Here is a 54,492-nt window from a genome sequence, read left to right as displayed (position 1 = left end):
CCCGCAAAAGCAAGGACGGACGCCCGGAAGCCGGCTCCGCCAAGGCTTCGCCGGGCTCTGGCGTCAGCCACGCCGAAGCTTCAGCGAAGGCGGGAATAGGCCCGGGCATGACGGCGGAGAAGGCCGTCACATCTTACTCGGGGAAAACTCCGCTGGGCCCTCTTCGCGCTTGCCCCACCGGTCATCCGCGCCTATAGCTCTCGCTTTAATGACCCCATCATTGAAATCGACTTTTGTCCTCGGTCACCGGCATCTGCTGGGCATCGAGGGCCTTTCCGCTGACGACATCACGGGCCTGCTCGACCTCTCCGAGGAGTATGTCGAGCTCAACCGCCAGGTCGACAAGAAACGCGCCAGCCTGCGCGGCCGTACCCAGGTCAACCTGTTCTTCGAGGCCTCGACCCGGACCCAGTCCTCGTTCGAGATCGCCGGAAAACGCCTCGGCGCCGACGTCATGAACATGTCGGTATCGTCGATGTCGACCCGCAAGGGCGAGACCTTGATGGACACCGCGGTGACGCTGAACGCAATGCACCCCGACATCCTGGTGGTGCGCCACCACGCCTCCGGCGCGGTCGAGCTGCTGGCGCGCAAGGTTGACGGTTCCGTGATCAATGCCGGCGACGGCGCCCACGAGCACCCGACGCAGGCGCTGCTGGATGCGCTGACCATCCGCCGCAACAAGGGCCGGCTCGAGGGACTGACGATCGCGATCTGCGGCGACGTGCTGCATTCGCGTGTGGCGCGTTCCAACATCTTCCTGCTCAACACCATGGGCGCGCGCGTCCGCGTGGTGGCCCCCTCCACGCTGCTGCCGCCCGGCATCGAGCGGATGGGCGTCGAGGTCGCGCGCGACATGCGCGAGGGACTGAACGGCGCCGACATCGTGATGATGCTGCGGCTGCAGCGCGAGCGCATGAACGGCTCCTTCGTGCCGTCGACGGGCGAGTATTTCCACTATTTCGGCCTCGACCAGAAGAAGCTCGGTTACGCCAAGCCGGACGCGCTGGTGATGCATCCGGGCCCGATGAATCGCGGCGTCGAGATCGACACCTTCGTCGCCGACGGCGCGCAGTCGCTGATCCGTGAACAAGTTGAAATGGGTGTGGCAGTGCGCATGGCGGTGCTCGAAGCGCTCGCCCGCAACCTGCCGAACGCGTGACGCCATGCTGACTGACCGCCGCCCCATCCTGCTCGCCAACGCCCGCGTCATCGATCCCTCCCGCGACTTCGATGGTCCGGGCGATGTCCTGATCGCCGACGGCGTGATCCGTGACGCCAAGCGCGGCATCGGCGCCGCCGGCGTCCCCGAAGGCACCGACATCGTCAATTGCGCCGGCAAGATCGTGGCCCCCGGCCTGATCGACATGCGCGCCTTCGTCGGCGAACCCGGCGCGAGCCATCGCGAGACCTTTGCCTCAGCGAGCCAGGCCGCGGCCGCCGGCGGTATCACCACCATCATCTGCCAGCCCGACACCTCGCCGGTGATCGATAATTCCGCGACCGTCGACTTCGTGCTGCGCCGTGCCCGCGACACCGCGATCGTCAACATCCATCCGATGGCGGCCCTGACCAAGGGCATGCAGGGCCTGGAAATGACCGAGATCGGCCTGCTCAAGGCCGCCGGTGCGGTCGCCTTCACGGACTGCGACCGCAGCGTCACCAACGCCCAGGTGATGCGGCGCGCGCTGACTTATGCCCGCGATTTCGACGCGCTGATCGTGCATCACACCGAGGACCCGAACCTGGTGGGCGAAGGCGTCATGAACGAGGGCGAATTCGCCACCCGGCTCGGGCTTGCCGGGATTCCGACCGCCGCCGAGTCGATCATGCTCGAGCGCGACATGCGGCTCGCGGGGCTGACCGGCGGCCGCTATCACGCGGCCTCGCTGACCTCGACCGAGTCGCTGGAGATCCTCAAGCGCGCCCGCGACTCTGGCTACAAGGTTTCGGCCTCGGTCTCGATCAACCACGTGACCTTGAACGAAAATGATATCGGGCCCTACCGCACCTTCCTCAAGCTGTCGCCGCCGCTGCGCACCGAGGACGACCGCAGGGCATTGGTCGCGGCGCTGGCCTCGGGGCTGATCGACGTCGTGATGAGCGATCACAATCCGCAGGACGTCGAGGTCAAGCGGTTGCCGTTCGCGGAAGCGGCGAGCGGCGCAGTCGGCCTGCAGACCATGCTGCCGGCGGCGCTCAGGCTGATCCACAATGGCGAGATGGATTTCAAGACGCTGATCCGGGCGATGTCGACCCGGCCGGCGGAACTGCTCGGCCTACCCGGCGGCACGCTGCGCGCAGGCGCCCCTGCCGACGTCATCGTGATCGACGCCGACACGCCCTGGGTGCTCGACCGCGACGATCTCAAATCGCTGTGCAAGAATACGCCGTTCGACGACGCCCGCTTCTCCGGCCGCGTGACGCGGACCATCGTCGGCGGACGGACCGTGTACGAGCACGTCTAAAGCCAACGCGTTTTCGAGCGAAGTGGATACCGGTTCGCGTGAAGAAAACGCGTCAAAACAAAAAATTAGAGCCCCGTTCCGATGCAATCGGAACGGAAAAGCTCTAAATTTGAATGGAACTCAACGCGCCGCGAGTTGCGACATCGCCTCCATCGTCGTTCCGACGACGATAGCTGCGACGTAAACGACAAAGAACAGCTGCTCCAGCCGCCTGCGAACAGAAGCCATGATAAGCTCCCTCATTTCCAAGGCCATGGTGCGGGTTGATGGTTAATATTTCATTGACGGAATTGGCCGAAATCGACCGGACCGGCCGTCCAGGGAACCACCGCGATGTCTGCTGACGCGATGCTGCTGCCCGCCTTCGTGATCGGCTATCTGCTCGGCTCGATCCCGTTCGGCATGGTGCTGACCAGGCTCGCCGGCACCCAGGATCTGCGCACGATCGGCTCGGGCAATATCGGCGCCACCAACGTGCTGCGCACCGGCCGCAAGGGCCTCGCCGCGGCGACGCTGATCGGCGACATGCTGAAGGGCACGGTCGCCGTCATCATCGCGGGCACCATCGACGGCCCGAACGCCGCGATGCTGGCGGCGCTCGGCGCGTTCCTCGGCCACCTGTTCCCGGTCTGGCTCAGGTTTCGCGGCGGCAAGGGCGTCGCCACCTATCTCGGCGTGCTGCTCGGGCTGTTCTGGCCAGCGGCGCTGATCTTCGCCGTGATCTGGCTCGGCACCGCCTACACCACGCGCTACTCGTCACTGTCGGCGCTGATCGCCGCGTTCGTGACGCCGCTGTTCCTGTGGTGGTTCGGCCACAACGCCCTCGCCTCGCTGTTCGCCGTGCTCACGCTGCTGTTGTTCTACACGCACCGCGAAAACATCCAGCGCCTGCAGGCCGGCACCGAAGGCAAGATCGGCGAGAAGAAGTAGCTCTCCGTCATTCCGGGACGCGCCTCTTGGCGCGGGCCCGGAATCCATTTGGCCGCATGACCTATGGAGGTATGGATTCCGGGTTCTCGCTTCGCGAGCCCCGGAATGACGCTGCCTATTTTGCCAATGCAGCTTCCACAAAGCTCGCCGCCGCCAGCGCCTTGGCATCGCCGCCGAAGCCCGCGACCACGGTCACGCCGACAGGCAATCCGCCCTCGGCGATCAGCGTCGGGACGATGACGCAGGGCACGCCCATCAACGTCCAGAGCCGGTTGTAACGAGGATCGCCGGTCGACGATAAGCCTTCTGGCGCGGCGCCCGGCGCCGACAGCGTCAGCAGCACGTCGACCTCGCCGAGGATCGCGGCCAGCGCCTGCCGCGCGCGCAGCGTGATGTCCATCGCCGCGTCGTACTCGGCGGGTGTGCCGCCCTTGCTCTCGTCGAGCCGGCCGCGCAATAGCGGCGGCATCGCGTCGTAGTGCTGGCCGTATTCCCAGGCGAACGACTGATGCGCCTCGAACTCCTGGACCACCGGATGGATCCGCCACGCCTCCGCGACGATGTCAGGCATTGCGAGCTCGCGAACGGTCGCACCCGCCTGCTCCGCCGCCCGCGCCGCCTTCTGCAACGCCTCCGCGCCGGACGTTTCAGGTGCGCCGGCGAAAGCCTGCGTCACCACGCCGATGCGCGGAACAGCGACCGATGACGGCACGATCAGCTCAGGCCGCCTGGTCATCGCGGCCAGCCCCAGCGCGACATCGCGCACGCCGGCGCCGAACAGCCCGACGGTATCGAGCGTCCAGGAAAAGCATTTCACGCCGACGGTCGGCAGCAGCCGGTAGCTCGGCTTGATCGCGGCGACGCCGCAGAACGAGGCCGGCCGGATCACCGAGCCGCCGGTCTGCGTGCCCAATGCCAGCGGGATCATCCCGGCGGCGACCGCGGCGGCCGAGCCCGACGACGATCCGCCCGGCGTATGCGCGTGATTGTGCGGATTGAGGGTTGCAGTCGGATCGTTCGCGGCGAACGCCGTGGTCGTGGTCTTGCCGATGATGGTGGCGCCGGCCTGCTTCAGCGCCATCACGACCGGCGCATCGGCGCGCGGCTGATGGGCGCGATAGATCGCAGCCCCCATCTCGGTCGGGAAGTCGGCGGTATCGATGATGTCCTTGATGCCGACCGCAATACCGCGCAGCGGCCCGGCAGTCTGCGCCCGCGCCTTGTCGTCGTGGCGGACGAAGGCGCCGATGGTCTTTTCCAGCGCGCCGATCGCCTCCAGCGACTGGCCGATGGCAGCCTCGGGCGACAGCGCGCCCTGCTCGATACGCGCTTTGAGGTCGGCAAGTGAGATCATGGTCGGCTTCCCCGGAATTGGCGACCGCTTGTAGCGCGTCACGCCCACTGCGCCAATGTCGTGGTTGATCACAATCCCAGGTTGGGCGAAGCTACGCTCCACATGCATGACCGGACGCCCAGCGCTGTAAAACTCACCGACACCGAGCGGCTCAACCGCCTGCGGCTGATCCGCTCCGACAATGTCGGCCCACGCGGTATTATGGCGCAAACGCCACAAGCTGGCTAAAGCGCGCCGAATACCGTCCATTTGAAAGGAATGGACGATGCGTGCGTGTGCAGCACTAATTTGCTTCGTTGCCCTCTCGGTCATTACCCATGAGGTTTCCAGTCATTCCGTGGGGGCCACCGTAGATCAGGCGATATTTCGTGAACCGTCTGTTGTTGAAAATATCACGGTAGATAATGCCGCCATATACGTAGATGGTACCCTCCGATGTTCCGAGCAGGTGGATGTATTCCTTTTTGACCGGCGGATCCTTGGGCATTTGGAAAATCAGTGTACTGCCCGGGTAAAGAGTGCCCTTGGCCTTTTTCATTTCTGGCGGGGCATCCGGAAGAACCTCATTGAGAGGATGCTCTGCGACCCAGAGGTGAATCCATGCCTCGACGTCGTAGGCAGGAGTTTGACCGAAGTTCTTGATTATGACGGTGGCCATAGGGGCGCCCGTCTGGACGTCAGCAATGCTACTACCACTAATGCCAACATACGCCCTCAGTTGGCGCTCTGCGATGTCCCGCATGGTTTGGAGGGTACCGCTGGCAATCTCGGCTTGAAGTTTTGCCGTCTCGGCGGATTCCTTGGAGGCCCTTGCTGCCGTGGTGGCGTCTTTCATCCCCTCGCGCATGTAGCCCAGTTGCCAAACAAAGAGACCGGCTTGAATGGCGGCGGCAAGGAAGAGAAGGCCGGTAACGAGGGCCAGAATCCACGTCGCTACTACGAGCCCCCGTTCATTCGCCGCTTTCTCACGGCGTTCCTCTTCCTGCCGTTCGGCTTCGGGTGTGCCCTCTTTGGCGGACATTATCTCCACCGCCAAAGGTACGGCCTTGGTGCCGCGCTCATCGGGGGCGGTTGGCTGCTGTTCTGTATGGGCGGCAGCGTGGTTATGCTCAGCTACTGGCCGTCCACTTGGGGCTGGTGGATATGAAATCGCGTAGATAAAGCTACAGACGATTACGCTGGTGAAAATGACAATGAAACCAGCCGCGCGAGCCCAATTGCTCCAACGCCGAAAGCGCGCCCAAAACCGCAACACCGTGGCCCCCGCCGAAAATCTTTAAAATATCCTCCGACACTACCTGTTGGGGTTATAGGGCCGCAATACACCTAAAGGGTATTGCCGCATTGCACCTAACGAATTCGTGACCTAATGGAAACGATAGATTTCTGGACGCAGAGCCAAACCTATCATATTCGTTACCTATCGTATTCGTTAGGTAGCGACTGTGTCCCAACACTTCCTCCTCAGTAAAGCGGCAAAGACCCTGAGCCTAGCTCAGGTCTTCCGCATGACTGACGCGGAAGCCGAGACGGCCTTCAAGGCGATCCGTTGGGCTGACACCGCTGGCGCTCCCGTATGCCCTTCCTGCGGCTCCGTAGAGGCTTACGAAGCCCGCCGTCCGAACAGCTCCCTGCGCTTCCGCTGCAAGGGTTGCAAAAAGGACTTCACCATCACGTCCGGCACCCTGTTTGCCAGCCACAAACTGCCCCTGCGTGGCTATCTGGCGGCCATTGCCGTGTTCTGCAACGAGGTGAAGGGCAAGTCTGCACTGGCGCTCAGCCGCGACCTGGGCCTGTCCTACAAGTCTGCTTTCGTCCTCCTGCACAAGCTCCGTGAAGCGATGGCTGAGGAAATGAAGGGCCGAGTCATCGGCGGCGAAGGCAAGGTTGCCGAGGTGGATGGCGGCTATTTCGGCGGCTACATCAAGCCCGCCAACCTCAAGGAGGCTCGTATTGACCGCCGCTTCGCGCGTAACCAGAACGGCAAGCGCAAGGTCGTGGTCGTGATCCGCGAACGCGGCGGCAATTCGGTCCCGGCCGTGTTCGGCAGCGAGAGCCAAGCGGCGTCATTCATCAAGGCCCGGATCGCCAAGGGGACTGTTGTCAATGCCGACGAAGCCGCCTCTTGGGACGGTCTCCATGAGCGTTTCGAGATGCGCCGCATCAACCATCAGGAGGCGTACAGCCTCGACGGCGCTTGCACCAATCAAGCTGAGGAGTATTTCAGCCGCCTGCGCCGTGCCGAGGTCGGTATCCACCACCATATCGCTGGCGCGTATCTGCTTCGCTACGCGCAGGAGTCCTCATGGCGTGAAGACAACCGCCGCGTCTCGAATGGCGATCAGGTGACCCGGATTGCCGGGCTGGCCTTGAAACGCGGTAAGTCGGAGGATTTTACCGGCTACTGGCAGCGCCATGCCCAACGTGGTTAATGATTCGTTAATTGTTGAGACATTGTTTACGGCCATTGACAGATGCAATGGCCCGGTCCAGTATGTGGCCGTGCCGTCATGGCGGAATTGGTAGACGCACCGGCCTTCCAAGCCGGTATCTTCGCAGGTGTGAGGGTTCGAGTCCCTCTGACGGCACCATCGCCCGCTTCAAAGGAGAACTAGATGGCGAAGGGCAAAATGAAAGCAAATGTGCAAAGGCTCCTAGAGCAACGAGACAAGCTGCTTGCCGAGATCGACGCACTGAAAAACAAGGTTGCCGGTCTGGAAATGGCAATCGGCCTGTTGGGAAACGAGGATACTGCGCAAGATCAACCGCTGTCGGTTAACGCTCGCGTTAATCTCAAAGCCACTATCTTGGACCTGTTGCGCGAGGCTGGCACAACGGGTCTCAACGCGACATCGGCAGTAGAGATCGCTGCGCGTCGCAACATTCAGCTCAATAGAGGGTCTGTGGCGTCCAATCTGAGCCGGATGGTCAAGGACAAGGCTGTGACCTACGACGGTAGCCGATATCGGTTGCCGGAGTTCGCTCCACGGCCAACTTTAGTGGCTGGCTAACAACTGAGTGCAGGTACCTGCACAATTGAAAAAGGGCGCATCCTACCGGAAGCGCCCTTTTTCCTGGAAGTGGCAGACGCACCAGAGTTGCCTCTGGCTCTTCGCAGGATTTGGTCCGTCCGCTCCAATCCGGCTATCCAATTCTGATTGCAGCCATTGCGCAAGTTTAAAATATCTCATCAATCCCATGCTTTCGCATTGATGCGTATACTTATTACACCCATCAACTAACTAGACGGGTGGCGCTAGCCGCCAACGTGCCGGCGTAGCCTCGCCGACCCGCTCCACGCCTTTTCCCTCATGGTTTTTAAGGCTGTGCTGGATGCCGAGTGCAATTAATTGCAAATCAGGTTTAGAGGCGTTCACAACGCCGTGGTTTTTAAGAACAGCTTCCGCCAGCTCCGTTGTGGTCATCGGCTCCGTGGCCGTCCTGAGCACGTCCAGCGCCCGCCTGTAGAGGGTGCCGCGCTTGAACCACGGGTTGGGCTTCCGCCGCTTCACCGCGATCCGTCCCAGGTTGTACGTAGGGTCCAGCATCTTGATGACGGCTTCGACATGCCGCATCTGCTCGCTCAAGGCGTCGTGCTGTTGCCGGTTGGCGAGTATCTGGCCGCCTAGCTCCATATGGAGCCGTTCAAGGGTGTTGATGGCTGGTCGGGTGTGAGGGTCTTTCGTTGGTCTGCCGCGCATTGCCGCATCCTATCGAATGTGATAGCTAACGAATATGAACCGTTTGACCGGAAGTCAAGGCCGGTCTATCATATTTGTTAGCTCACGGAATCGATAGGAGATGCCATGGTCCTACCCAAGGCGGAAGAGGAATGGGGCCAACGCGCCAGCGCCTTCCTCAAGGCGGAAATGAAGAAAGCCAATGTGACCTACGCCGACTTGGCAAAGCGGCTCAAAAAGCATGGCCTCAAGGATGAGACAGAGGCTGGGATCACCATGAAACTCAAGCGCGGATCGTTTACCGCGATCTTCTTTCTTGCGTGCGTTGCAGCGCTGGAGCTTGAGCAGGTAGTATTGGAGGAAATCTAGTTTCACGGCAGGAGGGTTAGAATGGCCTCTTATGCGGACGTAGTGAACTGGGTCAAAGCGAACCATGGGTTCGCACCAAAGACCTGTTGGATTGCGCACGTAAAATCTGATTGCGGTCTACCGATGAGGGACGCGCCCAACCGTATCGACCACACAGCTAGAGAACATCCTTGCCCGCCCCAGAAACGAGCGGCCATTTTAGACGCTTTCAGGCATTTCAAGATGATTTAGGAGGGGCGTATGGAACACCCGCTACAGAGGGAGTGGAACAATCTAACGGTACAGACCGGCGCCAATATCACGCGCCTTATGGAGATTCAAAAAGAGATCATAAAAGACGATGCCTTCTATAAGCCTGTAAAAAAGATCATCGAAGAAATTGATCTCTTGGGTGCGGCCCTAATCATTCAGGATGCGGAAAACTGCTCCATGTTTGGTCCGGATTAGCCTTGTGGCGTTTGCGCCATAATACCGGGCCCACGCACCTTTGCATCGCTGCTCCGCCATTTTGGCGATGCGGCGCACGCGCTGGAGCGCCTGCCCGATCTCGCGCGCCGCGGCGGCGCGTCGGGCCCCGGGCGCATCACGAGCGAAGCCGACGCGGCTGCGGAGCTTGCGGCCTGCGCGAGGCATGGCATCGACCTCGTCGCGCCGGAGGAAGCGCATTATCCGGCCCGGCTTGCCACCATCGACGACGCGCCGCCGCTGCTTGCCGTGCGCGGCGCGCGCGACACGCTGATGCGCCCGATGATCGCGATCGTCGGCTCCCGAAATGCCTCCGGCGCCGGGCTGAAATTTGCAGGCACTCTCGCGCGCGATCTCGGCGACGCCGGCTTAGTCGTGATCTCCGGCCTCGCCCGCGGCATCGATCAGGCGGCGCATCGCGCGACCGTTGCGAGCGGCACGGTCGCGGTGCTCGCCGGCGGCCACGACAGGATCTACCCGCCGGAGCATGAGGATCTGCTGGCCGCCCTGCTCGAGCGCGGTGCCGCGATTTCGGAGATGCCGCTCGGCCATGTGCCGCGGGCGCGCGACTTCCCCCGCCGCAACCGGCTGATCTCGGGCGCCTCGCTCGGCGTCGTGGTGGTGGAGGCCGCGCATCGCTCGGGCTCGCTGATCACGGCGCGGATGGCCGCCGAACAGGGCCGTGAGGTGTTCGCGGTGCCGGGCTCGCCGATCGATCCGCGCGCCGCCGGCGCCAACGATCTGATCAAGCAGGGCGCCACGCTGGTCACTGAAGCCGCCGACGTCATCAGCGCGGTGACGCCGATCATGGAGCGGCCGGTGATGCTTGGCGCGCGCGAGGACGACGAGCCGCTGGATTTTGCCACCGATGGCGGCGACCGCGCCCGCATCATCAATCTGCTCGGTCCGAGCCCGATCAGCCTCGACGATCTGATCCGGATGGCCGATGTCTCGCCCGCTGTCGTCCGCGCGGTGCTGCTGGAGCTGGAGCTTGCCGGCAGGCTCGAGCGTCACGGCGGCGGGCTGGTGTCGATGATCTAGAAATTAAGAGCGCACGCCCCGTGGCGCCGCACCTCTCCCCGTCATCCTGAGGAGCGGCCTCTTGGCCGCGTCTCGAAGGATGCACGGCCCCGCTGGTGGCCGTCGACCCTTCGAGACGCGCTTCGCGCTCCTCAGGGTGACGGGTCCAGATTTCAGTCGCCGTTCCGCGCATCAAAACTGCTGCGCGCGCCTTCGATCTCCGGCAGATGCGCGAACGCCCATTCGCCGAGCGCCTTCACGGGCGCCGCCAGCCCGCGGCCGAGATCGGTCAGCTCATAGTCGACCCGCGGCGGGATGGTCGGAAACACCGTGCGGGTCACCAGGCCGTCGCGCTCCAGTCCACGCAGCGTGAGCGTCAGCATCCGCTGCGAGATGCCGCTGATCATGCGCTTCAATTCGTTGAAGCGCTTCGGCCCGTCGATCAGCATCATGATCACGAACACGCTCCATTTGTCGCCGACCCGCGCCAGCACGGAGGCGACCGCGCGGCAATCGCTGTGATCGGGACTGGGGCGCGGCGGCGGGGCAGTCACATGGATGTTCTCAGGTCTCATCGCTGTGCTCGGGTTTCAAAAATGTGCGTTCTTGCGGACATTTAGGGCGGTCACTCATATAGCGCCAGTTACAAACCTATACCAAAGGTGATCCCAGCCATGAAACTTCTGCACATCGACTCCTCGGTCCTCGGCCCCCACTCCGTCAGCCGGCAGGTCTCCGCCGCCGCCGTCGAGCGGCTGCGCCAGGCCAATCCCGGCCTCGTCGTGAGCTACCGCGATCTCACCAAAACCCCGCTCGCCCACCTCTCCGGCCTCCACCTGGCCGCGAGCCAGGGCGCAACGCCGGACCCGTCGGTGCGCAACGATATCGCGACCGGCCAAGCTGTGCTGGACGAGTTCCTCGCCGCCGACATCGTGGTGATCGGCGCGCCGATGTACAATTTCACCATTCCCTCCCAGCTCAAGGCCTGGATCGACCGCGTCCTGGTTGCGGGCAAGACCTTCAAATACGACGCCACCGGCGTTCAGGGATTGGCCGGCAACAAGCGGGTCATCATCGCGATCTCGCGCGGCGGCTATTACGGCGCCGACACGCCGATGGCAGCCCTTGAGCATCTCGAGACCTATCTGCGCGGGGTGTTCGGCTTCATCGGTGTTAGGAATCTTGAATTCATCCCGGCCGACGGCATCCAGGTCGGTCCCGAGCATCGCGAGAAGGCGGTCGCAGGCGCGCTGCAGGCCGCCGGCAGCCTGAACGCCGCTTAACCCCAGAACCACTGTCGTCACCCGCGAAAGCGGGTGACCCAGTATTCCAGAGACGGCCGTTACTGAACCGGGAGGCCGCGGCGTACTGGATACCCCGCACGCGCGGGGTATGACAGTTGTGGGCGGGACAAGGTCTTGGCCAAGCGGCAAGCGTCATGCGCGGGCGACTCGCCGGATGCCTCAGAACCAGACGCCCTGAATGCCGGCGATGACGGCGACGAGGGAGATCAACAAACCGATGCCGGAAAACAGCGCGACCGTCACGAACTGTGCCGTGTCCGAATTCTCGGACGCGGACGAAACTCTGACCGGAGTCGCAATACGAGCTGCTTTGGGCATGACGGCACTCCAAATGATTCCGTGGTGAAAAAATTCCCCGCCCTTTTCAGGAGTCCCGGGAGTACGTCAAAGGTTCAATTCACGCAATGATAGTCGCGCACGCAACCGGCCGGTATGAAGCGCTTCACACCGGCCGGTTCGTTACAATGAGAAACAATTTAGCCGTGATAGATCGGCGCGCCCGCGGGCGAGGCCGTTGCGCCGCCATCGATGAACAATTCCTGCCCCTGCACGTGCGCCGCGTCGTCGGACGCCAGGAACAGCACCGTCTTCGAGATGTGATCGGGTTCGCCGATCCGCCCCAGCGGCGTGGTCTTGCCGATCCGCGCCTCGAACACCTTCTCGGCCTCGGGCGTTGCGATCGCCGCGCCCCAGATCGGTGTACGCACCGCCCCCGGCGCCACCACATTGACCCGGATGTTGCGCGGCGACAGTTCTGATGCCATCACCCGCGCCATCGCGCGCACGCCGGCCTTGCTCGCGGCATAGGCCGAGTAGCCGGGATTGCCGAGCACCGAAATCACCGAGCCGTTGAGGATGATGGATGCGCCGTCGTTGAGATAGGGCGCCACCGCCTGCACCGTGAAGAACACGCCGGTGAGATTGGTGCGGATCACATTTTCGAAAGCAGCCAGCGTGGTGCCGCCGACCGGCGTCTGGCCGGGAATGCCGGCATTGGCAAACAGCACGTCGTATTTGCCGAACTTCTCGGCGCCCTGCTTCACCGCGGCTTCCAGTGCCGCGACATCGGTGGCGTCGGCCACCACCGCCAACGCGTTCGGCCCGAGTTCCTTGGCCGCCGCTGCAAGCGTCTCCTTGTTGCGCCCGGTGATGACGACCTTGGCGCCCTCGGCCACGAACAGTTTTGCCGTCGCAAGCCCGATGCCGCTGTTGCCGCCGGTGATCAACGCCGTCTTGTTTGCCAGTCTCATTGTCCGCCTCCAGCTGGTTGCATTATTAAACTTCGTTGCCTACCTAGGGCCTGTTTGGATTCCGGATTCTCATCCTGGCTTGGTTGTGATTCAAGCTTGGGATGGACCGATTCGTTTTGACTGATGCCCAATGGGCGAAGATGGAGCCGCTTTGTCTTGGCAAGCCGGGTGATCCCGGCCGGAGCGGCAATAACAACCGGCTGTTTGTCGAAGCCGTGCTGTGGATTGCGCGCACGGGCAGTCCGTGGCGCGATCTGCCGCGCGCCTTCGGCAACTGGATAACCGTGTACACGCGCTTCCGCGACTGGGCCAAGGCGGGCGTCTGGAAGCGCATGTTTGATGCGGTCTCGGACGAGCCGGACATGGAGTACGTCATGGTTGATGCCACCATCGTCAAAGTCCACCGCCACGGACAGGGCGCAAAAGGGGGACGCAAAACCAGGCGATCGGCCGCTCGAAAGGCGGAATGACCACCAAAATCCTGGCACTGACCGACGCGCTCGGCAATCTCCTGCGTTTCGTGCTGCTGCCAGGACAGCGCTTCGACACGGTCGGCGTCCCGCCGTTGATCGAAGGGCTGACCTTCGATGCGATGATCGCCGACAAGGCGTTCGACAGCAACGCCATCATTGCCGACCTCGACGCACGCGGCGCCAAGGTCGTCATCTCCCAGCACCCGCGGCGCGCAAAACCTCTCGCCATCGACGCGGAAATCTACAAATGGCGACATCTGATCGAAAATTTCTTCTGCAAGCTCAAGGAATTCAAGCGGATCGCCATGCGAGCCGACAAAACAGATATCAGCTTCGAAGCCATGATCAATCTCACCGCCGCTGTGATAAATTCAAGATGAATCCAAACGGGCCCTAGGGCATCAGGTTTAATATTGCAACCACACAAGACCGTGATGGCCCAACTTCCGGAGACCGCGCCGTGAAACGAACCAGCCTCGCAGGCGATTCTTGCCCGGTGGCCCGCGCGCTCGACGTGTTCGGCGACTGGTGGTCGTTGCTGATCATCCGCGACGCCAGCCTCGGCCGGCGCCGCTTCGGCGAATTTCAGGCGAGCCTCGGCCTCGCCAAGAACATCCTCACCACGCGGCTGCGCACGCTGGTCGACCGCGGCATCCTAAAGATGGTCCCCGCCTCCGACGGCAGCGCCTATCAGGAATATCTGCTGACGCCGAAGGGGCACGGCATCTTTCCGATCCTGGTCGCGCTCCGGCAATGGACCGAGGAGTTCGACGAGCACCCGGACGAGATCGCGACCATCCTTGTCGACCGCGACAAGGGCAAGCCGGTGAAGAAGCTCGCGCTGTTTTCGCAGGACGGCCGCGTGCTCGATGCCGCAGACACGGCGCTGAAGCCGCGGCCTCCTGCGAAGCGCGCGCGGCGTGTATCGGCCTAACTCCATTCATCAAGATGGCAACCGGTGTTGCCCATTCGACACGACGGGCAACTCAGCAAAAGCTGTCAATCCCGCGCAGCCAAAATATTTCTGTTTACCGGAATACCCAACTCAGTGTATGAACTGTTCGTCTCACCCGATCGAGGGGCGCTTCGCGGTCGTCACGAACGCGGTGTGGGATGCGGTGGACGGCGGAGCGCGCAGTCGACGAATGCGCGTGAGGCGGACGGTGAAGTCGTGTGGGCCTGTTGTCCAGCCCTATTCCGGAATAGATTATGATGGCTTTTCAGTGCCTTAGAAAAGCGAAGGTGCCTGAGCGGATGGCTCAGGCCCCGAATAGGCCCCGGATCAGTATATAAAGGCTGCTGAGCCTATATGGCCCCAGCTGGGCCCTTCAGTCGGGGGTTGGCCAACGGAATGCGTGCCCGCTGAGACGCCTCCGGATCGGCATCGGAAGTTCACGGTAATTTAGGGCGGGCGCAAATAGCGCCCGCTACCCGTCCAAGAGCCAGTCTAACCCGTCTTATTCGTCAGAGTGCGCCTGAGAGGCTGGCGAGCGTGGTGTAAAGCGCTGATGCGGCGTAGGATTCGGTTGCAAAGCCAACCCCATCACCTCAACCGCGAACGCCAGGCCCGCCATGACCGATGATACGATTCTGCCCTTCTCGTTTCCAGCCGTTCACGCCAAGAAAGTCACAGCTGCCTTCGATGGCGGTCGGCTGACCTCGAACGGGGGCGTGATGCTTCTGGCGATGGCCGAGCGGCGTCTCGGCTTGGCCGACAATTTGGCCCGGGTGTTCCCGGATCGGCGCGATCCGACGCGGGTCGTGCACAGCCTTGTCGATATGTTCCGCGCGCGCATGTTCGCGATCTGCTGCGGCTACGAGGACGCCGACGACCTCGATCATCTGCGGTCCGATCCCGCATTCAAGCTGGCCTGCGGACGGCTGCCGGACACGGGTCGCGATCTGTGTTCCCAACCGACGCTGTCGCGGCTGGAGAATGCTCCGCGCCTGCGCGACGTGATCCGACTGACCTACACTTTGGTCGACGCATGGATGGATAGCTACCCGCGCGAGCCGGCATCCGTCACGCTCGACATCGATGATACCTGCGATGTCGTCCACGGCCATCAGCAGCTCTCGCTGTTCAACGCTCATTATGACGAACGCTGCTTCCTGCCGATCCACGTCTACGACACGGAGAAGAGCCGGCCCGTGGCGGTCGTGTTGCGGCCCGGCAAGACGCCGGGCGGCGTCGAGGTGCGTGCCCATCTGCGCCGCCTGATACGGCATATCCGGACGCGGTGGCACAACACGCGAATTACGTTCCGTGGCGACGGGCACTATGCCCGGCCGGAGGCAATGGCGTGGTGCGAGACCAACGGCATCGACTACATCTTCGGTCTGTCCGGCACCAAGCCGCTCGCCAGAAAACTCGACGAGGCCGCCGACGACATCCGCACGCGACGCGCCATCGAGAACCTGCCGGTTCTGCGTGGCTATACCGAGACGCGCCACAAGGCCAAGTCCTGGGATCGCGAACGGCGTACCGTCGCCCGTATTGAGGCGACGATGCTCGGCCTCGACATCCGTTTCGTCGTCACCAGCCTCGATGTCGGCTCGGCCGAGTGGATCTACGACAGCCTGTATTGCGCGCGCGGCCAAGCCGAGAATCTGATCAAGCTGCATAAGACACAGCTCGCCTCCGATCGCACCAGCTGCCGTTCGGCGCTCGCCAATCAAGTCCGCCTCGTTCTCCACACCGCCGCTTATTGGCTGATGCTGACCGTGCGCGACGCGATTCCCAAAGCCCGGGAATTGGCCACAGCCGAGTTCGCGACGCTGCGTCTTCGTCTCTTGAAACTCGCTGCCCGTGTCGTCGAGACCACGAGCCGCATTCGCCTTGCGTTTGCCGCGGCATGTCCCGAAGCCGACCTGATCCGCGGCTTGCCAGGCGCGCTGCTGCCGCTCGGTCCTTGACCGGCGGGGCGTCCGCCCCCCGTTCGCCCAACCCATCCCTCAAGCGCGTTGCAAAGTACGGGTCGTCAGGCGGTGAAAAGCCGAAGGCAATCCCGCGCGCCTCGTCAGAGCAGATGTGCGGCCACATCAATCGGACTAAAAAAAGCACTCTCACGAATAGGACGGGCTAACTGCTTCTCTTCATTGGCTCGCTTGGCTGCCTTAACAACTTCGAGGCTCATCGGAATGTCGAGCGTCTTTCCCTTTTCGACGATATCGATCACGGGAACAATGCTGATCGTATCGTAGTCACGCGCCATGTCTTCATGTCTAAATTTGCCAACGGCCCGAGCTTCGTCAAGCATCGGCTTGGACGGCTTTTCAAGCGTGATCATGACGGCCATCGCAGCCTTCTCAGGGAGCATATCGCTGTGCAGCGTGGCCACATCTTTCCGCTCAACGCCGCCGGACTTCACCTGGAGAATGATCTTGGCGTTGTCGGTCTTTCCAATCTTGAAGAATGCTCTCCCATCAATGCCGCCATCGGCACCCTTCTTCTCGTTGATGACTGCGCGATTTCGGGTGTATGTGAGAACAGCCCACTTTTCAAATTCCTTGCGCAGGCGATCGTCGTCGCGCTTTGCAAGCGCAATCGCAGAGGCCATGTCCTTCGGAATGCCATCCGTCTTGACCTTGCCTAGCTCTTGCTCGCCGAACGTCTCTTCCAGCCGCTTGAGGATCAGCGAGATGGATTGATAGGTGATGTCGATCCCGATCCATTTCCGCTTGAGCGCTTGAGCGACGGCAACAGTTGTTCCGCAACCACAGTAGGCATCTAGTACAACATCACCTTCATTCGTGGACGCTCGAATGATTCTCGCCAACAGACCCATCGGCTTCTGAGTTGGGTATCCGATCTTTTCGCCCTTTTTACCGGTTGCTCGCTTCTCAAGCCACTTCACATCCCGGTCAATCGGCTCATCGGTGTTGTAAAGCGACCCGTTTGCAGGCGGTCGCGTTTGAGGACGGCAAAAAAAAGATCAGGGCTGCGCTGGTGTTCGACACTGCTCAAGCGCGGGAGGCCCAGAAACAGATCGAAGATCAAAAGCTGCTGCTGCAGTCTTCCACCACTGCGGATCACCAGCGAATGTTGATGACGTTCAAGCAGTCCAACGTCAAAGACGGCGAGCAGAGGATCAAGCACGAGGTCCGTGAAGCTGACGAAAATGTTTACAAGAAGGGCTTCATCGTGGACGTGAATGTTCAGCTTGTCGGCGGTCGGCCTGCGGGTTACCGCGTCACCAATTTGCATCAGGTGATCGACCTGCCAGAATAGCAGTCACGCCGAGCCCTTGGTCGTCGTGGTGGCCCGCATCGCCATCTCGCGGCCGAAGGCGCGCAGCTCCTTGTCGATCAGGTCCATCTTGTGCAGATTGGCCTCGGTCTCCTCTTCGCCCGGATCGAGGATGTTGATGATGCTGGGGAACAGGTGCTGCGATTCGGCCATGAACGCCATCTTGCATTCATCGATCTGAATCTGCGGCGCGTCGGGCGGCAGCACCAGCATGCGGTAACCGGCCCAACCCGCTCGATCAGCTTGCCCTCATCGGCCAGCTTCTTTGACAGCTCGGTGGCGATGCGTTCGATCTCTGCTCGGTCAAGCATTTAGTGCTCCTTGCTCCAATTCCTTGATGCGCTGATGCAGCTGCGCGTTGAGCTGCATCGAGCGGGCCAGCTGCCGCGCCAGCGCGTGATCGACGCGGTCGATGCGCGCAGCTTGCGCGAGCGCCGCGCGGGCGATCTCGCCAGCGCCTCGCACGACATCGCGCATGCAGGCGGCGCTGATACTGTCTAGCGTGAGGCCCGCCGCCTTCAGCACTTGCGCGGCCTTCTTCCAGTCGGGCTCGGGGAAGACGCTCAGCGGATAGGCTTCGCTCCACTGCACGATCTTCTGCAGGGCCTCCTCCAGTATTTCGGTCTCGTGGCTCACAGCCAGACCTCCACGATGCGCGGCTCGTCCTCGGGATATCGTGCCAGGCGCGTGAGGCCGCGCGCCATCAGCTCGGCGCGGATCGCCGCGAAGTCGGACGACACCAGCAGGTGCTCGGTCATCTCGATCTGGCCGCGCCCGCCGATCAGCGACAGCCGCGCGACGAAACTTTCCGGTATTATGGGCAAACGCCACAAGCCCGTATGTATACGGATATACGGTGCTAGAATAATAGCGCCTTGTCGTCCCATTGTCTGATTGGAAGATATTTGCGTTCGCTCGGTGCCTTAGCAAGCACCGAGCTTTGCATTTTGGCCGGTTTCTTAAAGCCACGCAGAACCGGCAGGTTCTCGATGGCGCGTCGCGTGCGGATGTCGTCGGCGGCCTCGTCGAGTTTTCTGGCGAGCGGCTTGGTGCCGGACAGACCGAAGATGTAGTCGATGCCGTTGGTCTCGCACCACGCCATTGCCTCCGGCCGGGCATAGCGCCCGTCGCCACGGAACGTGATTCGCGTGTTGTGCCACCGCGTCCGGATATGCCGTATCAGGCGGCGCAGATGGGCACGCACCTCGACGCCGCCCGGCGTCTTGCCGGGCCGCAGCACGACCGCCACGGGCCGGCTCTTCTCCGTGTCGTAGACGTGGATCGGCAGGAAGCAGCGTTCGTCATAATGAGCGTTGAACAGCGAGAGCTGCTGATGGCCTGGACGACATCGCAGGTATCATCGATGTCAAGCGTGACGGATGCCGGCTCGCGCGGGTAGCTATCCATCCATGCGTCGACCAAAGTGTAGGTCAGTCGGATCACGTCGCGCAGGCGCGGAGCATTCTCCAGCCGCGACAGCGTCGGTTGGGAACACAGATCGCGACCCGTGTCCGGCAGCCGTCCGCAGGCCAGCTTGAATGCGGGATCGGACCGCAGATGATCGAGGTCGTCGGCGTCCTCGTAGCCGCAGCAGATCGCGAACATGCGCGCGCGGAACATATCGACAAGGCTGTGCACGACCCGCGTCGGATCGCGCCGATCCGGGAACACCCTGGGCCAAATTGTCGGCCAAGCCGAGACGCCGCTCGGCCCTCGCCAGAAGCATCACGCCCCCGTTCGAGGTCAGCCGACCGCCATCGAAGGCAGCTGTGACTTTCTTGGCGTGAACGGCTGGAAACGAGAAGGGCAGAATCGTATCGTCGGTCATGGCGGGCGTGGTGTTCGCGGCTGAAGGTGATGGGGTTGGCTTTGCAACCGAATCCTACGCCGCATCAGCACGCTCGCCAGCCTCTCAGGCGCCCTCTGACGAATAAGACGGGCTAGGTGGTGTGGACACTAGCGCATCCATAGAACGATGGCTGCGAGAGTGACGACGGCCCGGTAGTTCCGGGCCGTTTTTTCGAAGCGGGTTGCGACGCGGCGGAACTGCTTGAGCTTTGAGAAGCAGCATTCGACGAGATGACGCTGGGCATAGAAATGCTTGTCGAGTGGATATTTGAGCGCGCGTGACGGGTTGTTGGGGATCACGGCGAGCGCGCCTTTGGCGGCGATGGCTTGGCGCAAGTGATCGGCGTCATAGGCCGTATCGGCCATGACGACCTCGGCGGATAAGCCTTCGATCAATGCGGCGGCTTGCGGTGCATCGCCCTTCTGACCTGCGGTGAGCGTGAACCGCACCGGACATCCCAAGCCTCGAACGGCCATATGTATCTTGGTGCTCAGGCCGCCGCGCGAGCGGCCGATCGCTTGATCTTCCGCTTGATCTTCAGACCCCCCTTTTTGGCGCCGGCGGCGTGCTGATGCGCCCGAACGATGGTGGAATCGACGATCAGATATTCGAAGTCCGGATCATCGGACATCGCCTCGAAGATCCGCCACCAAACACCCTTGATGCTCCATCGACTGAAGCGCCGGAACACGCTGTTCCAGTCCCCAAACACCTCCGGAAGATCGCGCCAGGGAGACCCCGTACGCACGATCCACAGCACACCTTCCACGAACATCCGGTTGTCGCGCCCGGTGGAGCCCTTCTGATCGGGGCGCCCTATGATCAGCGGCGCTATCCGCTCCCACGCCGCGTCGCTCAATACCAAACGGTCCATCACACCCAAGGCGGCCTCCCCAAAAGCAGCCTTGAATCTGATTTGCTCCTAAAAGGGAATCCTTAGAGTCCACACCACCTAGGAGCCCGTCCAGATATGTTTTCGTGACGGGCATTTGTTGTAGAGTAGCAGGCTCAGGCTGCGTTTGCGAGGTTGAACAGCTTGAGGAGGTTATGGACGGTGCAGATCATTGTCCACTCGGCGCGCACTTTCTCGATGCCCCGCAACAGGAACTGGCGGAAGCCTCTTGCCTGTTTGATCTGCCCGAACACCGGCTCCACCACTTGCTTTCGCAATCGGTAGGGTGTTTCGAAGCCGCCATCGTCGATCTTCTTTCGCATGGCCTGTGTCAGCGGGCCGCCGACTTTTCCGTTCGCTACTGTCGGGTGCTTGGCGCGTCCGGGCGCGACATAGCCATCGATGCTGCGTGTGTCGAGCGCTTCGAGATTGGCTTCGCTGCAGTAGCCGGAATCCGCTGAGGCCTGCCGCGGCTTGCGGCCAAGATTGCTCTCGATGGCCTCGATCAGGGGCACCAACTGGCCCTGATCGCTGCCGTGCTGGGTCAGTTCTTGCGCGACAATGATCTGGGCATGTGCATCGACGGCCGCCTGGGCATTATAGGCCTGAACGAAGCCATCCTTCGACTTCATGATGCGGCTTTCCGGATCGGTGAAGTTGCGTTGCGCCTTGGGATTGGGTTCCTCCGATGGCAGCGCCGCCGGTTTGCCCGGCTTCTTGCGGCCTTCGGCCTGGCGCTGCTGTTCCTTTTCGGCCTCGATGCGGCGCTCTTCCTCCGCCGCCAGTTTGGCGTCCGCTTCCAGCGCCGCCATCGCTTGCTGGATCTTCGCCAGCCGTTTCTGCTTGTCGACGGTCCAGTCCGGCAGTTCGTCGCTGTTGCCGAAAGTCTCATCCTCCGAGGCATCCGCCGCCTCGGCGGCCGCCAGCATGCGAGCGACCTCGGCCTTCAATTCCGCCTCGCGCTTCTTCATGCGCTCATAACTCATCGCCTTGTGTTTCGACGCGTTCGCCTTGATCTTCGTACCATCCAGCGCGACATGACCGAGCTTGACCAGCCCGGCCGTCTCGCACAACTTCAGAACCTGCACGAATAGCGCGCCGAGCGCCTTCAAATGTCGCTTGCGAAAGTCGCTGATCGTCCGAAAATCCGGCGCATCCAGCGCCACGATCATCACAAAATCGTTCCGCTTCCGGCAGGCCTTGGCAATCCGACGCGACGAATACAGCCCACTCGCATAGCTATGCAGCAGCAGCGCCACCATCATCCGCGGATCAAACGGCGGCTGCCCAAGCCCGCTCACATAGCTGCCCATGATCTCCCTGAGATCGAGGCTCTCCCGCACCAGATCAACCATAAACCGCGAGACATGGCCTTTCGGCACGAAGTCCTGCACATTCGGCGGCAGAAGCAGCGTCTGATCGATGTTCCAAGGCCGAAAATACTTGCTCATCGCCCAATGTTGAATCAGACCCGACCAGATTTGAACAGCGACTATCCAGACAAGCTCCTAGAAGGAAAAAAAAGGCCCCAGAGCGGTACGAGCCGGGGCCGTTGGAGTATTTGTGTATCTAAACATTTCCAGCTGACATCAGGCTTACGCCATCCCGAAAACTTTCGTTCACCCACGGTGAAATCCCAGATTGCGCTCGGCTATAGGGCGGGCCGCATGGGCCCGGGGCATGGCTATTCGTTCTCGACCCGAGCGTTCCTTGCGCTAATGCGGCACCGGCTTTCCCACCCTGCCAGACCCCAAGCTTCCGCAGGCTTCCAATCTCGACTGACGCGGGACCGGCCATGTGGCCCCAGCAATCGCCCCTGGGCCTCCAAGGGTGGCTTGGGGCCACATCGTGCTGTGATGTCTCAAGACGCGACGAAATGAAGAATAATGGCACCTATGACGCAGGTCGCTATGGCAACGAGCTCGCCGGTACGCCTATTCGGGAAAACGCCAAAAGCCAGGATCGCAACGGCTAACCCGTCCTATTCGTGAGAGTGCTTTTTTTAGTCCGATTGATGTGGCCGCACATCTGCTCTGACGAGGCGCGCGGGATTGCCTTCGGCTTTTCACCGCCTGACGACCCGTACTTTGCAACGCGCTTGAGGGATGGGTTGGGCGAACGGGGGGCGGACGCCCCGCCGGTCAAGGACCGAGCGGCAGCAGCGCGCCTGGCAAGCCGCGGATCAGGTCGGCTTCGGGACATGCCGCGGCAAACGCAAGGCGAATGCGGCTCGTGGTCTCGACGACACGGGCAGCGAGTTTCAAGAGACGAAGACGCAGCGTCGCGAACTCGGCTGTGGCCAATTCCCGGGCTTTGGGAATCGCGTCGCGCACGGTCAGCATCAGCCAATAAGCGGCGGTGTGGAGAACGAGGCGGACTTGATTGGCGAGCGCCGAACGGCAGCTGGTGCGATCGGAGGCGAGCTGTGTCTTATGCAGCTTGATCAGATTCTCGGCTTGGCCGCGCGCGCAATACAGGCTGTCGTAGATCCACTCGGCCGAGCCGACATCGAGGCTGGTGACGACGAAACGGATGTCGAGGCCGAGCATCGTCGCCTCAATACGGGCGACGGTACGCCGTTCGCGATCCCAGGACTTGGCCTTGTGGCGCGTCTCGGTATAGCCACGCAGAACCGGCAGGTTCTCGATGGCGCGTCGCGTGCGGATGTCGTCGGCGGCCTCGTCGAGTTTTCTGGCGAGCGGCTTGGTGCCGGACAGACCGAAGATGTAGTCGATGCCGTTGGTCTCGCACCACGCCATTGCCTCCGGCCGGGCATAGTGCCCGTCGCCACGGAACGTAATTCGCGTGTTGTGCCACCGCGTCCGGATATGCCGTATCAGGCGGCGCAGATGGGCACGCACCTCGACGCCGCCCGGCGTCTTGCCGGGCCGCAACACGACCGCCACGGGCCGGCTCTTCTCCGTGTCGTAGACGTGGATCGGCAGGAAGCAGCGTTCGTCATAATGAGCGTTGAACAGCGAGAGCTGCTGATGGCCGTGGACGACATCGCAGGTATCATCGATGTCGAGCGTGACGGATGCCGGCTCGCGCGGGTAGCTATCCATCCATGCGTCGACCAAAGTGTAGGTCAGTCGGATCACGTCGCGCAGGCGCGGAGCATTCTCCAGCCGCGACAGCGTCGGTTGGGAACACAGATCGCGACCCGTGTCCGGCAGCCGTCCGCAGGCCAGCTTGAATGCGGGATCGGACCGCAGATGATCGAGGTCGTCGGCGTCCTCGTAGCCGCAGCAGATCGCGAACATGCGCGCGCGGAACATATCGACAAGGCTGTGCACGACCCGCGTCGGATCGCGCCGATCCGGGAACACCCGGGCCAAATTGTCGGCCAAGCCGAGACGCCGCTCGGCCATCGCCAGAAGCATCACGCCCCCGTTCGAGGTCAGCCGACCGCCATCGAAGGCAGCTGTGACTTTCTTGGCGTGAACGGCTGGAAACGAGAAGGGCAGAATCGTATCATCGGTCATGGCGGGCCTGGCGGTTGAGGTGATGGGGTTGGCTTTGCAACCGAATCCTACGCCGCATCAGCGCTTTACACCACGCTCGCCAGCCTCTCAGGCGCACTCTGACGAATAAGACGGGCTAACAGTATGGCGATCTTGATGAAGATCGAGGCCAATGGGATTGCTTCCTGGGTAAATCATCCGCAATTATGGGACGTCTACAGTCAACGTTCCAGCCCGAAACCTGCCGATCGTTCGTCGGAATATAACGAATGGAACTGTTCCTCCGCCCACGGTCAGTCGGTTACAAGCTCGAGAACGACCACGTCGTAATCCACGAGGAGCGCGAGGTCGGCCGGCTATCCTCTTTAGGATGAGCGGTCGCTCAGGATGATTTGTTTATATACGAGAACGCAGGTTGCGCCATCGGACTTGGGCCTGATCGACAGCGTGATGGTGTCGCCCGCCGCGACACCATCGGGCAGATCAAAGTCCTTCTCAGTGCCCGGAGACACTATCTCATTGACAGCCTCGCGTCCGTTCACGGCCGCGACGAGGACGTTCGATCCGACGCAGCCGCGGCCGATCTCGTCGATCCGGCCGTGAACCACATGGGCCGCGGCGCGCAATCCTACCGAGGCGTTTCCGACATGCGAGGTCGAGTAATCGGCGCTCACTCCGATGTGGTTCGGTACCCCGTCGGGCGAGTAGACCCAAGCGCCGCCGTTACTTCGCGGCGCCGCAAGAGTTATGTTCCCGCTCTTGCCGCGCAGGTAGCCATCCGCCTTCGTGAAGTAGTCGAACGGATCAAGGCTGTTGATGAGCTGAAGTCGAAAAGAAAGTTCCGACTCATTGGTGACGGCGTGAGCTGCCCGATCAGGCAAAGCTTTCGCCTCATCGAAAGACAGGATTTCGAGCAGAGATGCCTGTCCCGAAGCGGTGGGATCACGCCTGAAATAGGTTCCCCAAGTCACATCGAAGAAGGCCCATTTGCCGCTAATTTTCACTTCTGCCGCGATATGCGAGTGACGAACGTCGGCTTCATCCGGCCAGTAGAATTCGAGGCTGCGTGCCTGGAGGCCAACTCGTGTCGCGATGTTGAGAAATGCAGAAACCTGATTCCCGCAAATGCCGATCCCGCGCGACAGGGCCTCTTCATCGTTGGCGGGCAGATCCTCGGGGGATGTATTCGCGACAGCGCCATATCGCGTCGAGCTGACCTGCTGCTGGACGAGGTTCATAGCCGTGAGCGCCAGCCCAAATTGCCGCACGCGGTCCAAGTCGACATCTTTATCCCAGGTCAAACGCTTAGTGAGATAATCAGCATCTACGCGAACCTGTTCGACTACTTTCGAGATGGCAGGCTCCGTAACCGTTTGCGCCTGAACACTCGAACTCGCGATCAAAACTAGAACGGCCAACGATGGCGCGCATCGCATTCGGAACTCCGTCAAGACCTGAACAACAGCAGCGGACTCGGGAATTCACGCTAGCCAAACAACAGGGCCAAAGTGAGTTAAACGAAAGCCATGGACCTCTTCCTCCGCCCCACCGTCATAGCCGGCGATAAACTCGAGGACGACTTCGTCGTGATCCATGAAGGCCCGGACGGTCGGCCGGATCAGGCTGGCGACCGAGCGAAGCCCGGCGTTTCGGACCTCTGGCTTGAAGGATGGAGGAGCATGCGCCTGGTGCCGACCGCGATCCGGTCGGCCGGCTGCCCCCCTAGAGTAGGTAGGAGCCCGATCCAATGTTGATGCAGTAACGTCAGCCCCCGTTAGCCTTTCGGGCTGGACCCGTGGAGCATCAGGAATCTGTCGGATGTCTGAAAAGACTACTAACTTGCGCGCCGAAGTTAAGAAGCGCATTGCCCAGATCGAAAGTATGACGCTAGTCGAGATTCAACGGGTCATGATGGATTGTATGTCCGAGCTGTCTGCTGGCAGGATGACGGCATGTGAGGGCAATGCGTTGCACCACGCGCTGAACAAACGGGTCAGCATTCTCGGACGAGACCTTGTCGCGACGCGGGAGAGCTAAGCGCAGTGAGAGGCCGCGATCCCGAAGCCGCGACGCCCAAAGAAAGAACTCGCCGGCATGGAGACACAAATACAGGAAAGGCGGCCAAGATAATGGCGCCCGATTGAACTATAATACCCGCCAGGGCCGCTATAATGACATTGTCGGTTATCGTCTGATGGTCCGGCGGAACTACAAACTCAATCGCCCACATCACGGTGATGACTCCTCCCGCGATTCCGTTAGCCCACATGAAGAACGTTAGCCCGTCCTATTCGTGAGAGTGCGTTTTTTTGGTCCGATTGATGTGGCCGCAGATTTGCTCTGACGAGGCGCGCGGGATTGCCTTCGGCTTTTCACCGCCTGACGACCGGTACTTTGCAACGCGCTTGAGGTGTAGGTTGGGCGAACGGGGGGCGGACGCCCCGCCGGTCAAGGACCGAGCGGCAGCTGCGCGCTTGGCAAGCCGCGGATCAGGTCGGCTTCCGGACAGGCCGCGGCAAACGCAACGCGGCAAACGCAAGGCGAATGCGGCTCGTGGTCTCGACGACGCGGGCAGCGAGTTTCAAGAGACGAAGACGCAGCGTCGCGAACTCGGCAGTGGCCAATTCCCGGACTTTGGGAATTGAGAAGCAGTATTTTGTCTCTGAATCTTCGGTCTATCGGCTGTTGACGGCGAAGCGCACAGGTCATGCACCATGCTCGCGGCACGTTGTCGTCATCAGTTTCTCGACAGCTTCCCCATTTAACAGGGTTGGTCGCACTGGAAGCACATCGGCTGCCGATGCTCACGGTGCGTGCCTGTCGAGGGCTGTAAAGGGTGGTTTGTTGCTGATTCCCTGCATGTCAGATCGAAGGCTCGGTTCATAATTTGAAAGGGAGAAGGGATGGATTTCCCCTCGAACAAGTGGGTGCGTGAACAGCCGGACAGCACGGGCCCGCAAGAGAGTTCACCCGCGGCGCCGTCCGCAGAAGCGGCGACCTTTGAGCGGCAACTGAGCGAGATCGCCAATTCAGGTGGAGGTGGTGGAGCAATGCCCGCCGCCGCTGCGCTGCAGCCGGCTCAGTCAACTGGGGTTTTGATAGGGCGGCAGAGCAAGCAGCCCCTTTATTCCGAGGATGCTCGCCTTATTTCGGGGGGGCTTAAGAAGGCCCTCATCGATCGCAACGCCAATGAACGCACCGCTGCAGAATATGAAGGTTCTCTTCTCAGCTTTGGCCGCTGGCTCTTCGCAAATAACAAAGATCCGATTGCTGCTCGGCTCGACGACAAGTCGCTGACCGATGATGCACGCGAGTACAGAAAGAGGCGTCCCGGTAAGCTCCTTACGGCATTGTACCATCTCCGGACCTTCCAGTCGACGGGCGGAGTCGTGCAGATCGCAGGCCGTGTTGAGCTAAATCCTCACCCCCAGGACGCTGCTCTCATTAAAGAGTACAAAAACGAGGCGGTGTCAGGTAGTACCGCCAGCAACTATGCAGTTGCTCTTCGCAGTTTCAGTGACTACCTGCGTGAAAACTACAAGGAGGGCATTGCTGGTCGGCTTTCCGGCAATGCGCTGGATGGAGATGTCGAGAGCTATAGGAAGGACGCCGGTGCTGATTCGAGGATCGGTGCCGCGCTGGCCCATCTCCGAAAATCGCAGGCCGGCGCTAAAGCGATGGAGCGCGAGCGCCATATTCCCCCCGTTCCTGCTCCCGAAGACGCCGCACTGACGGAGTCGAGGCGGGTCGGCGCCGCCGCTGCGCAGCACAGCGCGTCGCAGGGCGCGGGCAGTTGGCCAGAGGAGCTGCTTCCTGCGGAAGGCTACGATCAGGATTTGGGCCGGATGGACGAACCCGGCCCGTCGTCCTCGGCGCCGCAGCCGGCTCAGTCAACTCGGGTTTTAATGGGGCGGAACAAGCCTCTTTATTCCCAAGATGCTCCCCTTATTTCGGGGCTTGAGAAGGGCCTCATCAAGGGCACCGGCGCCGAGCGCACCGCCAAGGACTATGTATATTCGCTTCGCGGCTTTGGCCGCTGGCTCTTCGCAAATCACAAAAAGGGCATTGTTGCTCGGCTCGACAACGAGTCACTGACCGATGATGCGCGCGAGTTCGCCGGAAACGGTAAGCCCGGTCTCCTCCTTAGCCCGTCTTATTCGTCAGAGTGCGCCTGAGAGGCTGGCGAGCGTGGTGTAAAGCGCTGATGCGGCGTAGGATTCGGTTGCAAAGCCAACCCCATCACCTCAACCGCGAACGCCAGGCCCGCCATGACCGATGATACGATTCTGCCCTTCTCGTTTCCAGCCGTTCACGCCAAGAAAGTCACAGCTGCCTTCGATGGCGGTCGGCTGACCTCGAACGGGGGCGTGATGCTTCTGGCGATGGCCGAGCGGCGTCTCGGCTTGGCCGACAATTTGGCCCGGGTGTTCCCGGATCGGCGCGATCCGACGCGGGTCGTGCACAGCCTTGTCGATATGTTCCGCGCGCGCATGTTCGCGATCTGCTGCGGCTACGAGGACGCCGACGACCTCGATCATCTGCGGTCCGATCCCGCATTCAAGCTGGCCTGCGGACGGCTGCCGGACACGGGTCGCGATCTGTGTTCCCAACCGACGCTGTCGCGGCTGGAGAATGCTCCGCGCCTGCGCGACGTGATCCGACTGACCTACACTTTGGTCGACGCATGGATGGATAGCTACCCGCGCGAGCCGGCATCCGTCACGCTCGACATCGATGATACCTGCGATGTCGTCCACGGCCATCAGCAGCTCTCGCTGTTCAACGCTCATTATGACGAACGCTGCTTCCTGCCGATCCACGTCTACGACACGGAGAAGAGCCGGCCCGTGGCGGTCGTGTTGCGGCCCGGCAAGACGCCGGGCGGCGTCGAGGTGCGTGCCCATCTGCGCCGCCTGATACGGCATATCCGGACGCGGTGGCACAACACGCGAATTACGTTCCGTGGCGACGGGCACTATGCCCGGCCGGAGGCAATGGCGTGGTGCGAGACCAACGGCATCGACTACATCTTCGGTCTGTCCGGCACCAAGCCGCTCGCCAGAAAACTCGACGAGGCCGCCGACGACATCCGCACGCGACGCGCCATCGAGAACCTGCCGGTTCTGCGTGGCTATACCGAGACGCGCCACAAGGCCAAGTCCTGGGATCGCGAACGGCGTACCGTCGCCCGTATTGAGGCGACGATGCTCGGCCTCGACATCCGTTTCGTCGTCACCAGCCTCGATGTCGGCTCGGCCGAGTGGATCTACGACAGCCTGTATTGCGCGCGCGGCCAAGCCGAGAATCTGATCAAGCTGCATAAGACACAGCTCGCCTCCGATCGCACCAGCTGCCGTTCGGCGCTCGCCAATCAAGTCCGCCTCGTTCTCCACACCGCCGCTTATTGGCTGATGCTGACCGTGCGCGACGCGATTCCCAAAGCCCGGGAATTGGCCACAGCCGAGTTCGCGACGCTGCGTCTTCGTCTCTTGAAACTCGCTGCCCGTGTCGTCGAGACCACGAGCCGCATTCGCCTTGCGTTTGCCGCGGCATGTCCCGAAGCCGACCTGATCCGCGGCTTGCCAGGCGCGCTGCTGCCTCTCGGTCCTTGACCGGCGGGGCGTCCGCCCCCCGTTCGCCCAACCTACACCTCAAGCGCGTTGCAAAGTACGGGTCGGTCAGGCGGTGAAAAGCCGAAGGCAATCCCGCGCGCCTCGTCAGAGCAGATGTGCGGCCACATCAATCGGACTAAAAAAAGCACTCTCACGAATAGGACGGGTTAGGGCAATAGATCGTCTCCGGACCTTCCAGTCGACGGGCGGAGTCGCGCCGATCGCAGGCCGCGCTGAGCTGAATCCTCACCCCCAGGACGTGGCTCTCATCAAAGAATACAAAAACGAAGCAGCGACAGGGACCGGCAAGAGGCGTGCAACTGCTCTACGCAATTTCAGTGACTACCTGCGTGAAAACAACAAGAAGGGCATTGCTGCTCGGCTTTCCGGCAACACGTTGGATGAAGATGTTGAGCGCTATAGGAAGGACGCCGGTGGGGATCTGACTATCGGCGCCGCACTGGCTCATCTCCGAAAATCGCAGGCCGGCGCTAAAGCGATGGAGTTCGAGCGCTATATTTCCCCCGTTCCTGATCCCGAAGACGCGGCATTGATGGAGCCGTGGCGCGTCGGCGACGCCGCTGCGCAGCACAGCGCGTCGCAGGACGCGGGCAGTTGGCCAAAGGAGCTGCTTCCTGTAGAAGGCTACGATCAGGATTTGCTTTGGGAGCTGATGGACGAACCCGGCCCGTCGTCATCTCTCGAGCCAGCCGCGCGCCATGACCAGTCATCGGATTCCGGAGAGACCATTCGTCCCTTGAACTGGGGCTACGACCGCCAGCAGTTCCTGGACGAGCCGATGGCTGCACTTGCCAGGAGCAACCTCCTGCCAAGCGAGGAGGTCCTCATCAACGATGAGCATGACACAGCTGAGTTGAGGCCAGCGAAGAGGCCGAGGCCCCTAGACAATCTGCACGGCCTTGCCAGCGAGCGGCAGCTGAGCGAGATCGCCAATTCAGGCGGTCGCCTGCTGACGTCGGCCCCCACCCATCAACTGGGTGCATCGCCATGGCAGGCGCAGCCGATGATGCAGGCGAGCGGGCACGAAGATGCCACGGCGCCGCATGCGGTCGCGACGTACGTCGGAGGCGCCGCTGCGCAGCACAGCGCGCCGCAGGGAGCTGTCAGTCGGCCATTGGTCCTCCCGGAAGGTTACGATCAGGATCTGCGTTTGATGGTGGAAGACGGCCCACCGTGGTCCGGGGTTCCCCCTGAGCAGGCGCAGGAGATAGTCCAAGCTGGAGAGCAGGAACCTGCCAGGTCCACCTCGACCTGGTCGCCGCAGATGCCGCTCAACTTTGATTGGAGTATGTGGCCGATCCTGGAAGCAGCGTCAGCGCCCGCTGCCAGGGCTCGCTCAGACACCTACCGTGGTTTTCCATTGGTTGATCTGACTGCGCCCACGCCGTCCGAATCACGCGACGATGCTAATTCTGTACAGCCGTTTCCGAGCACCTCCGCTGATGCTCAGATCGGGGCTTTAGGTCCGACAGCCTCCTCCCACGGCCGCGGGCTGGTGCTCGAGGACACGGAATGGCTGGGCGACGAGCATATCGACAGGGATTACCGGCTCCAGGAGCAGGATTTGCGGAGGAACCATCCGGATCTCGCCGCCCGGACGCGGTTCGTGAATCCCCTCATCGTCCTAAATTATCTGCGCTCTAACGACGATGGCGCCGTGCGAACCGAATTCCAGCGCATCGTCGATGATGATAATGGTAATGATAATGATACAGCCGACTTCCTGTTCCTGCCCGTGATTAATGCCGCTCCTGAAGATCCTAATAGCCTCGGCAACCATTGGTCGCTGCTGTTCGTTGATCGCAGCGACCGGGGCCGGCCGGTCGCCTATCACTACGATTCCTACGGCGGACTCAACGACACGGATGCAGAACATCTCGCAGGTCGGCTGGACCTCCGCCTGGAGCCAGCCGGCATGGCCCAGCAGCGGAACGGGTATGATTGCGGTGTCTTCGTGGTGGACGGCACGCGGGCGCTGGTTAGGCAATTGGAGCAAGGACGGGAACCACACCTGCTGAACCTCAGCAACCTCGTTGCCAATCGGCAGGCACTGCAGAACCGACTCAGGGGCTGATGTCGCCATGGGCGGATAGCTCAGGCTGGAGCGGCTCACGCCGACGGCCTGGGCCCGGGGCACGAAGGACCGGAACCAGGCCGCCGCCCAGCAACACAGCCCGGCGCAGCCATCCGGCGAGCGCAGTCTGGGGGAGCGCCGGCGAAACCCACTGTGCACAAGACCGACGAAAGCCTTCTCGTTGCCATCGCGTCATGTCTGGATCGGATCACATAGACAAGTGGAGTATGGCTTCCTCGGCTTTGCCGGGGCGTCGTTCCTCGCGCTTGTCGTCAGCATCGGCTGGTTGCTGACCGAGTGACGATCCTACGTCATGGATGAACGTAACTCGGCCACAGCGTGTACCCCTCGTTGGGGCCGCTTCTTGCCGAAGGAGTTAAGCCCAACGGTCTAAGGCGGCCCTACTTTGGCCGCCGAAGGCAACTCTTTAGCCAGCCGATAAACTTTCCAGCTTTCATCGGATCATCGGGCTTGAATATCGCAATCCTGCGGTGGGATTCCCACAGCTCGATGGTGCGCCAGTCTACTAGCGCTCTGGCCCGTTCTTTGGCCGTATCGTCGTCGGGATAAGTTAAATCGATGCGCTTTTTAATATGTCCGTCTTCGCCCAAGACGTAAGCTTGATACGCGGGCATGGCCGTCTCCCATAGGAGCAACCTGTCAATCGGCCTGCAAATTTGACCCCTCATCGGCGTCCAATTTTGACCCCTTCGTGCGGCGGGCTTTGCTGGTAGCGCTCGTCTCGTCGGAGCTGGCCGGGATAGCGGAGGCGAGACGAGCGCGGGTGGCGTGATCGTCGTCTCGGCTCTTGAACCGCCAGCTATCGTTGCCGGTCTCGACAATGTCGCAGTGATGGGTCAATCGGTCGAGCAGCGCTGTGGTCATTTTGGCGTCGCCGAACACGCTCGGCCATTCGCCGAAGGCGAGATTGGTCGTCACGATGACGGAGGCGCGCTCATAGAGCCGGCTGACGAGGTGGAAGAGGAGCTGGCCACCGGACTGGGCGAAGGGCAAATAGCCGAGTTCATCCAGCACGATGAAGTCCATCCGGGTCAGATGCTCGGCGAGCCGTCCTTGCCGTCCGTTGCGGGTCTCGGTCTCGAGGCGATTGACGAGGTCGACTACGTTGAAGAAGCGGCCGCGGGCACCGGATCGGATGCAGCTTCTGGCGATGGCAATGGCCAGGTGGGTCTTGCCTGTGCCGGTGCCGCCAACCAGCACGACATTGCGTTGCTGGGCGATGAAGCCGCCGCTGGCGAGATCATTGACGAGAGTCTGATTGATCGGCGTGCCGTCGAACTGGAAGTCGGCGATGTCCTTGGCAAGCGGCAGCTTGGCAATGGTCAGCTGGTATTTGATCGAGCGGGCCTGCTTCTCGTTGATCTCGGCGTTAAGCAGGTCGCCGACAATGCGCTGAGGTTCGTGCTGGCGCTTGACGGCAGTTGCCATGATCTCGTCGAAGGCAGCCTTCATGCCGTAGAGCTTGAGCTCGCCCATGAGGTCGAAGATTTGGGTTCGTTCCATCAGATGGTCCTCCGGAGGTTGTCGTAGCGGGCACAATCGGCGATCGGTGCATGACGGAGCGTCAGTGCGGCCGGCGTCATGATGTTGGCCGGTGGGGCGGGTTCACGTTGACGGGCCAGGATGTTGAGCACGACATCGGCGGAATGGACGCCATGACCGAGCGCTTCGGCACAGGCCGCTTCCACCGCGGACAGACCGTCAGTCAGCACCGCGGTGAGGATGTCGACCATCTGCCGATTGCCATCGTCGGTGCTGGCAAGCTTGCGCCGGATCCGCTCGATCGCGGCCGGCAGCACCCAGTCTTTGAAGGGAGCGCCGTTGCGCAAGGCACCGGGTTTGCGAGCCAGCACCGGCACATAGTGCCAGGGATCATAGGTCGTCTCGCCGCGGCCAAAGGATCGCGGGTGCTCGGCAACGATGCGTCCATCCTGACGGATCACGATGCGGTCGGCATAAGCCTGGACTTCGACCGGCCGTCCGACTGCGCTGGCTGCGACCGAGTACTTGTTGTTGTCGAAGCGCACCAGGCAGGTCTTCGAGACCGATGCCGTCACCGCATGGAAGCCGTCGAAGCGGCCGGCATAGGGAACGAGCTTGGGACGCTCGGCTTCGAACACTTCCCAGATCGTCTGATCGACCAGCTCCGGGTGGCGATGAGCCTTGGCGTAGGCGATGCATTTGTCGAGCAGCCAGGCGTTTAACTCGTCGAGGTTTTTGAACCGCAGCCGCGGCGTGAAGAAGCGCTCCCGGACCAGCCCGACCTGGTTCTCGACCTGCCCCTTCTCCCAGCCCGACGCCGGCGTGCAGGCGACCGGATCGACCAGATAGTGGCTGCACATCTGCAGGAAGCGGCGATTGTAGAGACGCCCTTTACCGACGAAGATCGTCTCTACGGCGGTCTTCATGTTGTCGTAGATGCCGCGGGTGCAGGTGCCTTTGAACAGAGCGAACGCCCGGTCGTGGGCGTCGAACACCATCTCCTGCGTCTCCCGCGGATAGGCCCGCACGAACAGCATGCGGCTGTGACAGAGCCGGACATGGGCGGCCTTCACCATCACCGTGGTCCCGCTCAGCAAGACCACCTCGTGGCTCCAGTCGAACTGGTAGGCTTCGCCTGGGGCAAAGCTCAGCGGGACATAAGCCGCCGCGGTCGATTGCCCGCGTTCTTTGCTCCACCGCCTGGCGTAACGCCGCACGGCATCGTAACCGCCGTCGTAGCCGCGGCCGCGCAGCTCTTCGAAGATCCGGATCAACGTCAGCTGTTCACGAGCCGATTTGGCCGCGTTCGCCGCCAGCAATCCGTCAAGCTCTACTGCCCATCGTCCCAGCTTTGGCCGCGGCTGCACCTGCCGCTCGTACTCGAAGGAGGTCTCTCCCGACCTCAGCACCTTCCGGACCGTGTTCCGCGACACCTTCAGGTCACGGGCGATCTCCTTGATCGTCTTGCCCTTGATGAAGTGCTCGCGCCGGATCCGGGCAATTGTCTCCACGATCAGCATCCCCCACCACCTGCTTCGTTCCAAAGCAGGCAGCGCAACAGATCAATCTGTAGGGGGTCAATTTTGGACGCCGATCCCCCGGCTTAGGGGGTCAATATTGCAGGCCGAATGACAAGCAACCTATGGAACTCACTAGGCACCCGAACTTGGTCTTTGGCAAGGGGCCTTTAGGAAACTTGCCGCGCATCAATGGGTCGTGGCTGGGATCGTCTCGATCAGGCGCAGAGTGTCGTTCAAGGGTCTTGGCCGTGTAAAAACACCCTTCCCAGGGAGGTCTGAGAGAGGCCAGGATCGGTTCGGTCTCAGGCCACGATCGCAGCCATCAGCGGCTTGGCTCCGACGATGTTCATGACCCGTGTCAGATTATAGGCGAGGACCGAGAGAGTCATCTCGGTGGCCACTTTTGGAAGCGTTCTGGTGAGGAAGTGTGTCGCCCCATGCGGGCTTTCATCATGCCGAACGGGTGCTCGACCGTCTCGCGACGCTGGCGCATGGTGCATGGTGCATATTTCAGTGATGGTGAGCAGCGATTTCGCGCGATCATGAGCGGCGAATTCAGACGATCGTGAGCAGCCCGCTCCGGCCGAGGCGGTGATAGAGTCAGCGTTCTGGCTGCTCGTCAAGGGTGATGGTTCTGGCGTTGCGTTTTCGCATGCTTTCGCCGGCAAGCTGGAGGCGGTGAGCGTTATGGACGAGGCGATCGAGGACAGCGTCGGCGTAGGTTGGGTCTCCGATAACTTCGTGCCATGTGTCCACAGGGAGTTGGCTGGTTACGATGGTGGAGGCGCGGCCATGGCGGTCCTCAAGGACTTCCAGTAGATCGCGCCGTTCGGCAGCGGTGAGCACTGACAATCCCCAATCGTCCAAAATCAGAAGCTGGGCGCGGCCAAGGGTTTTGAGCAAGCGGGCATAACGTCCATCCCCCCGCGCGAGTGCCAACGCTTCGAACAATCTTGGGACGCGATGATAGAGAACCGAGCGATTGTCGCGGCAGGCCTTGTGGCCGAGGGCACAGGCTAACCAACTTTTGCCCAATCCGGTCGCTCCGGTTATGAGCAAATTCTCGTGGCGATCGATCCAGTCGCCGCTGACCAGCTTGGCGAAGACGGCCCGGTCGATACCCCGCGGCGTGCGCAAATCGACGTCCTCCAAGCAAGCATTCTGGCGGAGCGCGGCCAGCTTGAGGCGCGTAGTGAGCCGCCTGGTGTCGCGTTCCGCGGCTTCCCGGTCGACCAGCAGGCCGATGCGATCTTCGAACGGCAAGGCTTCGAGATCAGGTGATCGTCGCTGCTCCTCGAAGGCCTTGGCCATGCCGCTCAAGCCGAGCTCGATCAGGCGTTCGTGGGTGGGATGGGTGAGCATACAGGTCTCCTTGGCTTCAGTGGAAATAATCCCGGCCGCGGATGTTGCCGTGGCGCAGGGGTTGGGGTTCGGAGGGCTCGTCGAGAAAGGTGCGATCCAGGCCGTTCTGGAGGATGGAGCGGATCGAGGCGACGGATCGCGCCTTGATCAGAATGCCGCGCCGGCAGGCCGCGTCGACGCGCTCGGCGCTGTAGCTTTTGGCCAGCGACAGAATGCCGAGGCAGGTGCGAAAGCCTTGCTCGGGATGCGGCCGGGCCGCGATCACGGCCTGGAAGAAGGCGGCGGTCGACGGACCGATCCGCTCGCCGGCGGCGATCACTCCGGCGGGCGTCCATTGGCCGTAGCGCCGATGGGCGCTGGGCATGTGGTCGGCGGTGGTGGTGTGGCCCCGCCGGTTGGGCGCGCGGGCGTGGCTGGCGATCCTGCGGCCGTTGTGGAAGATCTCGACCGTCCTGTCGTCGATGCGGGCATCGACAAGCTCACGGATGAGCCGATATGGCGTGGAATACCAGTGTCCATCGATCTCGATATGATAGTCGGGGCCGACCCGGCATCGCTTCCAGCGCGCGAAAGCGTAAGCCTGATCCGGCAGCTTTGTGAGCTTGGGCTTGTCGAGTTCGGAGAACAGTTCGGCGCGGCTGGCGCCAAAGTCGCGCATCTGCCGGGCATTGAGTTCGACGACGAGTATTTTGATGGCTGCGTTCAGCTCCGCCAACGAAAAGAAGCGTTGGTTGCGCAGCCGCGCCAAAATCCATCTCTGGGCGACTTGCACCGCAACTTCGACCTTTGCCTTATCTTTTGGGCGCCGCGGCCGGGCTGCGAGAATGGCCGTGCCGTAATGGCTCGCCATCTCGGCATAGGTTCGGTTGAGGCCAGGATCGTGGCGGTCGGGATTGGTGACGGCGGCCTTGAGATTGTCGCAGACCACGAATGTCGGCGCGCCGCCGAGGAAGGCGAAAAGGTTGATGTGGACCCGGATCCAGTCGGCGAGCCCCTCGCTTGGGCAGGCCTCGGCGTAGGTATAGTTGGAGGCGCCCATCGCTGCGACGAACAGCTTCATCGACTGCACTTCCCCACTTGAGGGGGCGATGACGTCGATGGTGTCGCCGGCGAAATCCACGAAAACCTTCTCGCCGCCTGCCGCATCGAAGGCCGGGCTCGCCCCTTCCAGGCCTCGTAGGTCGTGCAGAACCATGTGTAGCCGAATCCATCGGGATGGCTGGCGCGATACTCGTCCCACAGCAGCCGGCGGGTCACGTTGCGCCGGCGCAGCTCCTTGTCGACATAGCCCCAGTCGGGAACGGGCCGCTGTGGGCTCTGTGACGCAGGCCTCGGCGCAGGGAAAAGCAGCAGCTCCAGGTCTTCGTCGGTCATTCCGACCGGCAACGGCCAGTTCAGTCCGGCAGCCCCGGCTCGGCGCAGATAGCTGTGCACGGCTCCGTTGCTGATGCCCAGGGTGCGCGCGATGGCTCGCTCCGGCAAGCCTTGAACATGTTTTAAGCGGAGAACCTCTTTGATCCGGCGCATCGACAATCTCTGGGTGGGCATCGGCCTTCCTCGTTCACTGACGAGGCAGTTCCTAAGCCGGTTGAGTTGTCGGCCGAAGCGGGCTGAGCCGCTGAAAAGCTGCTCACGATCCCGCGAAATCCGTGCTCACGATCCCGCGAAACATGCACGCATGGCTTGTGGGTCTGCATCAAGGCGCTGCTGCACAGCATCGAGCGGGGTGCCGTCGGCCTTGCCGAGATCGGGCGCATCGTCCGCTATCTCCGTTTCCCATTCACCGCGGCCAAACTGCGCAGCGTTCGCCCACTTGACCGTCTGGATCTGCTTGTCGCCATCTTGCCGCACGCGAAGTGAAAGGCCATGGCGCTTCAGCTTGTGCTTTCCCGTATCGAAGTAGGTCGACACCAGATCGCTCTCGGTCCGCTCACCAACCTTGCCGCCCGCAATCTGCGATTTCGTTAGTGGCTTCAGGCTGGGCGCCGGTATGCGGAATTTCAGTTCCGTTTCGACCGCCATTGTGCCCTCCTCAAGGCTTCGTCAGGCTGGACTATATCCCCTGCATCGATAGCGCACGAGAGCCATTCAGGACGGCCGCACGGCGGCAATGTTGTCAATTCACCGCTTCCTTGCGATACGTCAACAGCCGTGACTTCTCTGGACCGGCAAATTACGTCCACTTCGCTCGACCTCAACCTGAGCCCTCAAACGAAAAATATTCCGCTTTTAGATCCCCCAAGCCAAACTGAACCGACTCCGCTTCAAATCGCCAGCATGGCTGTCTGCGCCGCGCCACCGAGAAACTTGATAAGTCTCGCGTCGCCAGCGCGCTGTAGAAGCCTAAGGCCAGACCAAACGCAGCCTGAAAGGTTACATGACTTCGTAGAGCTGGCTGTTCAGCGCTCCAGAATGTCGCTTTTGGGTCAAGAAGCCACATCGACCACGGATGGCAGCTCAGTCAGCTGGGACGTAAACTGAAAGAGAGCACTCCGCGGCCAATGCGGCTCACAGAACCTCAATACTCGAAAGCAACGCGGGCAACTCTCAGCGGAGCCTCAGAGATCGATGCCGACCGCGATGTTACGGCCCGTCAATTCGGCAAAGGTAGCTGTGTGCGCGTACAGCTTTGCGAATGCCTCGTCCTTTGCCAATGCCTCCTGTACCTTTCCGTATACTTCCCAACTGGAATAGCGCGTAGAGATAAGAAACTCCCCGGCCCACGTACCAGTGTGAAACCGAGAAAGCCGAAGAAATTCTGCGCCGTGCTTTTCGAAGATTGCCTTCGCCTCCTTGGCGGTCTTGATCATTTCCTCAGGTTTGTCGCTCTTGAAGCGTGTAAATTGTACAATGGCCATGACCTAATCCCTCCGTTGAGCCCCCACTGATTAGGTCGAGGAGTTACCGCAGAGGTTCACAGGAGTTCCCTATGATGCAGGGTCCGGTTGGGTCAAACCCGGACTTCCTCCTTGGGCGCTGCACGTCCGCTTCCGCCGAGTGCAGACATTGGTCCGGGAGGGGCGTCCGTTGGTCAAGCTGCGCAATTCTGCTTAGCCCAACTGGCCAGCTTTGGCCCTCCGCTCGGCCCGCTTGCGGCGGCTCTCGGCTGGCAGGCTTCCCTGCCACAGCTCGATCTCATCTTCGTACCAGACCATTTTTCTCGGGCTGATGTAATGCGCACTTGGAAACTCCTCGTTCTTGACCATGCGCTTCAGCGTTGACTTGCCGACCGGCACCAGCTCCAGCACCTGATCCATCGTGAGCATCCGCCGCGCTCCCTTCTTTACGTCGTCCATTTCCAGCACCTCGCGCTCCTTTCCCTCTGCGCTCTCTACGTGCCCCAGGCGACTGCTTTCCTCCTTCACTGCAAAACACTCATCAGCTTATGCAGGCACCAGCTCCATTGCCTTGTCGTACATCGTCTGCAGCTCGGCGACGGCATCAGGCCCGTCGCGCTCGGCCATCTCGCGCAGGACCGGCAGGCCGCTATCGATGCTGGCGATCACCTCGGCGCGGGTCGCGGCGCGGCCCTCGGCGAAGAACTCGACGCGCTCGGGATCGCCGACATTGAACAGCGCGCCACCGTGGCCATCCTTGAAGATCGTGTAGCGCAGCGTCGTCCAGATCAGCGTCACGCCCGGATTCCTGCGCAGCATCAGGCCAGCAGGTTCAAGATGCTCGGGCACGTCCTTCTCGTTGCGGCGCATCTTCGGCTGCGTCAGGAATGGACAGGCCCGCACCGCGTAGAGCGCGCAGCCCCGATGGCTCGGCGGCTCGGCGCTGACGCGATTGACGGCGCACATCGGGCCGATCACGAAGCACATGAACTTGCCGAGCGGCTCGCCGCAAAGCCAGCAGCGCTTGTGCCGCACGCAGATCACCATCTTCTCGCCATCGAAGCCGCGAAACTCGGGCTCGCCGTTGACGTAGGGCACGAAGTACGGCACCGGGAATCCCTGATCGTTGACCGGCAAATGCCGCATCCGATCCGGCAGCTCAAGATGCCGGATGCGCTGGTTCAGCTCGCGCCTCATCGCTCACCGCCATTGCTCTGCCGGTCGAGCGCTCGCAACAGCGTGATGATCTGCTCAAATCCCAGCTTGCCGATGCCATCCAGCTTGCGCAGCCGGTGCGGCCCCACCGCCTTCAGCTGCTCGATGGTCGTGATGCCAGCGTTATCGAGTACGTGCAGCACGCGGGTCGGCAGCTCCAGCTCGTTGCGCTGCTCCAGTGCTTCTTCCTTCCACCATGCACCGCTGGCGGTGGCGCGCTCAGCGAGTGCCGACAATGGCGTGGCGGTGGTGCTCTGCTCGCTCATGGTTTCCTCCATTTCAGTGATCCACATATGGTTGCCGGTCACGGCTGCATCTTGCTGCGCATGCGCTCTTCCCACTCTCCAGCCGTGCGCGGCAACCCGACTCGCTCGGTGGGGCACTCCTGCTCATTGAGCAGCAGCGTTTCGAGGCGCTTGAACATATCGAACAGCTCGGCATTGCCGCCCATGTCGGGATGCAGCCGCGCAAGAATCTTGACGTAGGTGCGGCGATCCATCAGACCCTTGCGAGAAACGATGACGCGATCAGCCAGTGCCTCGCGCTCCTTCAGGCGCGGCCAGATATTTTCGAGCAGCTGCTGATACCGCTCCGTGACGCGGCGCTCAAAGTCTGCCTCCAGCTGGCGCGAGAGACTGGCAAGCCTTTTCTGCTCTGCCAGCGCGCTGGGATCAGCCGCTTCGGCCTTCGCCTCGCGGCGCACCTGCTCGCGCTCAATGATATGACGCACCTGCCGCTTGCCGATCCCGGTTTGCTTGGCGATCTCGGCGCTGGTCTTGTCTTGATCGGCGAGCGCGATCACGTCCGGCTCGGCATAGTGCCGCTTCGGCGCGTGATACCGCTTACTCGTCGGCGTTTTGCGCGCCTTGCCGTCCTTGCCGGTGCGCTTTCCAACTGTCCCATCTGGTACAGTTGCTCTCTTACGCGCTCTGCTGACCGTCATGGTGCCGACGCCGAGATCAGCGGCGATGGCGCGGTCGGATTTTTCCGGGTGAGCCTTGACCGCTTCCTCTGCTCGGTCTCCCGGCGATACGTAAGGTGCCCCGCATCGGCAGCTGCCTTCGCCGGGAGCACCACATGCAGAGCAGATCAGTTTGGCGCGGATCGGCAGCGGGACTACTCTCTCGGAATTGCTCATTTGCCCTCTGGAAGGTTGGCCGGGGTATAGATCACCCCGGCCCCTTTTGCTGTCACTCGGCGGCTTGGGCCCGTACCTGATCCCGCTCGTCGCGGAGGCGGCGGCGCTCTTCGCTCAATTCGTTTCGAGTGCAGTGATGATCACGCTGCAGCTTGCGGAACGCCTTGAGATATTCCTCCATGTTCCGCGATGCGATCTCGGGCTGGTCTGCGACAGCATCTCGCAACAGGCGAGATGCCTCGAAGTCGTCAAACTTGCAGCGGCCTTCGACCGAGTCCTCATCATCGCCTGCTGAGATCAGCGCAAGAGACTTTTCGTTCTCCAGCGCCAGCTTCCTGAAAACCGGCAGGAGCTGATGGTACAGCTTTGGTTGCGCCTGCTGCTTCGCGCGGGCGACCCAACCTGCACCAGTCGTCGGCAGGGTTGAGTGGATTTTAGCAATATCTCCAGTCATTCTGGTTCTCCCTACCTTGGTTATGTCCCAGCCCTGATTTCACTCACCGCCATAGAGCCGTCTGCGATCCGCCAGGCGCAGCTGCTGCTCGTTTTCCAGCTTCTTTTCGATCTCGCCGAAGTCGAGCTGCCGCATCGATTCCTCGATGGGCGCAAGGCTCTCCAAGAACATCTTCGCATCGGCCGACAGCAGGCCCATGCCGATCACCTGCGTGCGCAGATCGAGCGCTTGCTTCTCAATCTTGGTGATCGCCGCCTTGGTCATCGCGTCGATGGATGACTTGGCCACGCGGCGCAGCTCGGCGCGACGGCTTGACAGCATATTCTCGCCGCGCCCCTGCCAGCTCGCGCTGATCGACGACGCGAATGTCGGCGGGATGCCGAGCGCCTTGCATCGCTTGGCGATGGTGGCCTGCGATTCCTGCACCACGCGCTGCGCTTCCTGCATCGCCTTCTGCCAGACTTCGTCCTGATCGAAGGTGTAGACCGTCGCCATCTGCCGCTCGAAATCGGCCATGCAGGCCGCCGCCTGCTCCTCGGCATGCGCCTGCAGCACCTTGGTGCGGTCCTTGATGATCATCGAGAGGTCGTGGGTCTCGTGGCGGCTCAGCTTGCGCGGCTCTTCGGTCATTTGGCCCGCTCCGTGGCGAGGTTGGCGTTGCCCTTGTCGAGATACGCCCTGATGATCCGGCGCAGCAGCTCGGGCCGCTTGATCCTGCTCAGCGTCGCGAGCAGCTCCAGCTGCTCATAGTCGTGGTCATCGAGCGCGGCGACAATCTTCCGCCTCATGGACTCGACCTCTCATGGTTGCGCCAGCAGCCGTTTGGCGTTGGCGATTTGCGCTTTGCTGGCCTTGCCGGCCGCCAAGGCCTGCAGGGCTGTGCGCAGCTTCAGTGGCTGCTGCGCGTCCTTGATCTCGATCAGCGCTATCAGGCGCGGATTCCTTTCGGCGGCCAGCCGCTCAAGGCAGTGCCAGACGCTCATCTTCTTCTTGATCGTGCTGCCGCGCCTCATGCCGCGCGATCCTCGCCCAGCTTGTCGATCTCTTGCGCCAATTTGGAATTGACCTCGTCGCCGCGCGCAGCTTCAGCCCGCGCCGCAGCGCCGAGCACATGCAGGACGGTGATGTCGTGCCTGAGTTTGGCCGCGCGTTCGAGCACGAGCTGTTCGACCGCCTTGTTGTTTTGCCGGGAATGTTCTAGCTGGCTGACCCAATCGGTGGCCAGCTGATCGACGGACTTGATCATCTGATCGTGCGATTGCTGATCGAAGGGCTGTATCTTTGCCTTGACCAGCTCCTGCACGCGGATCGACGGCTCATCGGCGCGTGCCGCCAGCCGCTCCAGGTCGCGCTGCATCAGCTCGGCGGTCTCTTCGCTCGGATCATGCTGGACGCCATTCATCTCCGTCATCGAGGTCTCCTCCGTTGGGTTTTGGTTTTCGATCCTTCGGCTCGCCGCCCTCTCAGGGCTGGGGCGCAGTGTTAGGACGGCGAGCCTTCGGACCAACCGCAGCCGCGCGTGATACGGTCACGCAGGCTGCAGCGATAGCATTGCCGCCAAGCGATCCTTCTCGGCAGGGTCGGCAATTCGTCCGAGCAGTTTTGTGTTGATCACTTCCTTCGCCTCATCCCAGAACTCGTGCAGTTCGTGATCCTTCATGTTCCTGCGCGACATCGAATTGACGGCGACCACCTCACGGCCCAGCAGCTCGCCGAGCAGTTGGAAATTGCCGGTCGCGACCAGCAGCTCGGCGCGCACTCGCTCTGGCGTGGTGTGCAGCGCCTTGGCCAGATCGTTGATGGTGGCCATGATGCGGCGGTGCTCGATCATGTCCCGGTCATGCAGAGCCTCGATCTCGATCACCTGCGTGGTGATCGGCTCGCCGGTGGTCTGGCTTCGATGAAACTCCCACGCTGCGGCGTCGAACGGTTCAAGGCCAACAGGCGTCAGCACCCACCTCATTTTGTCAGCTCCTCATGCTTGGCTTCGATGTTCTTTTCGAACAGGCGGAATAGCTGCGGCTTCGTCTCCTTCAGCTTCAGCAGCAAGTCCTGATTCAGCAGCCGCCACTCGTCCCACTCGGCGATGCTCCTGCAGTGTTTGAGATACCGCTGCAGCGGCTCGATGAAGTCGGCCCACGTCTGACCCTCGTGCATTTCCAGCCTGAAGGGGTCGACGTGATCCACGACCTCGCCAGTGTGCGGATCGGTCAGCTCATCCATCGAGCGCGGCGCTGGCGCTGGCGCTTGCGGGCGATAAGAGCCGCCAGCGCGGTTGCCGTCGTCGTCATCGCCGATGGCAAGATTGAACATCATGATCTCCAGTGCACGCTTGCCGTAGGAGATCGCGGACATCGTCGCGTGCGTGCGGGTCATCATGTCCTGCCCGCGAATGCCCCGCGTGACGATGGGCATGTCTACCTGGAAGCGGCGCTGGGCCATCCCGTTCGACAGCATCCCGACGACCCGGATCATGTTCGGCTCGCCCATCGGCTCGGTGTTGAACTGGATGCCAAAGCCGTGGCCGGTATAGACCGGACGAATTTCGCCATCGAGCCGCGCGAAGGTGGCATAGCGCGACTTGGTTTGCGGATTGTTGGCGTTGGTCGAGATCACGCTCATCTCGGCTTCGGCCTTCGACAGCGCCGCATTGAACAGCTGATCGGCACTGCGCTGCTGGCTGGCCTCCTGCATCGCGACCAAGCGCTCCAGCTTGTCCACGTCGAAATTCGGGTCCATCGCGGCGCGTTCGATCACGCTGTGATAGTCCCTCGTGGCTTGCAGCTGATTGTTCATGCGGCTCTCCTCGTGATCGACAGCACGCCTTTGCGGCTGCGGGTGATCTGGAAGTCGCCAGCGAAGACCTTGCCGACATCATGGGGGACGAGATCGCGGGCGGCCTTGCCCATCTCATCGTGCAGCTTGGCGGCGGCGGCCGTGCTGTCATATTCGGCCAGATAGAGCAGCAGCTCGCTGTTCCAGTTGGTCGGCTCGGCGATGATATCGAGCGTGCGCCAGCGCTCGGGCGGCGGCGGCGCTGGCGGGATCGGATAAGGCGGCGTCAGGGTGCGTAAGCAGTTCAGGAAGATGCCCGCGCGCCGCATCAGCTCGACGGCGTAATCGGCGTCATGTGCCATCTCGAAGTCGATAGGCTCGTTGGTGCCCTGTGCGACAACCAGCACGACCTTGCTGGCCCCGGTGCAGAGCCGCTGCAGCATGGTCTGCGGATAGTATGCGGGGAGATACTCGTCCCTGTGCCGCTGCGGCGACAGAAACTTCACCTCGATGATGGCGTCATCGGCGGCGCGATAGCCGTCCAGCTTCGCGCAAACGTCCGCGATCTCGGGATGGTAAACCACTTCGCCGCGCCGCGTGATCGGGCTGCTCTGCTCTTCGAGCCAGTCAAGCACGAGGGCTTCCATATGAGCGCCAGCTCGCATCGCCCAGTTCGGCGGATCAGGCGAATCGAGCGCGGCCCTGATGCGATAGTGCTTGATCCAGTCGGCTTCGCTGCCATGCATCACCACATTGGCGCTGGTGCCAGTGAAGCGACCGATCTGGTAGTCGAACTCAGACATAGGGACGCCTCCCCGCAAGTGCAGGTTGAGGTACGCTATAAGCCGGATGGCTTCCGTGATGTGCGCCGCAGGCTGTTGCTCTGCGATTTGATTATAGTTGTTGTCCTCCCACCTGCTGCGGCGTCCCGTATCTACGTGCAGCAAGGTTCAGCGCATTGTGATTTCGCGCAGAAGAAATTGTAGCGTCAAGAGGCAGCCGCGACTCTTTTCGAGCGCGGCGCTGTCACTTTTCGCATACAAAAAAATAGTTTGCGGCGACCTGAGCTGATGTGGACCTAGCTGAACTTATCTGACCTCAGCCTTGCGCTCGCGTGCGGCCAATGAAGACCAGCTCGCGCATTTGACTGAAATATATTTTGAAGCCCAGCATGCCGCCATCATGACGCGGCCTCTGCAACCCCTCTGGTCATTCAACGATGTTGTCGATGCGCTCGGCGGCCCTGTGGCTGTCGGTCGTATCACCGGCCAGACGTGCGCCGCTGTCTGCAATTGGCGCAGGTATCGCGGACTCTTCCCGAGCAAATATTATTTTTGCATGCGCGCGGCGCTCGCGGATGAAGGCTACTTCGCGCCGATCTCGCTCTGGGGCTTCTACGGCACAAACGAAAACAACGAACAGGCCGCCTGATGAAGCGCGGAGGGAGCCGCCATGCGCCAGCTATCGCTGTTCAAGGGCAAAAGGCAACGAGGCATTGCACCGCCGCCGCCGCTGGAGTTCGCAACGCACGCCACGCTCGCTGACATCTGCAAGCGCTGGATCAACCCGCATTGGAAGTTCACGCACCTGCCGCTCGGCGAAGCGCGCGAGCATCGCGTTGATCCACGCACCGGCAGGCGATACTCGCTGAGTGGTCAGCGACTGCAGCGCATGGGCGTGATGCCAGGCTGGCCGGATTTTATTTTCGTCGGCCCCAACGCGCAGGTGTTCTGGCTGGAGCTGAAACGCTTCAAGACGGGCCGCGTGTCGGAAGATCAGAGCGAAGTGCTGGCGCATCTCGTCGCCTGCGGCTTCGCGGTGCTGGTAACCAGCTCGCTCGATGATGCCGTCGCTACGCTGAAGCAAGCCGGAATCCTGCGCTCGAACGTGGAGCTGCAGTGATGGCTCGATCCGTGAAGCCAGAAGCCGATCCGCGCGCCCTCGAAGCCTATGGCGCATTGCGCGAGGGCGTGCATATCGCGGGCTACAGCTTCGAGCGCGCCTGCGGAAAGCTGGAGTGGCTGCTTGAAGCGGATCGCTGGCGCGCAGTCGGCGCCGGCTTCGATGATGTCAACATCTTCCTGTCCTCGATCAAGCTGGACAACCTGAAGACCGTCGCCGAACAGCGGAAACGGGTCGCGCTGAAGATCAAACAGCTGCAGCCGAAGGCGAGTAACCGCCAGATCGCCAAGGTGTTGGGCGTGAACCGCAGCACTGTTGACCGCGATACTGGCGCAAATGCGCCACCCGCTGGCACGAAGGCGAGCAAGATCTCCGCGGGCCAGACATCGGCTGGCGCAAATGCGCCACCTGTCATTGCCGGTGCCGCCGCTGCGAAATTGGTGGCGCGGCGTGAGGAAGGTAAGCAGGCCCGCCTCGACAAGGTCGCCGCAGACGAGCAGCGCGTGCTGCAGCTGGTGCCGGTCGCGGGCAAGTTCCGCACGCTGATCCTCGATCCGGCGTGGGACTATGACTGGCTGTCGCTCGCGGGCCGCGCCAAACCCGGCTATGCGATGCAAAGCCACGAGCAGCTGCTGCAGCTCGATGTCAGGAAATGGGCCGACGAATCCGGCTGTCATCTCTACCTCTGGGTCACCAACAATTTCATGGCGCGCGGCTGCGAGCTGATGGCGCACTGGGGATTCCAGCATCGCGTCCTCATCACTTGGATCAAGGAAGGCGCGTTCGGGCTCGGCTCCTATTTCCGCAACAGCACCGAGCATGTGCTGTTTGGCACGCTCGGCGAGACCACGACGCGGCCAGCAGCGGCGAGCATCCCGACGCACTTCATCGCGCCACGCCCAGGCGAGCACTCGGAAAAACCGGAAGCGTTCTACGACATCGTGCGCGCGGCATCCTATCCGCCATATGGCGAGGGCAACCAGCGCGAGGCGCGGGCTGACTTCACGAACCTGTTCCGCGAGGAACTGATAACGGAGGTCGCCGAATGAACGACTTCCGGCGCGACGATAAATGGCAGCGGCAGATGCGCGACGAATATCTGGTGCCGTTCTACCGCCGCAGCTACAGCGGATTCCTTCTGCTCGATGACGGGCGCTTCTCCCGGCAGCAGCAGGAGGGCGGCATCGATACGCTGCTCTGGCGCGCTGATCGCATCCCGATCTCGGTCGAGGAGAAGATCGTGCGCTGCCGGCCGCGCCGCGATCCCTACGACGCGATCAGCCTTGAGACCGACAGCTGCACCGCGCCTGGATTCATGCGCAGCGGCTGGATGTGGTACGCGCGATGCGACGTGCTGCTCTATTGCCTGCATCAGCGTGACGGCTCGCTCGACTGCCTCTGGATCGACTTTCCGAAATTGCACGAATGGTTCTGGCCGCGCGTGAAGGAGTTTGCGCCGACACGGATGGACGACACCATCAACAAGACCGAGTGCCGCGTGGTGCCCATCGAGGTGATCACCGCCGCCGTGCAGGTTAACCGTTTCCGCCTTTCCCGCGAGCGCACCGTGGTGTCTTGGCCCAGCGCGCTCGGAGCTGACGATCTCATCTTCGCTTAACAGGAGGACGCATGCGCCGCACCCTGCCGCAGCGCCGCCGCTGCGAGACGTTCGAGATCACATTCGGCGGGCTGGTCCGTAGCCACACGATCACGCTCGGCTTCTATGAGGACGGCGCGCTCGGCGAAGTCTTCATCAACGGCGGCAAACGCGGCGAAGCGGTCGAGGCGATAGCGCGCGACGGCGCGGTGATCCTGTCGCTGGCGCTGCAGTACGGGGCTGAGATCGGAAACATCAGAAGTGCGATCACGCGGGATGAGCAAGGCGCACCATCATCCATCGTCGGCGCGGTGGTGGATCAGCTGAGCGAGGCCAAGCCATGACGGTCTCCGCCGCAGACAAGATGCAATGCGCCGAGCGCGAGCTGAAGTATCGGCGCCGAATCTACGTGCGGCTGGTCGAGCGCGGCAAGATCACGCAAGCGCTGGCGGATCGCGAGCTGGAGCTGATGGACGCCATTGCCGAGGACTATCGCAAGCAGGTCGCGCAGGAACGGCTGGTGTGACTGCTTACTACAACGAGTTCGATGCCTATGCCGCAGGATGGCTGCGCAATCTCATCAACGAACGGCTCATCGCCGACGGCGAAGTCGATACACGATCAATTGTCGATGTTCGACCTGCCGACCTTGCCGGATTCGACCAATGCCATTTCTTCGCAGGCATCGGCGGATGGTCGCTCGCCCTGCGAGGAGCGCGATGGCCTGACGCTCGACCTGTTTGGACAGGAAGCTGCCCCTGCCGGCCGTTCTCGCTCATCGGCAAGCAGGCTGGATATGCAGACCCACGGCACCTTTGGCCGACTTGGGCTCAGCTCATCCGCGAGCGACGACCTGCACCGGTCTTTGGCGAACAACTTGCGACTGCTCCTCGCTGGCTCAGACTTGTGCGAGGTGATCTGGAGGCGCTGGGTTACGCCGTGGGGTCGCTGCCTGTCGAGGCCGCATGCGCGGGTGCGGAGCAGCTGCGCGACCGATACTGGTTCGTGGGCCTTCTGGTCAACGGCATCGAGCAGAGACTGGAAGGACACACCGGGCATGTCGATCAAGCGCGAGCGCAATCGCAAGCGGCTCGATCAATTGCCCCGGCAAGTGTTCAATTCCGAAGCGATCAGTTCGATCTCGCGCACTGTCGCATCGACGGAAAAGTGCGGCGCGTTAAATCCGGACTTCGTCTCGTGCCTGATGGGATTCCCGCCAGAGTGGATAAGCTGCGCGCCCTCGGCAATGCCGTCGATCCGAGACCTGCCTGCGCCTTCATTCGCGCGGCCATGCAATGCATCGGGAGCTGACACTGATGGATGCGAGTGGCCTTCAGCGAGATCGAATGATCGTGAGCGGGCCGATAAAGTGTCACGTGAAACGAGGGAATGAAGCGATGCGGCGGGCACCGACAGTCGTGGAGTGGCACAGCAGAATGAATGGCTATCTATGGCAACCGAATTTGCGCAGATCATCGAGCCGCTAGCCAAGCAGCTGCTCGGCGAGCCCAACGCGGCGATGTCATCGCAGCGAGAGCTGCGCTATGGCTCGCACGGCTCGCTGTGCGTCGATCTGGTCAAGGGTACTTGGTACGATCACGAAGTCGAGCAAGGCGGTGGCGCGCTCGATCTGGTAACGCGCGAGACCAAGCTGACCGGACAGGAGCGGCTCGACTGGCTGAAGCAGCACGGCTTCGTGTTCGATACCGTCCAGCCTAACGGCGGCGAGCGCGCTACCATCATCGAAACCTATGACTACGTCGATGAAGGCGGGCGGATGCTGACGCAGGTCTGCAGATTCGATCCGAAAGATTTTCGCCAGCGCAGGCCTGACGCCAACGGCGGCTGGGTTTGGAGTGTCAAGGGCGTCAGACAGGTGCCGTATCGCCTGCCGCAGCTGATCGAGACTGGCGAGCGCGTCGTCTTGATCGTCGAGGGCGAGAAGGATGCTGATCGCTTGTGGAAGCTGGGCATCCCTGCGACCTGCAACGCTGGCGGCGCAGGCAAGTGGCGTGAGGAGCTGAGCGAATTTTTTCGCGATGCCGATGTCGTAGTGATCCCTGATCGCGATCCGCAGAAGCGCCACCAGAAGACCGGCGAGCTGATGTTTCATTCCGATGGCAGGCCGATCCTTCCGGGGCAGGATCACGCCCAGGCGGTGGCGCGCTCGCTGCACGGCATCGCTGCGCGCGTCAGGGTGCTGGAACTGTGGAAGTCATGGCCCGAGATGCCGATGAAGGGCGACGTCTCGGACTGGATCAAGAGCGGCGGATCAGTCGAGCAGCTCTATGCGCTGATCGAGAAGCTGCCCGAGTGGTCACCTGATGCGGTGCCTTCCCATGCGCCGCAGCTGCCATGGATCGAGATCAATCGCCAGACGCAGATGGAGCCCGCGCGCCGAGGGCCGGGAATGGAGAGCCCGCCGATATGAGCAACATTTTCGATCTGCCCGCGCTGTGGCGGCAAAGCCTGATGCCCGCCTCGTTCAATGGCGCTCGCTTCCATTGCGAGGCCAACGGGCGCGAGAGCGGGCGCAGGATCGTGCAGCATCAGTTCCCGAAAAAGGACCTGCCCTATGCCGAGGACATGGGCCGAGCTGCGCGCGAGTTCAACGTGCGCGGCTACTGCATCGTGTTTCCCTACGACAGCGGCGACTCGCTCTATCAGCGCGACTACCGCCAGCCGCGCGATCAGCTGGTCAGGCAGTTGGAGGCCGAAGGTCCAGGCACGCTGCAGCTGCCGACGCAGGCCTCGCAGCTGGTGGTCTGCCCGCGCTATCGCCTGACCGAAGAGGAGCGCTTCGGCGGCTATTGCGTGATCGACATGACGTTCATGGAGTACGGGCTCGATCCGCAGACCTATGCGCCAGCCGCCGCCACTGCCTCCGCGATTGTGCAGACCAGCGAGGCGCTGCGATCTCAGGTGCTGCGCTCGCTGTCAGCTCTGCCGCTGCCGCCAGCGATTGGGCTCAACCGATGAAGCGGCTCGACGCCAATGAAGCGGCCCCGATTGTTGATCGGATGCTGAACAATCTGCTAGGCACCGTGCCATCGCAGGGCCGCGCTGGATCAGAAGCCCGCACCGCCATCAGCGACACGCGGGCGAACGCTTACAAACTTTGCATCGATGACGCGCTGGGGCCGCCGCTCGATGAATGCTTCGAGCTGGCGCGGCAGGCGGGCGCGCAGGCGCAGCAGCTGGAGTATGTCCGCCAGCAGATCGAGAGCGAGGCCCCGGTGACGCTGGGCGGCGCGCTGGCGATGGACGCAGGCATCCGGCTTTGCCTCGCCGCGCAGTGCCGCATCATTGCCAGCATGACCTTCGTCAGCCGTCAGGATGTCACCACGATCAAGCAGCAGCTGCAGCAGCCGTTTCAGGACGCCGAGGAGATCGCCGCCGACGACATGGATCAGATGACTTTCCAGATGCTGGTGGCGCTGCATGGTGCCGTCACTCAGCATCTGGCGGCGACCGCGCGACCGCTGCCGCGCGTGGTCAACTTCAGATTTTACGAACCGCTGCCGAGTCTGGTGATGGCTTACAGACTTTATGCGGACGCCTCGCGCTGCGATGAGCTGCGCGCCGAGAACAAGGTCGTGCATCCGGCTTTCTGCCAGCCGAGCGGCCAAGCGCTGTCGGCCTGATCATCATGCCGAAACCGCAAGAAGTCGCCGTTCTTGAAGTCAACGGCCAGAAGTTCGAAGACTGGGAATCGGTCTGGGTGCAGCAGCGCTGGGCCGACAGCTTCACCTATTTCCGCTTCACCGCCGCCGAGCGCGATCCGAGCATCAACAAGAAGGGCGGGCCCTTCCCGCTGATCGCGAAGCTGCAGTTCAAGCCGGGTGATCAATGCACCATCGATCTGGCGGGGCAGCGCGCGGTCAGCGGCTACATCGAGACACGGCAGGTCGCCTATGACGCGCACGCGCACGGCGTGATGCTGATCGGCAAGAGCGCCACCGCCTGGGCGGCGCGCTCAAGCGTCGATACCAAGACCGGCAACTTCGACAAGAAGAACATCGTGCAGGTGGCGCAGGAGGTGATCTCCTCCTATGGGGTCGGGCTGAAAGTGATCGGCTCACCCGACATGACGCCGTTCGACAAGCTGCAGAACGAAAAGGGCGAGCTGGTCTGGGACTTCCTCGAACGCATCGCTCGGCCTCGCGGCGTGGTGATGGGCTCGGATAGCGAGGGACACTTCCTGCTGATCGGCGATCACTCCGGGACCGTCGTCGCCCAGCTGGTCGAAGGCCAGAACATCAAATCCTGCCAGTGCGTGATTACGCACGAGCATATCTATACCGAGTATCGCGTCGATGGGCAGGCACCAGCCAGCGACGACAATTCAGGCACTGCCGCCAGCGAGCTGACCGGCAAGGTCGGCGGCTCATCCCCGGTGTTCAGCAAGCTGATCACTGCCGCCGAGCAGCCGGTGAAGACGCAGGCCGAGATACAGGCCCGCGCGAAGAACGAAAGCGTCTGGCATGAAGGCACCACGATTCAGGCAACCATCGTGGTGCAAGGCTGGCTGCGCGATGGCTCCAGCCTCTGGCGCGCAGGCGATGATGTCTTCGTCTACTCGCCGATGGCGATGCTGAACAACAATATGAAAATTCAGAACTGCACGTTCACGCAGGACAACAATACCGGGACGCTGACCACGCTCGATCTGGTGAACCCCGAGCTGCTGCGAGATCGCGCCAACTTCAATCCCGGCTAGAGGAGCAGCCCATGCACCGGGCCACGCCGCTTAACACTTCGATCCGCGCCTATACCGCAGGCGGGGCGCGCAGCGTCGTCGATAAGGTGGACGACACCAAGCTGATGCAGGAGATGGGCGGCAACTTCATGGCCAACGAGACCCGCTCGGAGATCGAGGCCGCGCAGAATTATGGTTTCACCAGCGTGGTGTTTGATGCCGAGAAGGGGCAGGACGGGAAGATCACTGCGAGCGCCGAGACCTTCATCGGGTTCATGGGCGGCAATCGATCATTCCCGACATCTGGCCCGATGGATGATCGGCGGCATCGGCTCTACAAGCTGGACAAAGGCGACACCGCGATGTTTCGCGGGCGCGGCGACAAGCAGCAATTCCACATGACGCAGGATGGTGGATTCTGGAGCGCGCCGCAGAACAAGACCGTGCGCATGGCGCTGGTCGATCAGGACAGCGAAGGCAATTCCAGCCAGAGCAGCGGTGGCGCGGGCGTGCAGGCGCTCGATGGCAGCGCTGGCGGATCGCAGGGCGGCGGATCGCAGGGCGGCCAGCAAAAGCGCGGGCAGGAATCGCTCAAGAAGGACAACCAGAAGGCCAGCCGCTTTGTCGATGTCACCGCTGGAGCCACGCGCCTCGCGGGCAAGGAAGCGCACCTGATGCTCGATGACGGAAAAATCTATGTGCATGTCGTCGGCGGCGAGGTCTACCTCGGGGCCAAGAAAGGCGAAGCCACTTTCGGGCGCGTCGGCACCGACGCAGGACTCTCGGTCAACGTCTACGCCAAGGTCGGGTGAGCGATGAGCAGCGCCGCGAATGTCCCCGACATCCGGCTGGTCCAGAACAATATCTTTCCGAAATATTCCGTCACGCTGGACTGGCTGCTGCTGCCCGATGGCACGCTGGACGACTCGCAGGCGCTGGCGACAGCGGTCTGCATCGCGCTCGGCACCAACGCGCTGGCCGCGCCTGATGATGTGCTGCCCGATCCTGACAGCAACGACCGCTGCGGCTGGTGGGGCGATCTCGACGCCGAGCTGATCTGGAACGGCTGGCCCATCGGCTCGAAGCTGTGGCTGCTGCGCCGCGCCAAGATCAACCCGGCATCGGCGCGCGAGGGCTCCACCGTGATGATGGTCGAGAACTACATTCGCGTCGCCATGCAGCCATTCGTGGATCGCAAGGTTTGCTCCAGCTTCGATGTCTGGGTGATGCGCCTAATCTCATCGGCGAGCAGCTGCAGGGCCTCGTGCTTCTCGGCGATGCGGGGGTCCTGATCGTAGTGCTTGCCGGTGATCGGCGAGACATCGCCATGCTCGTCGCTCTTGATAGTGTGGTCGAGACAGAGCGAGATAATCGAGCGCGGCACCTTGATGTTGCCCATCAGGCTGGCAGCGGTGCGCCGCAGATCATGCGGCGTGAAGGGCTTCAGCCCGAGCATGCGGCAGATGCCTTCGCTCTGGATCACCACCTTGCCCTTTACCAGCTTGGTCTTGCCGCGCAGCGCGCAGGCCATCGCCTTGCGGTTCAGCGGCTCGGTGCCGAAGCGGCCCGCGAACAGCCATGGGTAATTGCCCATCGCTTCCTTCGCGATCTCGACCGCCAGATCGCTCAGCGGCTGATGTATTTCGCGGCCCTTCTTCACGCGCTCCTCGGGGATCACCACCAGCGGCAGCTTGCTGCCCAAGCCATCGCGGCCCAGCTCATCGCGATGGATGTGCAGCATCTCGACCGAGCGCAGCATCGAGGCCAGCGCGAACTTCAGCGCGAGGCAGATGCGGCGATCAATCGGCATGTCGGGCCGGTCCAGGCCATGCCAGAGAATCCTGATCTCGTCAGGGCTCAGCTTGCGCTTGCGCGGCTCCTCCTGCGGCAGCGCCGGCAAATTCACGCAGGGGCTGGTGCTGACATACTTGCGGCCAGCTTCAGCCGCCCAGTTGAACAGCCCCGAGACAGCCTTACGCATATGCCGCGCGCTGGAGACCGAGCCCTTCTTGGCGG

Annotated in this window: 59 protein-coding genes, 1 tRNA gene and 9 pseudogenes; 32 read left to right on the top strand and 37 right to left on the bottom strand. The window is 62.1% G+C overall.

Features of this window, described 5'->3' with window-relative positions:
- The first annotated feature begins 208 nt into the window (after positions 1–208).
- From HAP54_RS32815 to plsY, 3 genes are all read left to right on the top strand, one after another.
- On the top strand, positions 209–1,162 hold the full coding sequence (locus HAP54_RS32815) for an aspartate carbamoyltransferase catalytic subunit (RefSeq protein ID WP_166294423.1): 954 nt from the start codon (positions 209–211) through the stop codon (positions 1,160–1,162).
- Between the two features lie 4 nt (positions 1,163–1,166).
- A complete protein-coding gene (locus HAP54_RS32810; RefSeq protein ID WP_166294422.1) occupies positions 1,167–2,468 on the top strand; it encodes a dihydroorotase in 1,302 nt (433 codons plus the stop codon).
- A 333-nt stretch (positions 2,469–2,801) separates the two neighbouring features.
- Positions 2,802–3,398 (top strand): glycerol-3-phosphate 1-O-acyltransferase PlsY, encoded by a 597-nt coding sequence (gene plsY, locus HAP54_RS32805; RefSeq protein ID WP_166294420.1) that lies wholly within the window; start codon positions 2,802–2,804, stop codon positions 3,396–3,398.
- A gap of 115 nt (positions 3,399–3,513) precedes the next feature.
- On the opposite strand, the gene HAP54_RS32800 is transcribed toward plsY, so the two are convergent.
- Positions 3,514–4,752 carry an amidase gene (locus tag HAP54_RS32800; protein ID WP_166294418.1) on the bottom strand — a complete coding sequence of 413 codons (1,239 nt, stop codon included), beginning with the start codon at positions 4,750–4,752 and terminating at the stop codon, positions 3,514–3,516.
- A 102-nt stretch (positions 4,753–4,854) separates the two neighbouring features.
- On the opposite strand from HAP54_RS32800, the gene HAP54_RS32795 reads away from it, so the two are divergent.
- Complete coding sequence (locus HAP54_RS32795; RefSeq protein ID WP_339156783.1) at positions 4,855–4,980, top strand: hypothetical protein; 126 nt, start codon at positions 4,855–4,857, stop codon at positions 4,978–4,980.
- Between the two features lie 55 nt (positions 4,981–5,035).
- Here the strand turns inward: HAP54_RS32795 and HAP54_RS32790 are convergent, their stop codons facing one another.
- Positions 5,036–5,773, bottom strand: a complete 738-nt coding sequence (locus HAP54_RS32790) for a hypothetical protein (RefSeq protein ID WP_166294416.1) — start codon at positions 5,771–5,773, stop codon at positions 5,036–5,038.
- 424 nt (positions 5,774–6,197) lie between these two features.
- Here HAP54_RS32790 and HAP54_RS32785 point away from each other — a divergent pair, with 424 nt between their 5' ends.
- The 3 genes from HAP54_RS32785 to HAP54_RS32775 all read left to right on the top strand — a co-directional run bounded on the left by HAP54_RS32785 (position 6,198) and on the right by HAP54_RS32775 (position 7,763).
- Entirely contained in the window at positions 6,198–7,184 is a 987-nt protein-coding gene (locus tag HAP54_RS32785; RefSeq protein ID WP_166294414.1) for an IS1595 family transposase, read from the top strand.
- A 72-nt stretch (positions 7,185–7,256) separates the two neighbouring features.
- A tRNA-Gly gene (locus HAP54_RS32780) sits at positions 7,257–7,343 on the top strand.
- A gap of 24 nt (positions 7,344–7,367) precedes the next feature.
- On the top strand, positions 7,368–7,763 hold the full coding sequence (locus tag HAP54_RS32775; protein ID WP_166294412.1) for a hypothetical protein: 396 nt from the start codon (positions 7,368–7,370) through the stop codon (positions 7,761–7,763).
- 231 nt (positions 7,764–7,994) lie between these two features.
- Here the strand turns inward: HAP54_RS32775 and HAP54_RS32770 are convergent, their stop codons facing one another.
- Positions 7,995–8,453: a hypothetical protein gene (locus HAP54_RS32770; protein WP_176422180.1), complete on the bottom strand. Its 459-nt coding sequence runs from the start codon at positions 8,451–8,453 to the stop codon at positions 7,995–7,997.
- Between the two features lie 105 nt (positions 8,454–8,558).
- On the opposite strand from HAP54_RS32770, the gene HAP54_RS32765 reads away from it, so the two are divergent.
- From HAP54_RS32765 to dprA, 3 genes and pseudogenes are all read left to right on the top strand, one after another.
- Positions 8,559–8,801 carry a DUF6471 domain-containing protein gene (locus HAP54_RS32765; protein WP_038385332.1) on the top strand — a complete coding sequence of 81 codons (243 nt, stop codon included), beginning with the start codon at positions 8,559–8,561 and terminating at the stop codon, positions 8,799–8,801.
- A 240-nt stretch (positions 8,802–9,041) separates the two neighbouring features.
- The gene (locus tag HAP54_RS32760) at positions 9,042–9,248 is read left to right on the top strand and encodes a hypothetical protein (RefSeq protein WP_166294406.1); all 207 of its coding nucleotides are present in this window, start codon (positions 9,042–9,044) and stop codon (positions 9,246–9,248) included.
- Positions 9,249–9,275: 27 nt separating this feature from the next.
- Positions 9,276–10,307: pseudogene (gene dprA / locus HAP54_RS32755) on the top strand (DNA-processing protein DprA); the annotation flags it as partial.
- A 152-nt stretch (positions 10,308–10,459) separates the two neighbouring features.
- On the opposite strand, the gene HAP54_RS32750 reads toward dprA, so the two are convergent.
- Positions 10,460–10,861, bottom strand: a complete 402-nt coding sequence (locus HAP54_RS32750; RefSeq protein WP_166294404.1) for a winged helix-turn-helix transcriptional regulator — start codon at positions 10,859–10,861, stop codon at positions 10,460–10,462.
- Positions 10,862–10,960: 99 nt separating this feature from the next.
- On the opposite strand from HAP54_RS32750, the gene HAP54_RS32745 reads away from it, so the two are divergent.
- Positions 10,961–11,569: an FMN-dependent NADH-azoreductase gene (locus tag HAP54_RS32745; RefSeq protein WP_166294402.1), complete on the top strand. Its 609-nt coding sequence runs from the start codon at positions 10,961–10,963 to the stop codon at positions 11,567–11,569.
- 180 nt (positions 11,570–11,749) lie between these two features.
- On the opposite strand, the gene HAP54_RS32740 is transcribed toward HAP54_RS32745, so the two are convergent.
- Positions 11,750–11,908, bottom strand: coding sequence for a hypothetical protein (locus HAP54_RS32740; protein ID WP_166294400.1), 159 nt, complete (start codon positions 11,906–11,908; stop codon positions 11,750–11,752).
- 158 nt (positions 11,909–12,066) lie between these two features.
- A complete protein-coding gene (locus HAP54_RS32735; RefSeq protein ID WP_166294398.1) occupies positions 12,067–12,840 on the bottom strand; it encodes an SDR family NAD(P)-dependent oxidoreductase in 774 nt (257 codons plus the stop codon).
- 101 nt (positions 12,841–12,941) lie between these two features.
- Between HAP54_RS32735 and HAP54_RS32730 the strand changes: the two are divergent.
- From HAP54_RS32730 to HAP54_RS32720, 3 genes and pseudogenes are all read left to right on the top strand, one after another.
- A pseudogene (locus HAP54_RS32730) lies at positions 12,942–13,693 on the top strand (IS5 family transposase).
- Between the two features lie 80 nt (positions 13,694–13,773).
- Complete coding sequence (locus tag HAP54_RS32725) at positions 13,774–14,247, top strand: winged helix-turn-helix transcriptional regulator (RefSeq protein ID WP_166294396.1); 474 nt, start codon at positions 13,774–13,776, stop codon at positions 14,245–14,247.
- A 638-nt stretch (positions 14,248–14,885) separates the two neighbouring features.
- The gene (locus HAP54_RS32720; RefSeq protein WP_166204320.1) at positions 14,886–16,229 is read left to right on the top strand and encodes an IS1380-like element ISBdi2 family transposase; all 1,344 of its coding nucleotides are present in this window, start codon (positions 14,886–14,888) and stop codon (positions 16,227–16,229) included.
- A 104-nt stretch (positions 16,230–16,333) separates the two neighbouring features.
- Here the strand turns inward: HAP54_RS32720 and HAP54_RS32715 are convergent, their stop codons facing one another.
- On the bottom strand, positions 16,334–17,170 hold the full coding sequence (locus HAP54_RS32715) for a DNA methyltransferase (protein ID WP_166294394.1): 837 nt from the start codon (positions 17,168–17,170) through the stop codon (positions 16,334–16,336).
- A 41-nt stretch (positions 17,171–17,211) separates the two neighbouring features.
- Between HAP54_RS32715 and HAP54_RS32710 the strand changes: the two genes are divergently transcribed.
- Positions 17,212–17,544: a hypothetical protein gene (locus HAP54_RS32710; RefSeq protein ID WP_166215162.1), complete on the top strand. Its 333-nt coding sequence runs from the start codon at positions 17,212–17,214 to the stop codon at positions 17,542–17,544.
- Positions 17,545–17,547: 3 nt separating this feature from the next.
- Here HAP54_RS32710 and HAP54_RS32705 read toward each other — a convergent pair whose 3' ends face one another.
- The 8 genes and pseudogenes from HAP54_RS32705 to HAP54_RS32670 form a co-directional block, all read right to left on the bottom strand.
- Positions 17,548–17,775 carry a hypothetical protein gene (locus HAP54_RS32705; RefSeq protein ID WP_166215164.1) on the bottom strand — a complete coding sequence of 76 codons (228 nt, stop codon included), beginning with the start codon at positions 17,773–17,775 and terminating at the stop codon, positions 17,548–17,550.
- 90 nt (positions 17,776–17,865) lie between these two features.
- Positions 17,866–18,198, bottom strand: a complete 333-nt coding sequence (locus HAP54_RS32700) for a hypothetical protein (RefSeq protein ID WP_166215166.1) — start codon at positions 18,196–18,198, stop codon at positions 17,866–17,868.
- Positions 18,195–18,395 (bottom strand): hypothetical protein, encoded by a 201-nt coding sequence (locus tag HAP54_RS32695; RefSeq protein WP_166215168.1) that lies wholly within the window; start codon positions 18,393–18,395, stop codon positions 18,195–18,197. Before HAP54_RS32695 ends, HAP54_RS32700 begins: the two co-directional genes overlap by 4 nt.
- A 128-nt stretch (positions 18,396–18,523) precedes the next feature.
- A pseudogene (locus HAP54_RS32690) lies at positions 18,524–19,390 on the bottom strand (IS1380 family transposase); the annotation flags it as partial.
- Positions 19,391–19,518: 128 nt separating this feature from the next.
- Positions 19,519–20,285 (bottom strand): annotated as a pseudogene (locus HAP54_RS32685) (IS5 family transposase).
- A gap of 134 nt (positions 20,286–20,419) precedes the next feature.
- Positions 20,420–21,754, bottom strand: coding sequence for an IS1182 family transposase (locus HAP54_RS32680; protein WP_166294392.1), 1,335 nt, complete (start codon positions 21,752–21,754; stop codon positions 20,420–20,422).
- A gap of 690 nt (positions 21,755–22,444) precedes the next feature.
- Complete coding sequence (locus tag HAP54_RS32675) at positions 22,445–23,788, bottom strand: IS1380-like element ISBdi2 family transposase (RefSeq protein ID WP_166204320.1); 1,344 nt, start codon at positions 23,786–23,788, stop codon at positions 22,445–22,447.
- A 344-nt stretch (positions 23,789–24,132) separates the two neighbouring features.
- Complete coding sequence (locus HAP54_RS32670; protein WP_339156912.1) at positions 24,133–25,035, bottom strand: transglutaminase domain-containing protein; 903 nt, start codon at positions 25,033–25,035, stop codon at positions 24,133–24,135.
- A gap of 550 nt (positions 25,036–25,585) precedes the next feature.
- Here HAP54_RS32670 and HAP54_RS32665 point away from each other — a divergent pair.
- The gene (locus HAP54_RS32665; protein WP_166215172.1) at positions 25,586–25,804 is read left to right on the top strand and encodes a hypothetical protein; all 219 of its coding nucleotides are present in this window, start codon (positions 25,586–25,588) and stop codon (positions 25,802–25,804) included.
- Between the two features lie 411 nt (positions 25,805–26,215).
- On the opposite strand, the pseudogene HAP54_RS32660 reads toward HAP54_RS32665, so the two are convergent.
- A pseudogene (locus HAP54_RS32660) lies at positions 26,216–26,412 on the bottom strand (transposase); the annotation flags it as partial.
- Positions 26,413–26,670: 258 nt separating this feature from the next.
- On the opposite strand from HAP54_RS32660, the gene HAP54_RS32655 reads away from it, so the two are divergent.
- The 3 genes from HAP54_RS32655 to HAP54_RS32645 all read left to right on the top strand — a co-directional run bounded on the left by HAP54_RS32655 (position 26,671) and on the right by HAP54_RS32645 (position 31,474).
- Positions 26,671–27,942, top strand: a complete 1,272-nt coding sequence (locus HAP54_RS32655) for a hypothetical protein (RefSeq protein WP_175619253.1) — start codon at positions 26,671–26,673, stop codon at positions 27,940–27,942.
- 93 nt (positions 27,943–28,035) lie between these two features.
- Complete coding sequence (locus tag HAP54_RS32650; protein WP_166204320.1) at positions 28,036–29,379, top strand: IS1380-like element ISBdi2 family transposase; 1,344 nt, start codon at positions 28,036–28,038, stop codon at positions 29,377–29,379.
- Positions 29,380–29,638: 259 nt separating this feature from the next.
- The gene (locus HAP54_RS32645; RefSeq protein ID WP_224741674.1) at positions 29,639–31,474 is read left to right on the top strand and encodes a Ulp1 family isopeptidase; all 1,836 of its coding nucleotides are present in this window, start codon (positions 29,639–29,641) and stop codon (positions 31,472–31,474) included.
- Between the two features lie 401 nt (positions 31,475–31,875).
- Here the strand turns inward: HAP54_RS32645 and HAP54_RS32640 are convergent, their stop codons facing one another.
- The 20 genes and pseudogenes from HAP54_RS32640 to HAP54_RS32545 form a co-directional block, all read right to left on the bottom strand.
- A complete protein-coding gene (locus tag HAP54_RS32640) occupies positions 31,876–32,109 on the bottom strand; it encodes a hypothetical protein (RefSeq protein WP_166215176.1) in 234 nt (77 codons plus the stop codon).
- A 25-nt stretch (positions 32,110–32,134) separates the two neighbouring features.
- A complete protein-coding gene (istB, locus tag HAP54_RS32635) occupies positions 32,135–32,998 on the bottom strand; it encodes an IS21-like element helper ATPase IstB (RefSeq protein ID WP_166294386.1) in 864 nt (287 codons plus the stop codon).
- Between the two features lie 8 nt (positions 32,999–33,006).
- Positions 33,007–34,497, bottom strand: a pseudogene (gene istA, locus HAP54_RS32630) (IS21 family transposase); the annotation flags it as partial.
- Between the two features lie 302 nt (positions 34,498–34,799).
- Positions 34,800–34,999: pseudogene (locus HAP54_RS32625) on the bottom strand (transposase); the annotation flags it as partial.
- 98 nt (positions 35,000–35,097) lie between these two features.
- On the bottom strand, positions 35,098–35,859 hold the full coding sequence (istB, locus tag HAP54_RS32620) for an IS21-like element helper ATPase IstB (RefSeq protein ID WP_029085260.1): 762 nt from the start codon (positions 35,857–35,859) through the stop codon (positions 35,098–35,100).
- A gap of 16 nt (positions 35,860–35,875) precedes the next feature.
- A pseudogene (gene istA / locus HAP54_RS32615) lies at positions 35,876–37,407 on the bottom strand (IS21 family transposase).
- Between the two features lie 105 nt (positions 37,408–37,512).
- Positions 37,513–37,881: a CYTH domain-containing protein gene (locus HAP54_RS32610; RefSeq protein ID WP_166294384.1), complete on the bottom strand. Its 369-nt coding sequence runs from the start codon at positions 37,879–37,881 to the stop codon at positions 37,513–37,515.
- Between the two features lie 536 nt (positions 37,882–38,417).
- Positions 38,418–38,717 (bottom strand): hypothetical protein, encoded by a 300-nt coding sequence (locus tag HAP54_RS32605; RefSeq protein WP_166215180.1) that lies wholly within the window; start codon positions 38,715–38,717, stop codon positions 38,418–38,420.
- A gap of 192 nt (positions 38,718–38,909) precedes the next feature.
- On the bottom strand, positions 38,910–39,155 hold the full coding sequence (locus HAP54_RS32600) for a helix-turn-helix transcriptional regulator (protein WP_224741675.1): 246 nt from the start codon (positions 39,153–39,155) through the stop codon (positions 38,910–38,912).
- Positions 39,156–39,242: 87 nt separating this feature from the next.
- Positions 39,243–39,893, bottom strand: a complete 651-nt coding sequence (locus tag HAP54_RS32595; protein WP_224741676.1) for a hypothetical protein — start codon at positions 39,891–39,893, stop codon at positions 39,243–39,245.
- Positions 39,890–40,219 (bottom strand): DNA-directed RNA polymerase subunit alpha C-terminal domain-containing protein, encoded by a 330-nt coding sequence (locus HAP54_RS32590; RefSeq protein ID WP_165125194.1) that lies wholly within the window; start codon positions 40,217–40,219, stop codon positions 39,890–39,892. Before HAP54_RS32590 ends, HAP54_RS32595 begins: the two co-directional genes overlap by 4 nt.
- On the bottom strand, positions 40,216–41,049 hold the full coding sequence (locus HAP54_RS32585) for a hypothetical protein (RefSeq protein WP_166294380.1): 834 nt from the start codon (positions 41,047–41,049) through the stop codon (positions 40,216–40,218). Before HAP54_RS32585 ends, HAP54_RS32590 begins: the two co-directional genes overlap by 4 nt.
- Before the next feature lie 52 nt (positions 41,050–41,101).
- Positions 41,102–41,503: a hypothetical protein gene (locus HAP54_RS32580; RefSeq protein WP_166294378.1), complete on the bottom strand. Its 402-nt coding sequence runs from the start codon at positions 41,501–41,503 to the stop codon at positions 41,102–41,104.
- A 39-nt stretch (positions 41,504–41,542) separates the two neighbouring features.
- Positions 41,543–42,133: a hypothetical protein gene (locus HAP54_RS32575; protein WP_166294376.1), complete on the bottom strand. Its 591-nt coding sequence runs from the start codon at positions 42,131–42,133 to the stop codon at positions 41,543–41,545.
- On the bottom strand, positions 42,130–42,291 hold the full coding sequence (locus tag HAP54_RS32570; protein WP_165125182.1) for a ribbon-helix-helix protein, CopG family: 162 nt from the start codon (positions 42,289–42,291) through the stop codon (positions 42,130–42,132). Before HAP54_RS32570 ends, HAP54_RS32575 begins: the two co-directional genes overlap by 4 nt.
- 12 nt (positions 42,292–42,303) lie before the next feature.
- Complete coding sequence (locus tag HAP54_RS32565; RefSeq protein ID WP_166294374.1) at positions 42,304–42,486, bottom strand: hypothetical protein; 183 nt, start codon at positions 42,484–42,486, stop codon at positions 42,304–42,306.
- A 26-nt stretch (positions 42,487–42,512) separates the two neighbouring features.
- Complete coding sequence (locus HAP54_RS32560) at positions 42,513–42,914, bottom strand: hypothetical protein (RefSeq protein ID WP_166294372.1); 402 nt, start codon at positions 42,912–42,914, stop codon at positions 42,513–42,515.
- A 117-nt stretch (positions 42,915–43,031) separates the two neighbouring features.
- Positions 43,032–43,466, bottom strand: coding sequence for a hypothetical protein (locus HAP54_RS32555; protein ID WP_166294370.1), 435 nt, complete (start codon positions 43,464–43,466; stop codon positions 43,032–43,034).
- Positions 43,463–44,260 carry an ERF family protein gene (locus HAP54_RS32550; RefSeq protein ID WP_176422182.1) on the bottom strand — a complete coding sequence of 266 codons (798 nt, stop codon included), beginning with the start codon at positions 44,258–44,260 and terminating at the stop codon, positions 43,463–43,465. Before HAP54_RS32550 ends, HAP54_RS32555 begins: the two co-directional genes overlap by 4 nt.
- Before the next feature lie 35 nt (positions 44,261–44,295).
- Positions 44,296–45,225: a YqaJ viral recombinase family protein gene (locus HAP54_RS32545; protein WP_176422183.1), complete on the bottom strand. Its 930-nt coding sequence runs from the start codon at positions 45,223–45,225 to the stop codon at positions 44,296–44,298.
- Positions 45,226–45,382: 157 nt separating this feature from the next.
- On the opposite strand from HAP54_RS32545, the gene HAP54_RS32540 reads away from it, so the two are divergent.
- The 13 genes from HAP54_RS32540 (at position 45,383) to HAP54_RS32480 (ending at position 53,768) form a co-directional block, all read left to right on the top strand.
- Positions 45,383–45,709 (top strand): hypothetical protein, encoded by a 327-nt coding sequence (locus HAP54_RS32540; protein ID WP_166294364.1) that lies wholly within the window; start codon positions 45,383–45,385, stop codon positions 45,707–45,709.
- A gap of 21 nt (positions 45,710–45,730) precedes the next feature.
- Positions 45,731–46,180: a hypothetical protein gene (locus HAP54_RS32535; RefSeq protein ID WP_166294362.1), complete on the top strand. Its 450-nt coding sequence runs from the start codon at positions 45,731–45,733 to the stop codon at positions 46,178–46,180.
- Entirely contained in the window at positions 46,180–47,229 is a 1,050-nt protein-coding gene (locus tag HAP54_RS32530; RefSeq protein WP_166294360.1) for an MT-A70 family methyltransferase, read from the top strand. The genes HAP54_RS32535 and HAP54_RS32530 overlap by 1 nt, the downstream gene beginning before the upstream one ends.
- Positions 47,226–47,798 carry a hypothetical protein gene (locus tag HAP54_RS32525; protein ID WP_166294358.1) on the top strand — a complete coding sequence of 191 codons (573 nt, stop codon included), beginning with the start codon at positions 47,226–47,228 and terminating at the stop codon, positions 47,796–47,798. Before HAP54_RS32530 ends, HAP54_RS32525 begins: the two co-directional genes overlap by 4 nt.
- Positions 47,799–47,809: 11 nt before the next feature.
- A complete protein-coding gene (locus HAP54_RS32520) occupies positions 47,810–48,121 on the top strand; it encodes a hypothetical protein (RefSeq protein WP_166294356.1) in 312 nt (103 codons plus the stop codon).
- Positions 48,118–48,303 carry a hypothetical protein gene (locus HAP54_RS32515; protein WP_176422184.1) on the top strand — a complete coding sequence of 62 codons (186 nt, stop codon included), beginning with the start codon at positions 48,118–48,120 and terminating at the stop codon, positions 48,301–48,303. Before HAP54_RS32520 ends, HAP54_RS32515 begins: the two co-directional genes overlap by 4 nt.
- Complete coding sequence (locus HAP54_RS32510) at positions 48,300–49,088, top strand: DNA cytosine methyltransferase (protein WP_176422185.1); 789 nt, start codon at positions 48,300–48,302, stop codon at positions 49,086–49,088. The genes HAP54_RS32515 and HAP54_RS32510 overlap by 4 nt, the downstream gene beginning before the upstream one ends.
- 139 nt (positions 49,089–49,227) lie before the next feature.
- Positions 49,228–50,208 (top strand): hypothetical protein, encoded by a 981-nt coding sequence (locus tag HAP54_RS32505; RefSeq protein ID WP_166294352.1) that lies wholly within the window; start codon positions 49,228–49,230, stop codon positions 50,206–50,208.
- Positions 50,205–50,756 (top strand): DNA circularization N-terminal domain-containing protein, encoded by a 552-nt coding sequence (locus HAP54_RS32500; RefSeq protein ID WP_166294350.1) that lies wholly within the window; start codon positions 50,205–50,207, stop codon positions 50,754–50,756. The genes HAP54_RS32505 and HAP54_RS32500 overlap by 4 nt, the downstream gene beginning before the upstream one ends.
- Entirely contained in the window at positions 50,753–51,421 is a 669-nt protein-coding gene (locus HAP54_RS32495) for a hypothetical protein (protein WP_166294348.1), read from the top strand. Before HAP54_RS32500 ends, HAP54_RS32495 begins: the two co-directional genes overlap by 4 nt.
- A gap of 5 nt (positions 51,422–51,426) precedes the next feature.
- Positions 51,427–52,497 (top strand): phage baseplate assembly protein, encoded by a 1,071-nt coding sequence (locus HAP54_RS32490; protein ID WP_166294346.1) that lies wholly within the window; start codon positions 51,427–51,429, stop codon positions 52,495–52,497.
- A gap of 11 nt (positions 52,498–52,508) precedes the next feature.
- A complete protein-coding gene (locus HAP54_RS32485; RefSeq protein WP_166294344.1) occupies positions 52,509–53,288 on the top strand; it encodes a phage baseplate assembly protein domain-containing protein in 780 nt (259 codons plus the stop codon).
- A 3-nt stretch (positions 53,289–53,291) separates the two neighbouring features.
- Positions 53,292–53,768: a phage GP46 family protein gene (locus HAP54_RS32480; RefSeq protein ID WP_224741679.1), complete on the top strand. Its 477-nt coding sequence runs from the start codon at positions 53,292–53,294 to the stop codon at positions 53,766–53,768.
- Between the two features lie 65 nt (positions 53,769–53,833).
- On the opposite strand, the pseudogene HAP54_RS52625 reads toward HAP54_RS32480, so the two are convergent.
- Positions 53,834–54,457: pseudogene (locus HAP54_RS52625) on the bottom strand (tyrosine-type recombinase/integrase); the annotation flags it as partial.
- Positions 54,458–54,492 lie beyond the last annotated feature (35 nt).

It is taken from the genome of Bradyrhizobium sp. 2S1 (assembly GCF_011516625.5).
GTDB classification, from domain to species: domain Bacteria; phylum Pseudomonadota; class Alphaproteobacteria; order Rhizobiales; family Xanthobacteraceae; genus Bradyrhizobium; species Bradyrhizobium septentrionale.
This window is presented reverse-complemented; position numbering and strand designations above follow the sequence as displayed.

Excerpts from the sequence above, each read along its gene's own strand:
- HAP54_RS32815 (WP_166294423.1), top strand. The coding sequence starts at position 209 with ATGACCCCATCATTGAAATCGACTTTTGTCCTCGGTCACCGGCATCTG.
- HAP54_RS32810 (WP_166294422.1), top strand. The coding sequence starts at position 1,167 with ATGCTGACTGACCGCCGCCCCATCCTGCTCGCCAACGCCCGCGTCATC.
- plsY (WP_166294420.1), top strand. The coding sequence starts at position 2,802 with ATGTCTGCTGACGCGATGCTGCTGCCCGCCTTCGTGATCGGCTATCTG.
- HAP54_RS32800 (WP_166294418.1), bottom strand. The coding sequence starts at position 4,752 with ATGATCTCACTTGCCGACCTCAAAGCGCGTATCGAGCAGGGCGCGCTG.
- HAP54_RS32795 (WP_339156783.1), top strand. The coding sequence starts at position 4,855 with ATGCATGACCGGACGCCCAGCGCTGTAAAACTCACCGACACCGAGCGG.
- HAP54_RS32790 (WP_166294416.1), bottom strand. The coding sequence starts at position 5,773 with ATGTCCGCCAAAGAGGGCACACCCGAAGCCGAACGGCAGGAAGAGGAA.
- HAP54_RS32775 (WP_166294412.1), top strand. The coding sequence starts at position 7,368 with ATGGCGAAGGGCAAAATGAAAGCAAATGTGCAAAGGCTCCTAGAGCAA.
- HAP54_RS32770 (WP_176422180.1), bottom strand. The coding sequence starts at position 8,453 with ATGCGCGGCAGACCAACGAAAGACCCTCACACCCGACCAGCCATCAAC.
- HAP54_RS32765 (WP_038385332.1), top strand. The coding sequence starts at position 8,559 with ATGGTCCTACCCAAGGCGGAAGAGGAATGGGGCCAACGCGCCAGCGCC.
- HAP54_RS32760 (WP_166294406.1), top strand. The coding sequence starts at position 9,042 with ATGGAACACCCGCTACAGAGGGAGTGGAACAATCTAACGGTACAGACC.
- HAP54_RS32750 (WP_166294404.1), bottom strand. The coding sequence starts at position 10,861 with ATGAGACCTGAGAACATCCATGTGACTGCCCCGCCGCCGCGCCCCAGT.
- HAP54_RS32745 (WP_166294402.1), top strand. The coding sequence starts at position 10,961 with ATGAAACTTCTGCACATCGACTCCTCGGTCCTCGGCCCCCACTCCGTC.
- HAP54_RS32740 (WP_166294400.1), bottom strand. The coding sequence starts at position 11,908 with ATGCCCAAAGCAGCTCGTATTGCGACTCCGGTCAGAGTTTCGTCCGCG.
- HAP54_RS32735 (WP_166294398.1), bottom strand. The coding sequence starts at position 12,840 with ATGAGACTGGCAAACAAGACGGCGTTGATCACCGGCGGCAACAGCGGC.
- HAP54_RS32720 (WP_166204320.1), top strand. The coding sequence starts at position 14,886 with ATGACCGATGATACGATTCTGCCCTTCTCGTTTCCAGCCGTTCACGCC.
- HAP54_RS32705 (WP_166215164.1), bottom strand. The coding sequence starts at position 17,775 with ATGCTGGTGCTGCCGCCCGACGCGCCGCAGATTCAGATCGATGAATGC.
- HAP54_RS32680 (WP_166294392.1), bottom strand. The coding sequence starts at position 21,754 with ATGAGCAAGTATTTTCGGCCTTGGAACATCGATCAGACGCTGCTTCTG.
- HAP54_RS32675 (WP_166204320.1), bottom strand. The coding sequence starts at position 23,788 with ATGACCGATGATACGATTCTGCCCTTCTCGTTTCCAGCCGTTCACGCC.
- HAP54_RS32665 (WP_166215172.1), top strand. The coding sequence starts at position 25,586 with ATGTCTGAAAAGACTACTAACTTGCGCGCCGAAGTTAAGAAGCGCATT.
- HAP54_RS32655 (WP_175619253.1), top strand. The coding sequence starts at position 26,671 with ATGGATTTCCCCTCGAACAAGTGGGTGCGTGAACAGCCGGACAGCACG.
- HAP54_RS32650 (WP_166204320.1), top strand. The coding sequence starts at position 28,036 with ATGACCGATGATACGATTCTGCCCTTCTCGTTTCCAGCCGTTCACGCC.
- HAP54_RS32640 (WP_166215176.1), bottom strand. The coding sequence starts at position 32,109 with ATGCCCGCGTATCAAGCTTACGTCTTGGGCGAAGACGGACATATTAAA.
- istB (WP_166294386.1), bottom strand. The coding sequence starts at position 32,998 with ATGGAACGAACCCAAATCTTCGACCTCATGGGCGAGCTCAAGCTCTAC.
- istB (WP_029085260.1), bottom strand. The coding sequence starts at position 35,859 with ATGCTCACCCATCCCACCCACGAACGCCTGATCGAGCTCGGCTTGAGC.
- HAP54_RS32610 (WP_166294384.1), bottom strand. The coding sequence starts at position 37,881 with ATGGCGGTCGAAACGGAACTGAAATTCCGCATACCGGCGCCCAGCCTG.
- HAP54_RS32605 (WP_166215180.1), bottom strand. The coding sequence starts at position 38,717 with ATGGCCATTGTACAATTTACACGCTTCAAGAGCGACAAACCTGAGGAA.
- HAP54_RS32600 (WP_224741675.1), bottom strand. The coding sequence starts at position 39,155 with ATGGACGACGTAAAGAAGGGAGCGCGGCGGATGCTCACGATGGATCAG.
- HAP54_RS32595 (WP_224741676.1), bottom strand. The coding sequence starts at position 39,893 with ATGAGGCGCGAGCTGAACCAGCGCATCCGGCATCTTGAGCTGCCGGAT.
- HAP54_RS32585 (WP_166294380.1), bottom strand. The coding sequence starts at position 41,049 with ATGAGCAATTCCGAGAGAGTAGTCCCGCTGCCGATCCGCGCCAAACTG.
- HAP54_RS32580 (WP_166294378.1), bottom strand. The coding sequence starts at position 41,503 with ATGACTGGAGATATTGCTAAAATCCACTCAACCCTGCCGACGACTGGT.
- HAP54_RS32575 (WP_166294376.1), bottom strand. The coding sequence starts at position 42,133 with ATGACCGAAGAGCCGCGCAAGCTGAGCCGCCACGAGACCCACGACCTC.
- HAP54_RS32570 (WP_165125182.1), bottom strand. The coding sequence starts at position 42,291 with ATGAGGCGGAAGATTGTCGCCGCGCTCGATGACCACGACTATGAGCAG.
- HAP54_RS32565 (WP_166294374.1), bottom strand. The coding sequence starts at position 42,486 with ATGAGCGTCTGGCACTGCCTTGAGCGGCTGGCCGCCGAAAGGAATCCG.
- HAP54_RS32560 (WP_166294372.1), bottom strand. The coding sequence starts at position 42,914 with ATGACGGAGATGAATGGCGTCCAGCATGATCCGAGCGAAGAGACCGCC.
- HAP54_RS32555 (WP_166294370.1), bottom strand. The coding sequence starts at position 43,466 with ATGAGGTGGGTGCTGACGCCTGTTGGCCTTGAACCGTTCGACGCCGCA.
- HAP54_RS32535 (WP_166294362.1), top strand. The coding sequence starts at position 45,731 with ATGCGCCAGCTATCGCTGTTCAAGGGCAAAAGGCAACGAGGCATTGCA.
- HAP54_RS32530 (WP_166294360.1), top strand. The coding sequence starts at position 46,180 with ATGGCTCGATCCGTGAAGCCAGAAGCCGATCCGCGCGCCCTCGAAGCC.
- HAP54_RS32525 (WP_166294358.1), top strand. The coding sequence starts at position 47,226 with ATGAACGACTTCCGGCGCGACGATAAATGGCAGCGGCAGATGCGCGAC.
- HAP54_RS32520 (WP_166294356.1), top strand. The coding sequence starts at position 47,810 with ATGCGCCGCACCCTGCCGCAGCGCCGCCGCTGCGAGACGTTCGAGATC.
- HAP54_RS32515 (WP_176422184.1), top strand. The coding sequence starts at position 48,118 with ATGACGGTCTCCGCCGCAGACAAGATGCAATGCGCCGAGCGCGAGCTG.
- HAP54_RS32505 (WP_166294352.1), top strand. The coding sequence starts at position 49,228 with ATGGCAACCGAATTTGCGCAGATCATCGAGCCGCTAGCCAAGCAGCTG.
- HAP54_RS32500 (WP_166294350.1), top strand. The coding sequence starts at position 50,205 with ATGAGCAACATTTTCGATCTGCCCGCGCTGTGGCGGCAAAGCCTGATG.
- HAP54_RS32495 (WP_166294348.1), top strand. The coding sequence starts at position 50,753 with ATGAAGCGGCTCGACGCCAATGAAGCGGCCCCGATTGTTGATCGGATG.
- HAP54_RS32490 (WP_166294346.1), top strand. The coding sequence starts at position 51,427 with ATGCCGAAACCGCAAGAAGTCGCCGTTCTTGAAGTCAACGGCCAGAAG.
- HAP54_RS32485 (WP_166294344.1), top strand. The coding sequence starts at position 52,509 with ATGCACCGGGCCACGCCGCTTAACACTTCGATCCGCGCCTATACCGCA.
- HAP54_RS32480 (WP_224741679.1), top strand. The coding sequence starts at position 53,292 with ATGAGCAGCGCCGCGAATGTCCCCGACATCCGGCTGGTCCAGAACAAT.